The sequence below is a fragment of the Candidatus Nitronauta litoralis genome (genome assembly GCA_015698285.1).
Lineage (GTDB): Bacteria > Nitrospinota > Nitrospinia > Nitrospinales > Nitrospinaceae > Nitronauta > Nitronauta litoralis.
Genome location: CP048685.1, coordinates 288,357 through 346,027, shown reverse-complemented (window position 1 = coordinate 346,027; position 57,671 = coordinate 288,357). Strand labels below are relative to the sequence as shown.

Here is a 57,671-nt window from a genome sequence, read left to right as displayed (position 1 = left end):
TGGCTCAAACCACCATGCGCTCGGAGCTCGGAAAGATGACGCTGGATAAAACATTCGAAGAAAGGGAAACCTTGAACTCGAATATTGTCTTGAGCATCAACGAGGCTTCAGAGGTCTGGGGAATTCAATGTCTGCGTTATGAGATCAAGGACATCAACCCTCCCGCAACGGTACTTAAAGCGATGGAACTGCAGATGGCGGCGGAGCGGCAAAAACGGGCCGAGGTGTTGGGTTCAGAGGCCAAGCGCCAGTCTCAAATTAATATTGCAGAAGGTCAAAAGCAGGAGGTTGTTTTAAAGTCAGAAGCTGCGATGACGGATCAGATCAATCGGGCCAAAGGTGAAGCGCAGGCCATATTGGAAGTGGCGCGCGCAACGGCGGAAGGAATCGAAACGGTTGCCGTTTCGATCGAAAAAACCGGAGGCGAAAAAGCCGTCGCCCTTAAACTTGCGGAACAATACATCGATGCATTCAGCGGGTTGGCCCGGACAACCAACACGGTACTGCTGCCCGAGAATACAGGTGATATGGGATCGATGGTGGCTCAGGCCCTGGCCGTGTTCAACACCATCCAGAACCAGGTGAAACAGCAAAATCCTGAGGCAGGGGTTTAAGGGATATATTTTCAGGAGTGTAGGTTTGGAAAAGGCTATTTAGCCCGGAACTTCTGGTATTCACCAAAGACGGCAACGCATAGTCCCAAAATCATCAGCCAGACGGGGTGGGTTGATTTTTCAGGATCCTGGATAATCAGGATACCGGACATCACCACGCCGCTCATAGCGATGATGATTCCCCAATGCACTTTTTCCTGACCTTTAACAAACAGGTCCGGGTCTTTCAGTTTCTTCCGCATTTCAGGACGGAGCTTAAATTCAAACATAGGTGCCTCTATTAATTATTTTGGATTAGTCCGTTAACCCCTTTGTAGCCAGACCATTGTATAACCCTGAAAATCCAAAGCAAAGGCGAGATTCTTCGCGGAGTTTGTCCTGAGCCAAGTCGAGGGGTTCAGAATGACATCCTGTCGTTTCAATGTGTCACATTCAAGAACGCGAGTAGCGGTTCTTGAACAGGAGCGCTTGTCCTTCTCCAGTCGAAGTGGGGCATCCTTTATTGTTTTCATTCAAAAAGCACTTATACCAAGCTCTCCCTCGTGATGTGTGTCAGGTCAGTGAAGCGTTTAACTTTCCGGAGCGAAATCCTTCTTCATCCACTTCTATTTCGTGAAACCCGATTTCGGTAAAGCGCTCTTTGGTTTCCTGCCAATGGGATCCCTCTCGTAAGGTCTTTATTTCACCAACCGGTAATTCGATGCGGGCCGTGTTGCCAAAATGGCGCACCCGGAGTTCGCGATAACCTAGAGATAGCAAATAATCCTCTGCCTGTTCGACCATCAACAGTTTTTCCTCGTTTACCTCTTGTCCATAAGGGATTCGCGAAGCGAGACAAGGTGATGCCGGTTTTTCCCAAAGAGGCAATCTCATTTTTTTAGACAGCGCACGTACATCCTGCTTGGTCATACCTGCTTCGACCAGAGGACTTTTCACATGAAAGTTTTCGGCGGCATTGAGGCCCGGACGGTGATCTCCGAGATCATCGCAATTGGTGCCATTGAGGAGTGTTGTGAATCCTTCTTCTTTAGCAAACCGGATGAGGTGGCTGTACAACTCGGTTTTGCAGAAGAAACACCGGTTGGCCGGATTTTGCCGGTATTCCGGCAGGTTCACTTCTCCTGTTTCTATAACTTGATGACGGACACCGATCTGTTTGGCAAAAGCATCCGCGGCTTCTCGCTCTCTCAATGGGACACTTGGCGAGTGGGCGGTGACTCCAATAACTTTTTCGCCCAGTTCCTGATGTGCGACGGTCAACACCAGCGCGCTGTCCACGCCACCGGAATAAGCCACTACGGTGCTTTCGCAATCGCGAATAAAGCTTCGAAGTGCCGTTTCTTTTTGTTCCAGATCCATAGCGGGTTGTTTACTTGTGCTTTAAATTTGAGGTTATCGAGTCAGTCGTGAGCAGCCTGTCATTTTAGCAGCAGTTTTATTTTGAGGGTTTTGCAAGATTCCAAAACAAAAGCGGATCGGTCTGATACCACTGGCGGCAAAAAACCCGCCATCGCAAGCGACCAGAGGATGCGCGGCCACGGTATTTTTCCAAAGCTCTAGTGCCCCGGAGGGGTAGATCCAGAGGTTATTTCCAGTTTCCTCCGGGCGTTGCACGGCTGGATTGCTTCGTCGCTAGAGTTTATCCTGAGCTTGTCGAAGGACTCCTCGCAATGACGCTCGCTTTGCTCCAAAATATCCCGCTTTGGCCAAGCTCTTCCTAAATCGGGTTCAAATTAGCACAAACTTTGACGTAAGGGAAAATTTTGAAAAGGCGAACAAAGAAGAATCCGGGAGCGTTGGGGGGAACGCTCCCGGATTGAGGAGGAGGTGAAACTTAAGTTGAAGGGGTTCAAAGTGTGAAGTCCCTTCAAAACACTTTCTGCCTTTATTATATTCCTTATCGGTCGCTTCGCCACCATGGTCCATCTGTTTTTGGATGGCTTTGGGAGGTAAATAAAGGGGTAAAAAAAAATGGGTTGAAAACATGGAACTTCCGCGCCTTATGGACGAAAATTTAACCTGAGTATTGCAAAAAGTGCAGGGATTTAGAAGGGCAGGAAGTTGGAATCCGGGGATCAGCCGCCAATTGCGTGCATGGCGCGTTCTGGCCGCTTGAAATCATCCAGGTTGATTTTGTGTCCTGGTTCTTTAATGACCAGTGCCTCGCGGATTCTTTGTTCTATATCCGCATCGCTTGCTCCACCCCGGATCAGTTCTTTCAGATTGTGCTCGTTTTCGGAGAAGAGACAGGTGCGAAGCTTGCCGTCCGCTGTCATACGGATGCGGTTGCAGTAGTCACAAAAGGGATTGCTCACAGCGGTGATGATCCCGATTTTTCCTTTACCGTCGGCAAAGCGGAATTCGCTGGCCGGTCCGATTTCGAGTGAATCCTGGATCGGCTCCAGCGGAAACTTTGCTTTGATGATGTCGACGATCTCGTGGCCAAACAGGACCTTGTCGCGTTCCCAGGTTTTGTCAGCATCCAGTGGCATGAATTCGATGAAGCGGATTTCAAAACCATCCGACCGACCGTACTCTACAAGCTTGATAATCTCGTCTTCAGAGAAACCCTTCATCGCAACGGCGTTGATCTTGATTGACTGGAATCCAACATCGCGGGCTTTGGCGATACCGTCGAGAACCTGCTGAACACAGTCGCGGCGGTTGACGTGGGCGAATTTTTCCTTGTCGAGAGCGTCGAGGCTGATGTTGAGTCGACTCAAACCAGCGTCTGCAAGTGCCTGGGCGTGTTCTTTCAGGAAGAACGCGTTGGTGGTCATGGCGACATCTTCGATGCCCTGGACTCCTTTCAGCATTTTTACGAGGCTTGGCAGGTCTTTGCGTAAAAGAGGCTCACCGCCCGTAAGGCGCAGCCGGTAGATCCCCATTTTGGAGACTACCTGCACGACACGAGTGAGTTCTTCAAAAGACAGCAGTTTTTCGCGGTCCATGAACTCGACGTTGTCAGCAGGCATGCAATAGGTACAGCGGAAATTGCACCGGTCCGTGACGGAAATCCGGAGATTGACTATGGTTCTGCCCATTCCGTCTTTCAGGATAGGGCGCTGTGGTTGGGTATCTACGCTCATGGAATGCCTCAAACAGTCCCAGAAAGGCGCGGGACGACCATAATTCCCGGGATTGAAGCCAAATTTATTTGGTCTGTCCCGGAGGTTCCTATGCTTGCTACAAATTATACCCCGTTTCCTTCCTAAATTCCCGGAATTGTGTTGTTTTCTGAGGCAATGATTTTCGTCGTTTTTTAGAGACCTGGACTGTGAAACCAAAGAAATTTATCTATAAGTGGGTTTAAATTCAGGAACAGCAGGAACTTTTTACGGGTCGCGCGCATCTTAAACTGTGAAAGGTTGTTTATTTAAGGGGTTGGAGTATAATTCCTTTACAATAACCAGATTTCCATTCCAATGATGCTCCAAATGAGGGGCTCATTTTAACTTATTGAAAATAAAAGCTTATGTCTGCTGTTGAGGAAAAATTTTCCCAGAAATTCGATGAGGCTGCAGGTCAGCCAAAGCACCGGGGCGCTTTTTATAAAGAAGAAGCCACTGAAAAGGGGCTTGCGCTGGTCGAAGCCAAGTTCAAGGACATGAAACTGTACTGGCTGGTCGATCCTTCTGAGGACCGCGTATACAGTTCCAAATTCTTCGCTTATGGGGGCAAAGTGTCCCTGGGTATCTGTGAAACTCTCAGTTCAATGGTGAAAGGTCTCACAATTGACGAGGCTTGCACTCTTACTGGTGAAGATGTAGAGAGGCAATTGCGTGACGAGGAAGGTGTTCCTGCGATTCCGGAATCCAAAACCAAGTCGCTTGCTTCGGTTGCCGAGTTGATGAAAATCATTAAGGAAAACTACCCCAACTCCAAAGCTCTGGCTGCAGTCAGTGCGTCGGTAAAGGAAGCGGGAAAACCAGCGTCCACCTTCAAGGACCTGACTTTGGCCGAGCAGGCCTGGTTGGGGCTTTCCGAGGAAGAACAGATCCAGCAAGTCGACATGGTACTGACTGAAAAAGTGCGTCCCGCGTTGATGGCTGATGGCGGCAATATCCAGGTCCTGGAAATTGTTGATGGAGAAAAGGTGATGGTGCAATACCAGGGGGCCTGCGGTAGTTGCGGTTCTTCTCTTGGTGCAACGCTATCGTTTATTGAACAAGCCCTGCGAACCAATGTGTATCCGGAGTTGCAGGTTGTTCCCAATATGTAACGTAATTATTAAAAAACTCGTTAGGAGTTTAAAAATATGACAGACCCAACCAAGTCCCCAAGCGTTGATGAAGTTCTGGAGGACCGTGGTCAATACAAGTACGGTTTTACCACCGACATCGAATCGGACACCCTGCCGAAGGGCTTGAACGAAGATGTCATTCGCCATATTTCGAAGAAAAAGAATGAGCCGGAATTCATGCTCAATTTCCGTCTCAAAGCTTATAAAAAATGGCTGACGATGGAAGAGCCCAAGTGGCCGAATGTGCATTACCCGAAAATCGATTTTCAGGACATCTCTTATTACTCTGCTCCCAAACCGAAAAAGGTGTTGGAGAGTATTGACGAGGTCGATCCAGAATTGCTCAGGACATTTGATAAGCTGGGTATCCCGCTTGATGAGCAAAAGAAGCTGGCCAATGTTGCAGTTGACGCGGTATTCGACAGTGTCAGTGTTGCCACAACTCACAAGAAAAAGTTGATGGAAGTGGGCATCATCTTCTGTCCTATTTCGGAAGCTTTACAGGAATACCCGGAGCTGGTGGAGGAATACCTAGGTACTGTGGTGCCCATTGGAGATAATTTTTATTCTGCGCTCAACAGCGCTGTGTTCACCGATGGTTCCTTTGTCTACATTCCCCCGGATACCATTTCTCCGATGGAACTGTCGACGTACTTCCGGATCAACACCCAAGAGACAGGACAGTTCGAACGTACACTCATAATCTGCGCAGAAAACAGTTATGTGTCGTATCTGGAAGGGTGTACCGCGCCTCAGTTCGATACGAACCAGTTACATGCGGCGGTGGTTGAACTGGTCACGCTCGAAAACGCGGAGATCAAGTACAGCACGGTTCAAAACTGGTATGCCGGTGATCCGGAAACGGGCAAGGGGGGTATCTACAACTTCGTCACGAAACGTGGCAAGTGTGTGGGCGACAACTCTAAAATTTCCTGGACACAAGTAGAGACCGGTTCCGCCATCACCTGGAAATACCCGAGCTGCATTCTGCAGGGTGACAACACGCAGGGCGAATTTTATTCAGTCGCGCTGACCAATGGCTTGATGCAGGCGGATACCGGAACCAAGATGATCCACATTGGCGAAAACACCCGCTCAAGCATCATCTCGAAAGGGATCTCGGCAGACAAGTCGAGCAACAGTTATCGTGGTCAGGTGAAGGTTGGGCCTAAAGCCAAAAACGCAAGGAACTACACGCAGTGCGACAGCATGCTGGTAGGGGATAAATGTTCCGCCCACACGTTTCCTTACATAGAAACTGCCAACAGTTCTGTTCAACTGGAACACGAGGCCTCGACTTCAAAAATTTCAGAGGATCAGTTGTTCTACTTTGAGTCGCGCGGGATCTCTCGTGAAAATGCGATCCAGACTGTGATCAACGGATTTTGTAAGGAAGTGTTCAAACAGTTGCCAATGGAATTTGCTGTGGAAGCGCAAAAACTTCTGGCGCTCAAACTGGAAGACAGCGTCGGCTGACACCTGTTTGAATCCGGATTAAAACCGGCCGGGCCTTGTGACTATTGTCACGGGGTCTGGCTCTCGTTTTTAGAGGTGCTTGATTCCAACGGACTAAGATGCAGGTCTTGAAAATTTTCAAATAAAGATTTAATTAATCTGAGGAAAACAATAAATGTCGTTGCTTGAAATAAAAGATTTACATGCAGGGTTTGAAGGCACGGAAATTGTCAAAGGTGTTTCCCTAACGATCAACGCTGGTGAGGTGCACGCCATCATGGGGCCTAACGGCTCTGGGAAAAGCACGTTGTCAAAAGTGCTGGCGGGACACCCGTCTTACGAAGTGACTCAGGGGTCGATCACCTATAAAGGGAAAGATCTGCTGGAACTGGAGCCGGAGCAGCGTGCGCTTGCCGGAATTTTCCTCGGTTTCCAGTACCCTGTGGAGATTCCAGGAGTCAACAACGCTGAATTTCTGCGTCTGGCCTATAACGCGCAGTTGGTGAGCAAGGGCGAGGATGAGCTCGATCCACTTGATTTTGATGAGTTGCTCGATGAAAAAATGAAAACGGTGGAGATGGACCCAAAGTACAAACATCGGTTTTTGAACGACGGATTCTCCGGTGGTGAAAAAAAGAAAAATGAAATCCTCCAAATGGCAGTGCTCAATCCGAGTCTTGCCGTTCTTGATGAAACCGACTCCGGTCTCGACATTGACGCCTTAAAAGCCGTCTCGGGGGGTGTGAACAAACTCATCAATAAGGACAATGCCCTTATTCTGATCACCCATTACCAGCGCCTGCTCAATTACATCCAGCCGCATTATGTCCATGTATTCGGCAAGGGAAAAATTTTAAAGTCCGGAGGCAAGGAACTTGCCCTGGAACTGGAAAAACAAGGTTACGACTGGGTCGTTGCCGAGACTGCCAATTAAAAGGAGACCCATGTCGGATATTATCGCAGAACAAAAAGGGGAGGCCGCTGTTCAGGAACTGCATCGCAAGTTTCTGGAATCCGGTGCGAGTCCCTCTTTTCGATCAATTAACGATAAAGGAATTGCACGCTTCGAAACGCTGGGATTTCCCCATCCCAAGCACGAGATGTACACCTTCGTCAACACGCATGAAATTTCGGGTACGGAGTTTCAACTGAGTTCTGGGAAGGTCGAGCCGGCCTCTGTAGATGCCAACACCTATGCATCCTGTCAGGATTCCCGCATTGTATTTGTCGACGGTGTTTACGATGAAAGCTTATCCAATACCAGTGGATTGCCTCAGGGGGTTAAACTCATCGCTCTTGAAGAGGCATTGTCACAAGACGACATCAAGACGCACCTTGAAAAAACCATCGAAGGTGAAAACGATGTTTTCGCCTGCCTCAACGCAGCGTTTTTAAAAGGCGGGCTCCTGATTGAGGTTGCGGCAGGAACTGTTATGGAAACGCCTTTGCAGGTGTTGACTATTGGCACGGAAACAAAAACTCCGGCAACGCACCATGCGCGCCTGTTGGTCAGGGTCGGACGGACGTCTGAAGTAAAACTGGTGACAAAATACATCGGCACTGGCGCTGGGTATTTTGTCAATTCGGTTCAGGATTTTATTTTGGACGATGGTGCCAGTGTTTCGCTTGCCCGGGTGCAGGCCGACCATGCTGAAGCCTGGCACATGGAAAAGATCCGTGTGTTTCAAGGACGCGACAGCCGCTTCAATGCGCTTTGTGGTTCCGGCGGCAGCAAACTCGCGCGGGTTCACAGTGAAATCCGTTTGCAGGGTGAAGGAGCCGAGGCCAGACTGACCAATGCTTCCGTTCTAATCAATGAGGACCAATCGCATCACTTTATTCGTATTCATCATGAAGCACCGCACACCATCAGCCATCAGCTTTTCAAAAATGTAATCAATGATAAGGGGCGCTCCAGTGTCGACGGAACAGTCATCGTCAATGAAGGGGCTCAACTGACTTCTTCCCACCAGTTGATCAACAACCTGATGTTGTCCGACACAGCGCATGCGGACAATAAACCAAACCTGATGATCTTTGCCGATGATGTGAAATGCACCCATGGTGCGACCGTCGGACAGATTGATGAAGACCAGCTGTTTTATCTTAAAACCCGTGGACTCCCCGGGGACCTTGCAACTGAGCTGCTCACCACAAGTTTCGTGGAAAGCCTGATCAGTCAGGTGCCCTACCCGGAAGTACTGGCGGATATGAAAGCCCTTTTACTAAAAAAACTTGAGGTGAAGAATGACTGATTCCACCGTCGAAACCCTTCCCTTCGATGTCGATAAAATCCGTGCGGATTTTCCTGTGCTGAAGCAAATCGTGCACGGCAATCCTCTGGTGTATCTGGACAATGCGGCGACCACCCAGAAACCCTGGGCTGTGATCAATCGTGTCCATAAATTTGATTCCGAAGAATACGGTACTGTACGACGTGGTGCGTATTTCCTGAGCGAGGGGTCGACCCGGATGTATGACGAGGCCCGGAAAAAAGTGGCCGACCTGCTGGGCACTCCCGACCCCAATGAGATCATTTTTACCAGTGGCACCACGCAGGCGATCAACCTGGTAGCTCACAGTTTTGGTAAAGCGTTCATCAATGAAGGCGATGAGATCATCATTTCTAATATTGAACACCATGCCAACACAGTACCCTGGCAGGTTGTTTGTGAAGAGCGCGGCGCTGTTCTCAAAGCTATTCCGGTAAATGACCGGGGTGAGTTGATCCTGGAAGAATATGAAAAACTGCTGAGTGATCGCACGAAAATAGTGGCGGTCAATCACGTCTCTAACGCGTTGGGTACCATTAACCCAGTCAAAGAAATCATCGCGATGGCGAAAAAAGTGGGTGCGAAGGTATTGATCGACGGCGCTCAAAGCACGCCGCACATGAAACTTAATGTGAAAGACATCGATTGTGATTTCTATACCTTCTCTGGTCATAAAATGTATGGGCCGAGTGGAATCGGCGGGTTGTACGGCCGGATGGAAGTCCTTAAGGATATGCCCCCTTATGTCACTGGTGGCGATATGATCCGGCAGGTCACGTTAGAAAAAACGACGTATAACGACCCTCCAAGTCGGTTCGAAGCAGGAACGCCACCGATTTCACAAGTTATTGGATTGGGTGCTGCAGTGGACTACTTGAATGCAATCGGAGTCGAAAAAATTGCGGAGTATGAAAACGATCTCCTGGAATATGGAACGAAACTCCTGAACGATATTGATAACGTGCAGATAGTCGGGACGGCGCAAAACAAGGCGAGTATCCTGTCTTTTGTCAGCGATGTGATTCATCCCCACGATGTGGTGACTTTGCTCGATCAGGACGGTATTGCCTGTCGTGGGGGTCATCACTGTGCCCAGCCCACGATGCAGCGATTTAAGGTCCCAGCGACCACGCGGGCATCTGTATCTTTCTATAACAAGTATGAAGAACTGGATGCTCTGGCGGAAAGTTTGAAAAAGGCAATTAAACTGTTTTCCTGAGTTAAGTGACTGTTGATTGCAGGTCAAAAATAATTTTTAGATTTTGAAAGGCGATGGATGTCGTACGATAAAGAGCTTTATCAGCAGGTGATCTTAGACCATAACAAGAAGCCACGAAACTTCCGGGAAATGGAAGACTCAACGCATTCATGCCATGGGGTAAACCCGATGTGTGGGGATGATTACACGGTTTACCTCAAGGTGACTCCGGATAATATTATTGAAGATGCGAGCTTCATGGGATCGGGGTGTGCTATTTCAAAATCAAGCTCCTCGATGATGACGGCGTTTCTGAAAGGAAAAACCACAGACGAAGCCAAGGTGGTATTTGATGAGTTTCAAAAAATGGTAACGGGAGATCTGGACCCGGAAAAAGATGAGCACCATTTAGGCAAGTTAAAAATGTTTGTTGGGGTGCGCGAATTCTCTTCGCGTGTAAAGTGCGCTTCACTTTCATGGCATTCCATGATCGGAGCTCTTGAGAAAAACGAAAAAATCACAACCGAGTGATCTCTCCTTCATTTTGAAGGGCCCGGCCGATGGCCCCAATCCTGGAAAAAATTTCATTAGACAATAATACAAGACCTGGTGAACTCGTTCGCGATCTCAGCGCTGGCAGGTTGTTGTGTACGGCATGTGGTCACCTTTGCGAACTCAAGGCAGGTCAACGGGGTGTATGCAAGGTTCGTTTCAATGAAGACGGCGTTTTAAAAGTCCCTGCCCACTACGCCGCCGGTGTTCACAATGACCCCATCGAAAAGAAGCCCTTCTTCCATGCTTTGCCGGGAAGCCGGGCTTTAAGTTTCGGGATGTTGGGCTGCGATTTCAAATGTGCCTATTGCCAGAACTGGTTCACGTCCCAGACTCTGCGCGACGAAGCTTCAACGCAAAACTTCACCCACATTACAGCCGAAGAACTATGTTCTGTGGCGAAACGGGAAGGTGCACAGACAATCGTTTCAACGTACAACGAGCCTCTCATCACCAGCGAGTGGGCTGTGGAAGTGTTTCAGGAAGCCAGGAGGCAAGGGTTGAACACGGCCTACGTTTCCAACGGACACGGCACACCCGAGGTGATCGAGTACATCCGTCCTTTTGTGGATTTCTACAAAGTTGATCTTAAATGCTTCGACGAAAAAAATTACCGGAAGCTGGGCGGGAGTTTTGAGGCAGTACTCGATACTATCAAACACGTGCAAGAGGCAGGTATGTGGCTTGAGGTGGTGACGCTGGTGATCCCGGATTACAACGACTCTGAACGAGAGCTTTCATCGATAGCGGAATTTCTGGCTGATGTATCGTGCGATATCCCCTGGCATGTAACGGCGTTTCACCCTGATTACAAGATGACTGACCGGGGCAGGACTCCTGTCGAGACGTTATTGAGGGCTTATGATTGCGGCAAGAAAGCCGGTTTGAATTTTGTGTATTGTGGCAATCTTCCGGGGCAGACCAGGGGACTTGAGAACACCTGTTGCCCGGGATGCAATGCTGTTTTGATAGAACGTGTCGGTTTCAGGGTACATTCCAATAGACTCAAAAATGGCCATTGCCCGGACTGTGGTAAAGAAATTCCGGGCCGGTGGTAGATATTTTTTCTCTTCAAATGTTTAGCTCTAAAACTGTTTTATCCAATAATTGTTGGCTATAATCATTTCGAAAATTGAATTTCGACTGGAGGGTGTTTTGAAAAATAAGAAGCAGGTAGGAAAAGCGTTGGGCCGTGTTCCGAGTGGTTTGTTTATAATGACCGCCAAACACGGTGACCAGGAAGATGCGGTATTGGCGAGCTGGGTCAACCAGTGCGGTTTTGAACCACCTGCGCTCACGGTTTCGCTTGGAGTGGCGCGTCCGGCACGATTACTGGTCGAAGCTTCCGGTGTGTTCATCATCAACGTACTCGGAAAAGAAAATAAGGAACTGATGAAACACTTCTTTAAAAGTCCGGAACCGGGAAAGTCAGTTTTTGAGGGACTGAAAACAACCGAGGGAATTGGTGGAGCACGAATTCTGAAAGACGCAGTCAGCTACCTTGAATGCGAAGTGGTGGACCAGGCGCATACCGGGGATCACGTTTTGTATGTAGGTGAAATCACCGGAGGTAAAACCCTCAAAGGAGGCGATCCGGCAATTCACGTGCGTGACAACGGATTTAATTATTGAGCGTGCAATTAGATCAGGTCATCCCGATCATGCGTCCTAGATCGGTCTCGGTGATCAGGTAGTACATAATGGTGACTAGAAAGGATAGTCCACCCAATACACCTAGCAGGATATAGAGCAGGCGGCGGGGGTTTTCCTTGTAGAATTCTTTTACATCTACCGCGAGGCTTTCGACGACCCCTTCATCCGGACGCTTGCGGTAGGTTTTATCGATGGCATCCTTGCCGTAGATGATGCCGAAGATCACAAGGATAATCAGAATTTCTATTGCGCCGATCATGTAAAAAAAATTCCTGTAAGGGGCTCTTGATTCTATACCGGTTTTCAGTCGGCCGATTTCTTACTGTAAAGGCTCCAGCATCGCCAGGCGGCCCGGAGCCAGTTTGCCATCAGCGCTTTTGGCGCACCGGACACCGTAATCATCCAGCCCGCTCCCGGGAAAACTATTGTTCCGGAATGAAGAATACAGGACCGACTTGAGATCCCGCCAGGAACCTCCTTTGAGTACCTTAAATTCTCCGCCGAGTGGGCTGACCGGGTTCACTTTGTGGCTTTCCTGCTTATAATACTCGCGATCAAACCAGTCGTCTACCCATTCTTTAACGTTCCCCAGCATGTGATAAAGTCCGTAGGGACTCTTCCCTTCGGGCATCGATTTTACGGGCATCAGGGTGCGGAATCCCTGCTCCTGGGTCCAGGTCTGGAAATAACGTGCCCGGTCATGGGTTGGGGGTTCGTTGCCCCAGGGAAAGATCAGGCCATCCGGCCCCCTCGCAGCTTTTTCCCATTCCGCTTCAGTGGGAATACGTTTTTCTTTCCACTCACAATACGCCTTCGCACCAAACCAGGTGACGGAATTCGCTGGATATTCTTCAGCCCCCGCCACAGGCCAATATCGACTTCCATCAGAAATGATGGTTGAGAACTTTTGCGCTTTGAAGAATTTCTTCCGGTCCTTCGGATCGCTAACGGTGTTCAAAAAGGCTGCAAAATCTTTGTTGGTTGCCTCCGTTTCGTCCATGAAAAAAGCATCAACGAAAACCTTGTGTTCAGGCCGCTCGTCCTCACCATGGTGGTTCGACCCCATGATGAAAAACCCTTCCGGAATCAGGATCATGCCTTCGGGTGCTTTTGCATTTCTTGAAGGGCCTGCCTTTTCTGCTTCCTTTAAAAATGAATGAGCCCGGTTCGCAAGTCGCCCGGTGGGTTTGCGTTCCAGAAATCGTTTTAAATGAGGAATCGCTTCCCCGGGTTTACCAGATTCCATCAAGACCCATCCAATAAAAAAAGAAGTTTCAGCGTTTTCAGGAAACCTGTTTTGCGCTTCGGAAAGATCTTCGGCCATAGCGGATAATAGAGCATCATTTTTTTGAGACAGCGCTTTTTGGTACCAGCGTTCGGCTTCTTCCGCATCCCCTTTTACCAGGTGAAAAAGCCCGAGATTCATTTCACCCAGAGATTTCATGCTCGGGTCCTTGCCCGCCTCAAGTCCCTTCTGAGTTCGTTGAATGGCATCTTCAATATTATTCTGGAGGTAGTGTATCCAGCCCAGTTGAATATAGGCATGTTGGGTACCTGGGGACTTTTCGATGATATGTTCGAGTTGGGTTCCAGCGGATTTGTACTCTTTAAGCCTGTAATGCGCCTCGGCTATGAGCTCATTCACATCCAGGGTTAAAGGAAACACCCGTTGAGTTTCCTGTAAAAAGTTCAAGGCAACCCGGGCCTGGTCCATCTGGAGATAGGCATGCGCCACTCTTAGACGGTGTCCAGGGTTTTGCGGTTCGAGTTGGATTAAAGTTTTCAGGTGGATTAAAGCGCTGGACCACTTTCCCTTTTCCATATAAAGCCGTGCCAGGACATTATGGGACGGGGCGTGCCCAGGGTTGATCTGTGCTACCTGCCGGAAAGCCTCGATGGCTTCTTTATCCCTTTTGGCCTCCGATAGGGCAATTCCCAGGTTGAAATAGGTTTGCCAGTTATTGGGATCTGTTTCAAGGGCCTTATGGTACAGCTCGATAGAGCGGTTGAAATCCTTTTGTTCCGAATAAATATTGGCAAGGTTGTTGCGGACATCCAGCGCTTTTGGATTCAATGCGATCGATTGTTCCAGATAAAAAAGAGCATCTGGGGTCCGTTTGTTTCGGTACATCACCATCCCGACGTTATTCAGATAAGCGCCGAGCGTTTGTTTTTTGGTCAGGTTTTTCATGAAGAAAGGATTGTTCGCCGAGGCTCCCAAAAACCGGTCTCGATAAAATGAATCATCAAAGGATTGTCCACCTTGTGTTGCTTCAATATTGGCCCTGAAAGTGCCATCATCATAGCGAACAAAAAAATGATTGGGCAAAGCCACTCCATGGAGCGGCAGGTCCAGACGGTCACCAACGATCAGGTAAAGGAGGGACAAGTTCATGCAATACCCTCGTTTGGATTTCAGGAGTCCGTGCAGGAATAGTTCAGCCGGGTTAACAGGGATTCCCTGAGGGTCCACCTGATCAGTGAATTGATAGCCGTAATCTTTATGGATCACTTCCCTGAGGGTCTGAATGGTTTTCTGTGGTGAAGGTGAATTGCCAAGCCTGGCCTCAACAGCCGAGGTCAATTGCTGTAGCGATTGGTGAAAGCGGTTTTTGTCGACAGTCCCATCCCAGTCTTTTGAAATGGACCACAAAGCCTGAGTCAAATTGAGACGATCATTGGGAAAGGACAGGGTGTTCAGGAGCTCTTTGTGGAGAGGGTTCCCAGTTTTTGCCTGGACCTGTATTGTCAGACTGCAAACTAGCAAAAACAGAAAAAGAAAAACTTTAATAAAACGCCATGATGATTGCATCGGGATCATTTGAGTGAAGGTGAAAGCTGGATTTCTTCCAGTATAGCAAATGAATGGACCTGCCAGCCTGCAGCATTTTGGAAAAAATTTAATGCCTTTGTTAAGAAATATTTGATTACAGATTTTCCTCGGGCGATCGCATTTTGCAGTGCGTGTTTATTCTTTTCGGACCATCCAGCCTTCAGTACAAAGAGCAAGGGCAGCCAACAGTAAAAGAGGGGTGACCAGTGGAAAACCAGCTTCAACACGGGTGGATTTAATGGATTCCGGCTGGTGCGTAATGTCAACTGTCAACCCACGCAATATGTCCCGAATCCGGGTTTCTCCTATTTTTTCGGTTACTGATTCCTGCGTGTCGATGTTCACAGTAAATCCTCCGGCAGGAATCGCAGAAGTAGGGATTTTGTCGGTTGTTTCTACTTGTTCTCCTTCCTGAAAATCCTTTTGAGTGGGTGGAGCGGTATAAAGGGAATAGACACCGGGTTTTCGCGTTTCTTCAAAACGGGGCAACAGGTCGTTTTCTGCCAATAGGTAATGAGCTTCCCCTTCGGGAGATTCCACCCACCAGTTGTCTTCGTTATCACCGAATTCGATTGCTTCCATTACGCGCAGGTCTTTTCGGGTAATGGCATCCAGCGACTGTGCTGTGTACTTAATCCAGCGTTGAACCCAGGGAAGAAACATCGGTTGAATCGGGAAGTTATTCCAGTCCCGGTCAATGCTGGTGGTGTATAGCAGCACTTTGCCCTTTCCATAATCAGATTCCACTAACAAGGGTTCCTCGTTGGTGAGTCGCATGGGGACAATATAGGGTTGTCCGGATTTTGATTCGAGGCTGAAAAAAGTATTGATACGAACATGCTCCAACTCCTGAAGCATTTTGCCCGAAAATATCTTTAATGCGGGGTGCCCGCTGGCTTCTGCCAGTACACGGAAAGGCTTTTCATTCCGGTTGATCTGGTTGATGGTTTTAAGGGAAACGGGTAACAGGCCTCCCAGTTTTTGGTTGTAGGCTCGGGGGTTGACCTGATCTCCCAAAGTTATCATCAAGGCACCGCCCTGGGACACGAACCGCTCCAGTTCCTCTTCGTAGCCGAAGGGAATCTGCCTCACATTGCAAAGCACTACTGCAGAAAAGCGGGATAGATCCAGATTGGGCAATTCGGCAAGTGTGGAGATTTGCGGTTCGATATCAGAAACCGACCGAGAGAACGGATTCATGGCCCGTTCGATATAAAATATTTCATTCTGATGAGACACCCCGCGCGGGTCACCATCCACCAGCAGGACCCGTAATCGTTGATCTGGCTGATATGAAAAAATCCTTTTATTGTCGGTCAGCAGCCCATCGTCGGACAATTTGATGAAACCCGTTAACCGGTCTTTTCCGAGATGGGGGAAGGTGAATTCCTTATGAAGGAGTTCTCCTGGTTTCAACGAAAGCGTTTCTTCTGATTGCTTGCTGCCGTCGACCCAGAGAGATGCATTGACTGAGTTCAGGGCTCGCGTGGATGAGAGGTTTTTGATCCCATATCGTACCCGGATCATTCGGCTGTGGGTTAAAAACTCCTGGGAAACCCGGATTGACTCAACCGCAGCATGATTCGGAATCGACTGGGATTCGGAAAAATCCAGCACCCGGACCTGAACATTTTTCTCATCCATCGAAGGAAAGGATTCTTCCCGCCACCCGTTTTCATCAAGGTCCGTCAAGAGGAAAACTCTTTTAATCCCCTTGGGACCATTTCCAAGGAGATCCATCGCCAGTTCAAATGCTCCGCCAATATTCGTTGTCTGGAAACTGGGATTGAAGGATCGGACCTGTTTTCTTAGTCCATCGGTTTCGCCTGTCCAGCCCTGTAAAACCCGAGGTGGATCGGATGCCAGCACCAGACTGACCTGATGATGGTCTGGCATTTTTTCCAAAAAAGAATCGAAAACTTTCAAGGCTTTCTTGAAAAGAGAACCCTCCTGGCTTAGCGCGCCCATGCTGTATGAATCATCCAGAATAAAAACGGTGGCTGTCGGCTGGTCCGGCAGGAGATCGCTCTGATCCGTCATCGAAAAGAGTGGATTGGCCAGGGCCAGGCATAGGAATGCCAGGGCCAGGCATCGCAACAGTAGCAGTAATAAACGGTTCGGACGTGATCGGCGGATTGATCTTTTCTGTGCCTGGGTCAGCAAATACACGGCAGAAAAACGGACTCGTGTTTGTTGCCTTTTGGTCAGGAGGTGGATCAAAACGGGCAGGGATATCCCAAGCAACCCGAATAGGTAGATTGGATTTAAAAAATTCAAGCTCATGCCTTGAACAGGCTCCTTCTTTTAAGAAGATAATAACGAAGCACCTGGTCCAGTGGCGTATCAGTTTGAGTGAACTGGTAATCGATTCCAAGAGAGGGGCAATGGTGCCGATAGTGCCGGATCATGTCCTGAATCAAATCTTGATACTGCTGACGAATTTCGACCGGATCAAGCCCGATGGGTGGATCGTCTTCCAGGGATTCAAAAACAATGTCGCCATCAAATGGGAATAGAACCTCATCCGGATGTAGTATATGAAACAGAATAACCTCAAGGCCCTTGCTGGAAATCAGTTTTAGTGTTTTGAGAACATCGTCGTCACGGGATAAAAGATCCGATACCATAACCAGCATTCCGCGCCGGGGCAACCCTTCTATCAATTCTTCAACAGTGTGTTTAATCCGGGTTTCACCTGAAAATTCGGTTTGTCCCACACTATAAAGAATTGGTTGGAAATGGGAGGGCTTGGAACGAGGAGGGATGTGGTCTGACACCCGGTCGTTGAATGTGATCAGCCCTACCGCATCGTATTGCTTTAAAAGCAAATAAGACAGGGCGGCGACCAGGGTTCTTGCGTAGTCCGCTTTGTTCATGGCAATTGAATCCTTGATCGGGGATTCATAGGCCATGGAGCCGCTGGCATCGAGCAGGATGTTGCACTTGAGATTGGTGGACTGCTCAAACTGTTTCACATGGTATTTGTCGGTTTTTCCCACAACCTTCCAGTCGATATGCCGTATATCGTCGCCGGGTGTGTAATCCTTGTACTCTGCGAATTCCACACTGGAACCCTTGTGGGGACTTTTATGCTGTCCCGATAACAACCCTTCAACCAGACGGGTGGCATGGATTTTAAGTGCAGCAATCCGGGTCAGAATTTCGGGAGAAGAGTTGAAAGTGCCGGTCTCTACCATATTAAGGCCTAATTCATCAGGGTTTGGTTGACTTTAGAAGGTCGGTCGTTACAATGTTGCATTCAACTGAGTGAAAAAATCTCGCATTATTTGAGACATTCTCTCAATCCATTTTACACTTCCCGAACTAAAAGTAATAGAGTCCAGTGACCGGTACAAAAATCTGCAAATTTCATTATCTTGAAGGGCATTCCGAGCACTGGGGGCTGCTTGATCGACAGGCCTTCGCGGGTGCTGATGCAAAGCCCCACTATGCCCCGGATGTACCTTTGCGTCCGGTACACCTTAAGCTTGATCTAAGCTTTGACTGGGAGCAGGAGCGAGTTTGGGGCACCACTACCCACAAAATTGAGGTCCAGGACCCTGAAACAAGGGAGTTGCGATTAGATGCCATGCAGCTTGAGGTTGAACGGGTCCGGGTGCGCGGTCGGAAGGTTGAGTTTGAAAATACGGATCAACATCTTCTAATACCATTACCAGCATCGGTAAAAAAAGGCGATCGCCTTGACATTGAAATCCAGCATTCTGTGACCCGTCCAGTGGCCGGTATTTACTTTACAAAAGCGGATCCTTTTTACCCTGATCGGTTTAAAACCGTTTGGTCGCAGGGGCAGGATGAAGATTCCAAGTATTATTTTCCCTGTTTCGACCAGCCCAACTTCAAGCAGACAACAGAAGTGATGCTGCACTTGCCTCCGGGCATGTTTGGTCTTTCCAATGGTCGCTTGTTGAAGAAAAAGAAAACCGCCAAAGAATCCTTTTTTCATTACAAAATGGAAAAGCCCTATTCAACCTATCTGCTTTCAATAGTTGCCGGAGAATTTTCAGAATTTAAGAAAAAACAGGATGGAGTGGATATCATCTGGTATGTGCAGCCTGGTCGAGAGAAGGAAGGCCGCAACGCTTTCAAGGATACCGGTCGCATGGTGAAGTTTTTTTCCAACTACACGGGATACCGCTACCCTTATCCCCATTACACGCAGATTGCCGTCCCGGAATTTATTTTTGGAGGCATGGAAAACTTCACCGTCACCACCCAGACTGACCTCACTTTACATGACGACCGCGCCGCGCTCGATATTGATTCCGATGGACTGGTCGCGCACGAGGCGGCTCATACCTGGTTCGGTAATGTACTGACGGCGAGGAGCTGGGCGCATGCCTGGTTACATGAATCGTTCGCAACCTATTTTGATGCGCTTTACACTCGCGAATCGAAGGGGGAGGAGGAGTTTCGCTACCAGCTTCTTGAGGATGCCGAAACATATTTTGCCGAGGATAATAAATACCGTCGCCCGATCGTCACCCATATATATAAAGAACCCATTGATTTATTCGACGCGCATCTTTATCCCGGTGGGGCGGTGCGTTTACATCATCTGAAGACCAGAGTAACGGAGCCCAAATTCAGAGAGGCTCTCTCCCTTTACCTCAAGCGCCACGAGTTTGGACTGGTAGAGACGGTCGATCTGTTCCGCTGCCTGGAAGAGGCCACCCATCGTAATTATGATGACTGGCGTGGTCAATGGATCCATCGTGGGGGCTACCCTGTACTTGAGATAAAGTTTGCCTGGGATTCTGCTACATCAATGGCAACTGTCGATGTACGGCAGACCCAGAGGAGTGATAAGAAAAACGAATCCTTACTTTTCAATCTTGACCTTGAGGTGGCTTTTTACACCCAACGGGGTGAGGAAAGGATTCCCATCAGCATCACCAGAAAAGAAGAAAAGTTTTTATTCAAACTAAAACGGAAGCCGCTTTATTTCAGGCTGGATCCTGACTATACGGTTCCCTGTAAAAAGGTGAAGCTGGATTGTCCTCGGCCCATGGTGCGCGAACAGCTTAAGCGGGATGAGGACCCCATAGGAAGAATCCAGGCTGCAGAGACCCTGACACGTAGTCCGTCGAATGAAGATGTGAGCCTGTTGTCCGACAGGCTACGGCGGGAATCTTTCTGGGGTGTTGGATGCCGGATTGCTGCCGCGTTGGCAAAAATCGGAGGAGATGCGGCGCGAGATGGTTTGCTGCGTGGATTAAAATCGACGTCTCCCAAAATCCGCCATGGTATTGTGCGCGCCCTGGGCAATTTTCGCGATGACCCGAAGGTGGTGAAAGCTCTAAAAAAGGCGACTGAGGATCCTTCGTACCGTGTAGAGGCTGAGGCGTATCGATCTTTGGGAAAAATGAAAGACCCGACTTTGAGGGAATTTATTGAAGAAGGATTGTCTCGCCCTTCGCACAACGATATGGCCCAGTCTGCAGCCCTGTCAGCTTTGGGAGCCCTTGAAGATCCAGACTGCTGGCAGATGCTTGTAGCACACGCGGACTACGGGGCGGCAAAAATGAGTCGTGCGGCGGCCATGATGGCCATGGCAAAGCTTGCGAAAACCCATTCACAATTAAAATCTGAAGCGTTGGATTGTTTCCGTCGCTTTGCCCGGGAAAAGCGGGGAACCCCGGCAGCTGTTTTCCGAGGAAAATTGTGGGCTATTCAGGCTTTACAAATGATGGATGACTTATCCGCTTTGCCAATACTCCGCGAAGTGGAATCCAACGAGGCTGATGGTCGGTTATGTCGAAGGGCCGGAGACGCTGTTCAGGCCCTGCTGGCTTCCGCTAAAAAACCAGCGGAACTAAAAGAGTTGCGTGAGGAACTCGATGGTGTCCTGAAAGAAAATAAATCGTTTCGTGACCGTCTTGAAGTTCTGGAAAAGAAACAACCCAAACGAAAAGGTAAATCATGAACCAACCGTTTAACGATCAGCCGATAGAAGTGCTGGTGAAACAATGTTTGAGCGAGGACGGGACCGTCCTGGACCTGCATATTAAATATATAGGTGATGAGGGCTTGCGTTTTCTGGCGGAGCAGGAGGAGTTGAAAAATGTCCGTGAACTCAATCTTGAGAGAAATGAGATCACCGACGATGGTTTACGGGCTTTGGCCGAATCACGGGTTCTGACACAGTTGGAAGATTTGCATTTGCACCGAAACACAATTGGAGACGAGGGAGCCAGGATACTGGCCAGCTCGGCAAACTTTTCACGACTCAAGCGGCTCAACCTTTGGAAAAATAAAGTGGGAGCTGAAGGGGCGCGGGCCTTGTCCGAGTCGTTGTATTTGTCCGAGTTAAAACGACTCGACCTGGCTCAAAACCAGATTGGGCCGGAAGGAGCACAAGCTCTCAGCGAGTCCATGACCCTCACCGGCCTTGAGTACCTGGATATTTTTGGCAATGGTCTCAACGAGGAGACTCAGGAAAGTATAAAAAAAACAGAATCGTTCGCTAGAATTCAAGATATCATTATGTAGTGGACATAAGGGTCTGTCCGGGTCCACAATATAATATGAATGTTTTATGAGTTATCGTTTTTTATTCTGGGGGAGCATTGACACGATCACCTTTATCCATTTTGATGATTAGCCTCCTGACGGGCATTATCTGGTCGGCCCCTTTATATGCCCCGTTTGCATATGGTGAACCTGTAGTGCAGATTGCTCAGGCGACAAGTTCTGGTGAAGACAACCAGAGTGATGCTTCCAAAAAAGCAAAAGATAAGTTGTCAGGGGCTTCTGATACAGCCAGCGATACCTGGAACCGGGTAAGTGATTGGGTCATGGGCTATGTCAATTCTTTTAAAGCCGAGGTGGATAATGTGTTCGGTTTTGACAAGGGCAAGGCTTCAGGTGCGTTTTTCGGGTCGGTACTTTATTTTGGGATAGGCTTGGTTCTGTTGTTCGTATTTTTGTTTGTTTATAACATTATCCGCGATATGTTCAGCGGGGTTGCTGCAAAAAAGAAATACAAAAAACGCCGCTGATTCGTTATCCATCTCCGCCAACACCCTTTTCTTTCCACCCGGCATCTGAAAGCCCGATCCATTTCCCACTCTTTTTCTCCATAAAATCAGAAACAGCTTGCAGGCCTTCACTGTAGCTTTTTGATTGAAACGCCTGGGTACCGGGTCCCTGATACCGTTGCGAAAAAACAGATAATCGCTGGGCCGTTCGTTTTTCAAACTCAGACCTTAAAAGAGTTTTGTTGTTCGAGGTTAATCCGATTACATTCGGAAACTTCCCGATTCTTCCCAATAGAAAATTGAGAAACGTTTCATCTGTTTCTCTGGCGAAAGGTGGCAGGAGATTGACTGCCGAATGCTCAAGTATGGGACGGTTGTCCGTGATTAAGCTGGAGCCTTCCAAAATAGGATTTAGGTAGTCGGCATCGGTGATATAAAAATCGAGGAAATCCAGAAACGACCTCACTCCTATTTCTCCTCCGGCCCGCCCAACATCAGGGTTCTGCATACGGTTCAAAAAGTTTTGTGGATCCAGTTTTAAGGGTTGATCGGAACCAACAAGCAAGACGATCCGTGTCAGGTAACTGTTCCAGAGTGTGGTGTGCGGAAACGATTGTTTAAAGGTTTTTAAAACCGCCAGGGAATCTTCACTGTTTAACAGGTGCAATGGCAACCATTGCATCATGATTCCGCCAGGATTCAGACGGCCCCGGGCCTGTTCATAAAATTCACTGGAATACAAATGCGCCACTCCTGCATGGGCTGGATGCATGGGTTCGAGAGTGATAACGTCATATTTTTTTTCGCTCCATTGGACGAACTGCCGTCCGTCCTGTATGTAAAAATTGACATTGCTTTTGTTGCGAACATCCCCATTCCATTCGGAAAACCAGTGCGCCATTGACAAAACGTTGCGGTCGATTTCCACACCATCGACCTGAACCTCGGGAAACGAGGCTACCGTCCCGATTGTATTGCCAGTCCCGAAGCAAATAACCAATGCATCCTTTGGCTTCGGGTGCAGCATCATGGGAACAAACCCCATAGCCTGCATATAAGAGGTGCCGCCAAATTGTTCGGATACGGTGGCGGTGCTGAATCCGTTGACGAACAGGGTTCGGGTTTTTTTCTTCTTATCCTCAACAACGCTCAGGGTCGAAAAATCTCCTTCCAGGTAGTCCACCAGCTTTAATTCGCGAGATGAACTGCCATGATCAATTCGAGAGAGGTTATTTTTGCCCAGCTGGTCGGTAGCAATGCCGGGTTTGATAATCCAGAATCCCAGAGCAATAACAATGATTGCGAATGCAGGAACGGTCCGCGCTCTTTTTTTAAATTCCGGAATGAACAGCACAATCAGGCAGGTCATCAGAAGCAGGCTACCGAATAAAATGAAAAGAGACCGTTCGATTCCCCAGAGCGGAATAAATACGAAAGGCGTGAGGACGGTGCCGAGGATCGACCCGATGGTATTCACCGCATAACTTCCGCCCATGGTGGTGGAGACGTTTTCAAACAACGACAGGTGGATCTGGTTTGCAATTGGAAAGATCAGACCGAAACCAAATGCGGGGGGAAACATGAGCAGGAAGGCAACTGCTGAACGAAGGGTCAGGGTCTTGAATGCAGTATTTCCAGTGTCATAGAAATGGGCATCCAGCCAGGAGGTGAGGGGAGTGATCTGGTCAAACAGGGGAATCATCAGGAGCCCGAGAAGGCCAAGACTCCCTTCAAGAATTAAAAAGGTTTTGATCCGGGAATGATTTTTAAATAAACGATCCGCAACAAGACTTCCAAAAGCGATACCAAAAAGAAAAGCCGCCAGAATCAACGCAAAAGAATAAAGAGAAGATCCCAGGGGAATGACCAGGACACGGGTCCACAATATTTCGGCCGATAACGCCACCAGCCCCGAGAAGGCAAATAACCCGAGCAGGCACCAACTGGCTTTTGGGGTGACAGAAATATCCTGGCTTTGCCGGGCAGGTTTTTTTGGTGGGTCAGAACTTTCGTTCGAAGGATTGAACAGTCGACACAATAAAAATACGAGCCCGTTCAAAATGACCGCGACCAGATTGGCTCCTGCGATCCCCAGCCACTTTATGGTGAGAAACTGGGTGAAGAGACAACCCGCTACGGCTCCGGCGGTATTCATCCCATATAGCCAGGAGACATTAGACAGAATCGAATCGGTGCGTTGCCCTACTGACCAGGTTCCCAGCACGGGTAGCGTGGCACCCATCAGAAAAGTTGATGGGAGCATTAACAGTGTGCCCCATAAAAATTCCAGAAAGTAGAGGCCGGGTCCCTCGCCCGCGATTGAGACCAATAATGGGTACAGGGGGGTGGTGGCTTCCAGCAACCAGGGGAAGACAAGGCCGTAAATCCCGATCAGGGCTTCCAGTGTTCCATATAACAGAAACAGGTTTCGGGGTTGGCTCCGTTTCAACCAAAGGGAAACCAGCCAGGAGCCCAAAGCGAGTCCCGTCATAAAAGCGCACAACACTGTGGAGATGGCATATAGGGTTCCGCCAAAGACCAGTGACAACTGGCGGATCCAGACCAACTCATAGGTCAGGCTGGCGGCACCCGAGGCAAACAGGCAGAGCCCCGGTAAAAACCGGAGTGATCGGAGGCTATCAGATTCAAACATAAGGGCTTTTGGCATGGGCGTCGGATTGTCCCACACGGGCTTTGGCGAGTCAAACGTATCCCCGCTGGGCGTTTTCCTGAATACTCTCCAGACCGGGAACATTTCAGAGCCTCGGTAGGGGGTTGATTTTCCATCCAGAACCCGGGGAGTTGTTTGCAACCAACCCTTCAAGATGTTAGCCTTTTTCCAGATAACTCAAAAATACCTAGTGATGGGTTCTTCCCTGGTAAAAGGGGGCTATCCTCCTCCACAATTCGCGGTAATTCACCCGGCTATGCCTCGCTTATCTTTAGTGGTAAAATACACGATCGTGCTTTCATTTCTGATCGGGGTCACACCGGCGCAAGCCGACCCTGCCATCGGTCAGAAATTGTTCAGCGAAAAGAAATGCAAGCTCTGTCATCGAATAGAAAATCCGGGAACGGTATTCAAGCCTATATGCCCCGGACTCAAAGGAGTGAAAAATCGCCACAGCCGTGAATGGTTGACCCGTTGGCTGAAAGATCCCAAGGCTGTTTGGGAAGAAAACGGAGCGGATGTGCAGGATATCAACCGGCGTTTTTTTGAATACCGGGGAAGGAAGCCCGGACCTCGCGAAAGTTTCATGGCAACGGTAATTGGAAAACAGATTTTCCTGACCGATGAAGAAATCAGAAACCTGATAGATTACCTTGAATCCCTATAACCCTAATCTCGGAAAAGCAAATTATGAAATTTAAAGCACACACCCCAATAACCCTGATTCTTTCCTTCTGGCTTGTGGCTGGAATGGTGTTGTTTACAGGTTCTCCGGCATTTGCTGACAGAACGTACACAGTTTCGGGGCCGGCCAAGCGGCTCAACCTTCCGGAAGTCGTCGCCAAGGTCAACGGCGTTGATGTGCCGTCCCACCATGTTAATTTTGAATTCAACCGGGTTATCCGAAGCAATCCAAACCCTTTGGATGACAAGCAGGAAAAACTGCTGGTGGCAAAAATTATCGATAGTGAGATCACCCGCGAAATGGTTTTCCAGAATGCTAAGGAAGCAGGAACCACCTTTGATAAAAAGGAAGTAGATGAATCTTACGATGTTCTGCGTAAGCAATTCTCGACTGAGAAGGCCTGGAAGAGTGCGTTGGATGCCCGCGGTATCGATGAAAAGATTCTAAGGCATTCCATCGAAATGGATCTCATGGCGCGCAAATTTCTGGAATCCAAGGTTCAGGGTTTGGTGAAAATCACGGATACTCAGGTGAAAAACTTTTACGATGAGAACAAGGCCCGCTTCAAGCGGCCGGAATCCTACCGTTCCCAGCATATTTTCATTGCCTACGTTCCAGCCGAAAAACGTATGAAAATGAAAAGAGATGAATTGAAGGCCAATGCTGAAAAATTGCGCGATGAAGCCAAAGTCCGAATGGATAAAGTGATGAAAGAACTAAAGGCCGGCGGTGATTTCTCTGAGCTTGCCAAAAAATATTCGGAAGATGCAGGCAGTGCTGAAAAAGGCGGCGATCTCGGTTTTGTCTACAAGGGAATGTTGGACAAACAATACGATGCCGCGGTGGCAAAGTTAAAGCCCGGCGAAGTGAGCCCGGTGGTGGAATCCCCCTACGGTTTCCATGTGATCAAATTAAACGAAACCAAGCCGTCTGAAATGGCCAAGTTTGAAGAGGTCAAAGGCTCGGTTCAGAATCACCTGTTTACGGAAGAGGCAAAGAAAATCGTATCCAGCCACATCAATGTGATGCGTAAAAAAGCCAAGGTCGAGTTATTGTATAAACCTTAAACGCACCTGGCGGAATTATTTAATTAAAAGAGGAATTTTTCATTCTTCTTAAATACTTATACGAGTGAAGGAGCACATTCATGGCAACTTATGAAAAAGAGGCAGATGTCGCCACAACGTTGGAGGACGACCCGCAGGCTCGCGCGGCGATGGAGGAAGTTTTCGGCAATACCGCCAGATGGACCGCCGGCTTTGGCGGGTTCACGGCCGATATCAACGTCAACCTGAACGGTCAGGATTTTAAGGGCACCGTGACGGTCAAGGGGCCAAAGGAAATTGAAACCTCTATCGACGATGAAAAAGCAAAAGCGTATTTAACAGAAAACCTCGCATCAATTGCCATGCACCGTGGTCCACGTTCTTTCGAAGAATCAGACGGAAAACACAAGATTGTGTTTGGCGATGACGGGACCCATCCCCTGGGCCGCAAAGTGGTTATGGGCGGGGACGGCATGAGCTCCTACTACAGGATCAAGGACGGTCGTATTCAACAGATCAACCGTCAGACTCCGCGCATGGCATTCTCTATCAACATAGAAGAAAGCATGAAGAATCAGGAAGGCAAGTTTCTCACCAAAAGCTATACCGTGTACTATTTCAATGTTGAAACCAAAGCGTTGAAAGATGTCGAAAGCTATACCGACCAGTACACTCGCGTGGGGGACCTCGATCTTCCGGAAATGCGCCGGATCATCCATACTGAGAATGACTGGGTGTCCGTTGATTCCATGACCCTGTCGAACCACAAATTGATGTAATTGGTTTTAGAATTCAAAAGCCCGCAGGCTTCGGCTTGCGGGCTTTTTTTGTATCGGGGTGGGCTTTTTGGAATGAAAGGGGAACCATTATATTCCCCCTTCTCCGAAGGGGGACGCGAAGCAGGGGGCTTGATCGATTCTATGCCCGGCACAAAACCATGAAGTAACTCTTGAAGAAAGACTGGTGGAAGATGCCTCCCAGCCCCCTTCGGAGAAGGGGGAGCAAAAAGCAAAGGCTAGATTCTTCACTTCATTACATTCCGTTCAGAATTACAGTTTAGCGCCCAATATGTCACCCTGAGCCTGTCGAAGGGGGGCTTCCAAATTTCTTGCATTATTTATAGGGATCAGGTGAGCTCTTGGTAAACCGACAACAATGATATTATTAAATACAATAATTTATTAAGGAGATTTTTTTTGGCCAATATCACTATTCGCGATTTACCTGAAAACACCAGGAAGAGACTACAAGCCCAGGCGGCACAGGCGGGGGTTTCACTTGAAGCTTATGTCCGTCAAGTTTTGCAAAAAGCCTCATCGTCAGAATGTGCCGAATCTTTGAATATTCTGGGCCTTGCCGAACAATATTTCGGTGCAAAGCATGGCGTAGAGTTAGAATTGCCCAAACGAAACTCGAAATCATCAAGTTGATATCATGACCGCATCCATAGCAAAAAAACTGGGTGATGCTATTGCGACACGGAATACCAAGCATATTGAGGGGTGCAATATAAAACAGTTCACTCCTTGTAAATAATCTTTATGATCAAATCAAATATATACTGATGTGATTTGTTTGGAATATTTGAAAATCTATTATGCAAGTACAATAAAAATAATCGAGGAATTAAGAATGCGATGTGCAGATTGCGGATTGGGTTTTAGCAAAAATTCATCTGAAGACAAAATTTTTCATCAAAAGTATCATGATGAAGTGATAAATGGTCTCCATTGGGAAACGCCTTTGAAAGAGAATATTTTTTATAGTCGAACTAATTTTCGCATTGTTTTTGTCTCAAAAAACGCTCCTTTATTTTTGCAAGAAAGAACGAAAAGAGTATCAAGTATGGGGAATTTGGAGACGGAGTTTGATGGTGGAGTTTACGATATGCGAGTAAACGATATGGCTGCGCTGTTAGGAATACTTAATGGGAGGGCTGTGTCCATTATAGTTTTAATTCGAATGGAATCTTACTGGAGAGGAAAATGGGAAAACATTCCAGTAAGCAAATTTCCTACTGAAAAATTTTCCGATATGAAGCGACCATGGGGGATTCATTTTTTTTGGATTCATAAAAAATACCGTGGAACAAAGATTCTTTTAGAGATGCCAAAAGCAGCTTGTTCTATTTCAGGTTTTTCTAAAATAGAACTGCCCCTACGAGCACCGTTTTCTGATGAATTTGAACATTTTTGGAAAAAGTATTCCCCAGATGGTCTAACCCTTGGATTGCCCTATTTAAGAGACCAAAAACATTAATCTAGTATGTTAAAGGTTGAAATTAAGAGAAGACAAAAGGTCAAAAAATCAAGGGATGATAGACTCTTTTGAAATTTCAGCGTCCGCTAAAACCACAACTCCGGTTGCCAGGACGCTGCTTTCAATTCGGGCGTTTTCTCCAGTACGTACCCGCTCCCAGCAGACTGTGTTTTTAATCTCTGCTCCATTCTCCACCACACAACCTTTTCCTAATACAGCATAGGGTCCGATGGTGGCTGCATTGGAGATCTTGCAATCTTTCCCGATCCAGACAGGTGCGACGATGTTTGCACCTTCCGGTAACGCGGTAGAGGACGAGGCGGGCAGGGTGGTCTTGCCGTCCAGAATTTCTTTATGGACCTGCAAATACTGTTCGCGCGTGCCCATGTCCTGCCAGTAGCCCTTGTGCAGGTAGCCATAGACCCGCCGACCGTCTTCTATCATCTCCGGATAAATTTCTTTGGTGGTGCCACAAAACTGATTCACGGGGATTCGGTCGAATATTTCCGGCTCAATTATCTGAACTCCCGTGAACGTAACCGGACGTGTGGTGTCGGGCATATTTTTTGAGGATGCGCCAGGCATGTGAACCACGCGGTCATTTTCATCCAGCTCAATAGGATCATGAATGCCGGTGACTTCCCCATCGGTCAACACCATGGTGAGGGCCGAACCGCGTGCCTGATGAAACGCCATCACTTTTTCGAGGTCGATGTCGGTGATGATGTCCGAGTTCATCACAATGAAGGGACCACCGTCCAGATATTTCCGCGCCTTCAAAATCCCTCCGGCTGTTCCAAGGATTTCTTGCTCGTACGAGTAATGCAGTTCGATGCCCAGCGTTTCCCCGTTGCCAAAATAACCCTGCACAGCAGCCGGCAGATGGTGCAGGTTCACGGTGATGTCGCGGATACCAAAACGCGCCAGATGCGCCAGCGTGTGTTCCAGCACCGGTTTTCCCAGAATGGGAAACATGGGTTTGGGGAGAACCTGGGTCAGCGGTTTCAAGCGGGTACCGAATCCTGCCGCCAGCACCATGGCTTTCATCAGGATTGGGCGAGCGCTTTCAGTGACTCGGTGAATGGAGCCTTGGCCACGCCTTTTTCGGTGATGATAGCGCTGACCAGATCATTGGGTGTGACATCAAAAGCCGGATGCGCCGCGCGGACATCTTTTGGTGCGATGCGGGTTTTTCCCAGGGTCACGACTTCTTCTGCACTGCGCTCCTCAATGGGAATCTGTTCGCCACTGGAAAGAGAAAGGTCCAGCGTAGAAATAGGTGCGGCAACATAAAACGGGATGTTGTTTTTCTGTGCCAGCACCGCCACCATGTACGTGCCGATCTTGTTGGCGACATCGCCATTGGCAGCAATACGGTCCGCTCCTACCACCACAGCGTCGATCTTTTTTTCTTTCATGAAATGACCGCACATGTTGTCGGTGATGAGTGTCACCGGGATGTTATCTTCCATGAGTTCCCAGGCAGTTAACCGTGCACCCTGCAGGAAGGGGCGGGTCTCATTGGCGAACACGGAGATATCCTTGCCGTTTTCCACCGCGGCGCGGATCACCCCCAATGCCGTGCCGTATCCGGCAGTTGCCAGTGCGCCGGCGTTGCAGTGTGTCAACACCTGTTGACCGCTTTGCAAAAGAGTCTGCCCGTTGTTCCCCATGGTTTTATTGATGGTGACATCATCTTCCAGCACCTTGCAGGCTTCTTCCCGCAACCGGACTTTTAGCTCTGCAACGGAAAGATTATTATTTTCCTGGGCAACCCGCTTCATGCGTTCCAAAGCCCACGCCAGGTTGACCGCAGTCGGTCGCGTTGCCGCGAGTGCTTCACAGTCTGTAGAAAGTTGATCAAAGAAAGAATCGAAGTCACCCGCTTCAATTCGGTCGGCTGCCAGGCTGGCACCGAGTGCGGCAGCGACGCCAATGGCGGGGGCGCCGCGAATCACCATGGTTTTAATGGCCACACCCACCTCTTCCGGGGTGGTGCAATCTACAAATTCGGTTTCGTTGGGAAGACGGGTCTGGTCGATCATGCGCACCACACCGTTAATGTATTCAATAGTAGGAATCATTGTTTACTTCGAGTTGGAGTTGGAAGACAGGATCGGGGCGAGCAGGGAATCGAATTGTGCCGCGTCCAATCCTTCAATATGTATGGTTTTGTTTCGACCCGACTGGCCGCTGACCAGCGTAACACGACTTAAGGAAACGCCGAAATACTTGGACAGGAATTTTAAACAGGATTTGTTGGCCGCGCCGTCAACCGGAGGAGATGTCAGTTTGATTTTTAAGCGGTCGCCCTGGATACCTGAAATTTCGTTTCGGGAGGAGCGGGGTTGAACGCGGATGCCGAACTGGATGCCCCCGTCACGAAGGACTGTTGGCAGGTTCATGACTGCGGGGGGTATTGGCACCGGCGAGTTCCTGTTGCTGGCTCAGTGCGCGCCGTCCACCTTTGACCACGTTTAGCAATTCCTTTTTTTCGCGCCGCAGTGCCTGAACTTCTTCCTTGATCCGGGTCAGCTCGCGATCCACCTCAGTGAGGTGTTTGTCTGCTTCCTGACGGGCCAGTTGGATTACACGTCTGGCTTTATCACGAAGTGCTTCCGGGCTCAGGTTTTTTGCATCGCCGTTGCCATTGGCCGATTCCAGTTTGGCAATTTTTTTCTCCTGGCGTTCGACTTTTCCGCGAAGCTGTGACAACTCCTCGTGAAGCTCCTTGAAATCTTCAGCCACAAGGTGCAGGAAGGTATCGACTTCTTTTTTATCGTAGCCTTTCCACTTGTCGTGAAAGACCTGCTCCAGAATGTCCAGGTAGGTTAGTTTCATATCGCTTTAAGCTGCATGGCTAAATCCATCAGACTCTGTACCAGAAAAATCTTAAGGAACATGATTCCGAGAAGCAGGACCAGAGGTGAAAAATCCAGCCCGACTCCAGTCATCGGCAATTTCTCCCGAATCTTATACAATACTGGATCGGTAACTCGGCTCAAAAACTGAACTATCGGGTTATAAGGATCCGGATTGACCCAGGACAATAATACGCGGATGAAAACGATCCACCCGTATACGGTCAGAGCCATGCCCAGAACAGCGGCCGTCGCTTGGAGAAAATTGCCTAATAGTGACATCAAATGTTGGGAAAATAGGGGCCTGTTGTACTGCCCGGCGGCCACCGGTTCATTCAGATTTGACGGGCGCGTAAACTAAGATAAGATAACTAAAAAACCACCCGTTGTCAATGGGTGGGAATCCACCAAAACCCTTATAAATACAGGGGTTTGTCGATTCTAAATCGTTGTTTTTCAATTCCATACGGGCTTCCTGCACCACATTTCGGTGGGGCATTTTGTCATTTATCAGGCAATATTTTCAGGTCTGGTTTCTAACGGATTCCATGGACTTCCACCACCTTTCGGTGGGGTATTTTGCCATTTATCAGGTAATATTTTCAGGATTGGCTTCAAACTATTTCAACGGACCTCCCAGGGAGATTTTTCATGACGGAACAAAGGCGCACGCCGATTAAACAACTATTGACCGAGGGGCGGGCACACCCCAGTGTCACCGTTCAGGGTTGGGTTCGCACCCGCCGCGACTCCAAAGGCGGGTTTTCCTTTATCGAACTGAACGATGGGTCCTGCCTGAAAAACCTGCAGATCATCGCCGACCATACGCTGGTCTCCTATCAGAATCAGCAATCGAGGATACACACAGGGGCCTGCATCCAGATTACCGGTGAACTGGTGGAATCCGAAGGCAAGGGGCAGTCGGTTGAGATGCGGGCAGCGGAGCTTTCAGTTTTCGGAGAGGCCGACCCGGAACATTATCCGCTGCAAAAAAAACGCCACTCCCTGGAATACCTGCGGGAGATCGCCCACCTGCGTCCCAGAACCAACACCATCGGTGCGGTGATGCGCGTGCGTAGCCGGTTGGCCTATGCGGTCCACCAGTTTTTTGTCGACAAGGGGTTTGTCTACCTGCACACGCCTATCATCACTTCAAGCGATTGCGAGGGGGCGGGGGAAATGTTCCAGGTAACGACCCTCGACATCAACAATCCGCCACGCAGCGAAGACGGGGTGGATTTCAAAGAAGATTTTTTCGGCGAAAGAACCGGGCTCACGGTGAGCGGTCAGTTGGAGGGCGAGATATACGCCATGGCCCTGTCACTGATCTACACCTTCGGGCCGACTTTTCGAGCGGAGAATTCCCATACCAGTCGGCACTTGTCCGAGTTCTGGATGATCGAGCCGGAGATGGCGTTTTACGATCTTGAAGACGACATGGACCTCGCCGAGGAGTTCATCAAATATCTTTTGAATGATGTGCTGGAGCATTGCCACGACGACCTGGAATTTTTTAACCAGCGCGTCGACAAACATTTGCTCGAAACACTGACGCATGTGAACGATACACCGTTCGAACACATCAGCTACACCGAGGCTGTCGACCTGCTTAAAAAATCAAAGCATAAATTCGAGTACCCGGTGGAGTGGGGCGGGCATCTGCAGTCGGAGCACGAGCGGCACCTTGCCGAAACGATTTTTTTAAAACCGGTCATCATTTTTGACTATCCGGAAAAGATCAAACCGTTCTATATGAAAATGAACGAAGACGGCAAAACCGTTCGGGCGATGGATGTGTTGCTGCCAAGACTCGGCGAGATCATCGGTGGTTCGCAGAGGGAAGATGATTATGAAGTACTGAAGTCACGCTTCGATGTGAAGGGGATTGATCCGAAAGAATACTGGTGGTATCTGGATTTGCGCCGGTTTGGTTCTGCGCCGCATTCCGGCTTCGGGATGGGTTTTGAGCGCATGGTGCAGTTCGCCACCGGAGTTGAAAACATCCGCGACGTCATTCCATTTCCACGTTTCCCAAAACACGCGAAGTTTTAAAATCATAATTTAAAATTTTCGGTGGATTGTGGTTTTGGTGGATGGAGTAAATTATTTGATCGTTTTATAAGGATGGTATGAAAAAGATATCGAAATGGCAAAGGTTCCCAGCCGCCGCAGTATTTTTTTTACTAGCACTTTTTTCAGGATGGATGTGTTGGTTTTTTTTATTTTTCATTTTCAAAAAGTCAGATGTTATTTTTAGTGCTATAGGGATTTTGATTCTATTTCTAGCTATTATCGCGGGATTGGTATTCTTTTGGGGAATTAGAAGGTCCTATTACCTGATTGTTGGAAATGAGGCAGAACGTAGTATTATTTCTCCTGTTTTGCTTCAGGCAGCGGCTTTTTTGTATCTTGGTATGTCTTTGTTCATAGTATTTTCAGGTATTTTCCAGGAGAAGGGTTTGGGGGCTGTGATTCCTGTTTTTGTAAATTTAATTATCGGAGTTAGTTTCTTTTTTTGGGCAAAAATGGAGACTGGGAAAAGAAAACGGGTTGAAGAAATTTCTCAGTATATTGAGAAAATTAAAGCTCATCCAGATGACTGGGAATCGATGTTTCAGGCGGGTAAATTGTATCAAGACCTGGGAGAGGAAGAAAATGCCTCCAAGTTTTTCATGCAGGCTTTTGATGGAAACCCTAATCATCAGGGTATTGCGAAGTTGTATTTAGACAGTTGTTTGAGTTTGGAAAAATTTGAGGAATTTCTGCGAGTTTCTGAAGCCAGCGGGAATATTTTTGAGGGTGATGTTGAATATAAAATTTTTCAGGTGAGCGCTCAAATTCTGACGGGGCAAATTGATAAAGCTCTTAAGGAAGCAGGAGAAGCTTTGAAGATTTTTCCGGAAGAGGAGTCATTTAAATTGTTCAGAAAAATGGCTTGGGAAATAAAGGCTGGTAAAATAAAACAGCCGGAATGCATAGATGATTTCTGGGAATATAGCTGATTTAAACTTTCTCCAGCAACACCGCTGTCTCTATATGGGGTGTCTGGGGGAACATGTCGATGACGCGTATGTCCTTGATGCTGTAATCAGTCAGCAGGGCGAGATCGCGTGCCAGTGTGGCGGGGTTGCACGAGACGTAGATCAGTCTTGGCGGATTCAGTTTCGGGATGGTCTCGACCACATGGGTCGACAACCCTTTGCGCGGTGGATCGACAATGAGTGTGCCGATGTTCTTTTCCTTCAAACCTTCCAAATGACTTTCCAGTGTTCCCGCTTCAAACTGGACTTCGTTTAACTTGTTCCAGCCGGCGCTTGTTTTTGCATCCTCAATGGCAGGTGCGAACTCGTCAATGCCAAGCACTTTCCGGCCGGCGCGCGCCAGCCACAGGGCGATGCCGCCATTGCCGCAGTAGGCATCGACGATCAGTCCCTTTTCAAGATGGGTCCATTCTTCGATCAGCTTGTAAAGTTTAATCGATTCGTTCGGATTCACCTGGAAGAACGAGCCGAGTGAAATTTTAAACTTCAAACCGACCAGGTTGTCTTCGAGGTATTCGCGTCCCCAAAGCGGTTTACTTTTTGAACCCAGGATGAAATTGCTTTTCTGTGCATTGAAATTTTGCAGAATGCCAACAATACCCAGCCGTTTCAAATCCGACTCCTTGGTCAGATCCGGTAAAAACCGTTTCTTGAATATCCCGCGCGTCGTGACCAGCCCGACCAGTGATTGCCCGGTTGTCGGTGAATGCCGGATGACGAGGTTCCTTAAAAATCCCATGTGCTTCGTTTCGTCGTAGATCGAAACGTGATGGTAGGAGATCAGACTGCGCAGCCATTCCTTGACGGCATTGACCGGTTCCATCAACGTGTCGCATGTAGCGGAGTCGACCACTTCATGCGTGCCTGTTTTGAAAAAACCTATGCCAAGGTTTTTGCCTCGTCCTTCCAGTGCAAAGCTGCCTTTATTGCGATAGCCATAAACCGGGATAGCCGGGATGGCTTTGATCGGCTCAGGCCAATCGATCTTTCCAATGTGCTTAAGATTGTCTTTTACGACTCCGGCTTTGAAGTATAGTTGCTGTTCGTAGTTTAGATCCTGCAGACGGCAACCGCCACACTCGGGAAAAACAGGGCAGGGAGAGTCGATGCGATGTGGTCCCGGAGCGGTTCTTTCAATAACCCGCGCCACGCTGTAGCGGTTGGCGGTTTTGGTTATTTCGATCTTACACTGGTCACCCGGCAGGCCCTGTGGAACGAACACGGTGAATCCATCGACGCGGGCAATACCATCGCCTGACGAGTTGAGTGTCTCGACTTCGACTTCAAGCTGGTCGCCGACGGTGACCGGAATATTTGACGTGGGTTTTGGCATGTTGTTCCATTTTCTTTAGGGTGGATGACCCTATCATGTTTAGGTCAGTTTAGTGAAAATTATTATGGTTTTTTGTTTGAGTGGGCAAAAAATGTCACCCTGAGCCTGTCGAAGGGGGGCTGTTACATAAGTTGTACAAGCGGGGAACTTGGAGATTCCTTGAAAAAAGTTCTTTCTGGCTTCCCTCCCCTTTTAAGGGGAGGGTATGGGAGGGGTGCTTAATACAATCTCCCCCGTACCCCCTCCTTTGTTAAGGAGGGGGAATTGATATTTTATTTTTTCCTGGAAGCCAGTACAATCACCGCATGAAAGCGTTCATTTGTATTTTAGCCGCGGTGTCGGATGAGATCGCAGGCATCAAGCAGCGCATGAAAATCGAGCGCAAGCATGTCTGGAGATCGGTCACCGTATTTGAAGGAGAGTGGGAGGGGTATGGCCTGTTGCTGGTGCGCACCGGTGTTGGGTCAGGGCGCGCTCTGGATGCTCTGAAAAAGGCTTTGGCCCAGTTCCCGGTGGTGCTGGTGTTGTCTGTGGGTTATGCAGGAGGGACCGACCCCGAACTCAAACTTGGTGACCTGGTTCTCGCCGACCGTGTTTTACGGTTAAACTCGACTGAACCTGCTGGCGAAGAAAAGTCGGAGCCTTTTAGGGTTATCCCACTGGATCCCGCCTTGGTTTCACAGGCGATGGTGTTGTCGTGTCCACCGGACACGGCATTGCACCGGGGAGCCCTCATGACAGTTGATGAAGTGGTCAGTCGTCCGGAAGACAAGCAGGCGTTGGCGCGCGATCACCAGGCGTTGGCTGTCGATATGGAAACGTTTGATCTGGTCGAGCATGCGAGGCTCGAGGCGATGTCGATTTTATCCATCCGCGCGATCAGCGATACCGCCCAGCAGGAGCTGGTGGACCTCACTCATCTGGTCAAAGAATCTGGAGAGCCCGACTTTCTTAAAGCGGGATGGCATGTATTGACTCATCCCGGAGATTTAAAACACGCCTTGTCGCTGCGCAATCAATCCCGACTCGCCACCAAAAATCTCACCGAATTCCTCGCTGAATTTTTAAGAAAATTAAAATAATTTAGATCCCATCATCTGCAATTGGTGAACTTCAGCCGTCCTCCCTCCCCCAGACTGTGGCACAGATGTGCGAGTGCGTCTTTTTTAGGGCGCCAGCCCTTCAAGTGTTCTTTCACGCTATAGACTTTAATTTCTCCACGTACTTTCCGGCTGACCTTTTTGGCTGCGGTCCTGTTGATTCTGGAAAAATTGGGTGGATAACCATTCCATCCCAGGATGATGTTCTTGCCGTCAACCTCAATCCAGGAAATTTCCGGTACACTTTTTAAATAAGTCAGCGATTTCCATAGCTTGCGGGATTGCTTGTCGCCACCAAAGGCGGGAGATGGCCCGAACGCAACCAGGAAAAAAAGGAGCAGGAAGAGGGCAGGAATCGTCGGAAAATTGTTTCGGGTTTGGTTGTTATAAAAGGGCATTGATTGCTGGAAGCCTTATTTTGATTGGAGTTCAGGTGATTTGTCTTTGAGTCGAATCAGTTGGCACAATGTTTGCTAATTTTAATGTATTCGATCGAAATGCGCCAAAAAATTGTCTGTCAAAGCTATCCCAAGGAGCCGATTATGAATCAGGGGTTGAGTGCCGCGCTGGACCCAAGGGGTCTTCGCATATTAAAACGAAAGCTGATGTCCGGGGAAATTTCCCCTCAGGTTTTTAAAGAAGTCATCAAGCGCCAGATGGTGAAGCAGGCGCTTCGCTCGCGTCCACAGGTCGGGGAAAATATCTGGTCTGGTTTTCTCAATTCTGCCAGAAAATTGTGGAAACGGGATGAAGTAGAGGTTCCTGATGAATTTTTGCCCGGTCCTCTGGATATGGAAGAGTTATTCACCCTGGCACGGATTAAATCCAAAAAGCTGAAAGAAATGCAAAAGGAAAAAGAGGCTTCGAAACGCAAACAGCCGCGATTTGTTAAAGAATTCTGACCGAAAGAACCCGGTATTCTCCGAGTTGGTTAGAAACAGTTGCAATCCATTCATTTTATAGAAGAATTCTCCAAATCTTAAAACATCACTCCAAGTAAGAACCTTTCATATACATCCTCCTGCCGTTAACACCTGATATAAAGCTTTGAGGGAAACGCTATTTTTAGTGGTGCCCTTTAATTCCATCCCTGATAATATTAAACGTTTATCACCCTTCAGGGTAAAAATTCACCATGGAACAGTTTCAAGAAATCCTCGTCTACCTGAAAAAGGACAACGGTTATGTCCTGCAGGTGTTCATCGTAATTCTGGCAGCTCTGGTGTTGGAATTTATTCAGCGCAAGTTGCTGGGGAAATTACAGATTCGTCTGGAGAAAACCAAAAACTCCTGGGACGATATATTTGTCAGGGCTATCCGTCGACCCCTATCCCTGGTGATCTGGGTAGGGGGGTTGTACATGGCCATGGTGATCATCCAGGATGCTACCAAGGCTGTTATTTTCTCTGCGGTAGAACCCATTCGCGATGTGGCGGTGGTGGCGGCAATGGCCTGGGTCATGATCCGGATCATTGCGGGAGCGGAGGAAAACCTCAAAGCTTCAGACAGTGATTTTGACCACACTACTGTGGATGCGATTTCCAAGTTGTTACGGATTTCGGTCATTATCACCACGATTCTGGTAGGGTTGCAAACGCTTGGCTACAGTATTTCCGGTGTGCTGGCCTTTGGTGGTGTCGGTGGTATTGCCGTTGGTTTTGCGGCCAGGGACCTGCTGGCCAATTTTTTTGGCGGACTGATGATTTATCTGGATCGGCCCTTTTCCGTTGGAGACTGGGTGCGTTCCCCTGACCGGGATATCGAAGGCACCATTGAAAAAATAGGCTGGCGATTGACAATGGTCCGTACGTTCGACAAGCGCCCGCTTTACGTGCCCAATTCTGTTTTCAATAATATTGCAGTTGAAAACCCCTCGCGCATGAGCAACCGTCGTATAAAGGAGACCATCGGTATCCGTTATGAGGATGCCGGCAAAATGGGGTTGATCATCGATCGCGTCAAAACCATGTTGATGGAACATGAAGACATCGATACCACCAAAACCCTGATAGTGAATTTTAATAATTTTGCGCCGTCCTCACTCGACTTTTTTATCTACACGTTTACTAAAACCACCAACTGGATCCGGTTTCATGAAGTGAAGCAGGATGTTTTGTTAAAAATAATCGACATAATTCAAAATGAAGGAGTCGAGTTCGCCTACCCGACATCGACACTTCACATTGCCGACTTTCCAGCAGGCAAGAAGCTGGAAATCAAGGAACCGGACATTCCGGGATGACCCCTTTAAAACGCTTTAAATCAGGCGCTTCCGGGCTGTCGGAATTCGGTTTGACAAGGCCATAGGGCGTTTGTAAACTGTGCACGCGATCCGGACGTTTGTCGCTATCGACATACCTTCCCCGGCCCGAAAGGTGATCGCCGCGGTGCAACGCCGTTTCCTGCCCCTCGACTTGAAAGCCTCCTGGGTTCGACCGGAAAACGTTCACTTAACCCTTAAGTTTCTTGGAAACATCGACCCTGACCGGGTTCCTGAAGTGTCCTCTGCCTTGGCTAAGGCAACTTTATCCTCTAAACCTTTTTCCCTGTCACTTGGAAAAATCGGACTGTTTCCCGGAAAAGGAGCTCCGCGCGTTATTTGGGTTGGTCTGAAGGACGCGGAAAACCGCCTGAAGTTTTTGCACCAGAAGGTAGAGATGGAGTTGAGCAGAATCGGATTTGAACCAGAAGCTCGTCCCTTTTCGCCGCATCTGACTGTTGGCAGAATCAAGTCCCGGAAAAATGTAAGGGCTTTAAAGGAAAGGGTAGTATCCGGAGAATCAATTGAGCAGGTGACGGTTTCTGTGACCGGGATCGTTTTGTATAAGAGTGAACTCACCCCGGAAGGATCGCGATACATCAATTTAAAGGCACTCCCACTGGGAGATTCGCTGCCAAATATAAAGTAAATTAAATCATTAGAAAAAAGGAGATAACCATGGCGGGTGATGATAATCGGGATAAAGCCCTGGAACTTGCGTTTTCCCAGATAGAAAAGCAGTTTGGCAAGGGGGCAATCATGCGGTTGGGAAAGGCCCAGGCGCAAGAGGGTATTCCGGTGATCTCCACCGGATCCATTGCGATTGACAACGCACTTGGTATTGGAGGTGTGCCCAAAGGCCGCATTACGGAGATTTATGGACCGGAAGCCTCAGGTAAAACAAGCCTCACCCTTCATATTATTGCCGAGGCCCAGAAATCAGGCGGTGTCGCGGCCTTTGTGGATGCAGAGCATGCGCTCGATCCTAAATATGCAGAAGCACTTGGAGTCAATCTGGATGACTTGCTGTTGTCGCAGCCGGATACGGGCGAACAGACGCTGGAAATTGCAGAGGTGCTGGTGCGTTCGGGGGCGGTGGACGTGATCGTGGTCGACTCGGTAGCAGCGTTGGTTCCTAAAGCGGAGCTGGATGGGGATATGGGAGACAGCCACATGGGTCTGCAGGCGCGGCTGATGTCTCAGGCCATGCGAAAGCTCACAGGTGTGGTGAATAAATCGAATGCCGCCCTGATTTTCATCAACCAGATCCGTATGAAAATCGGGGTTATGTTTGGCAGCCCGGAAACTACCACCGGTGGAAACGCACTGAAATTTTATTCTTCGATGCGGATTGATATTCGCAGGATTGCGGCTTTGAAGGATGCCGACAAAGTCATCGGTAATCGGACCCGCGTGAAGGTGGTTAAAAACAAGCTGGCTCCCCCATTCAAGGATTGTGAATTCGATATCATCTACGGCAAGGGCATTTCCCTGGTAGGTGACCTGCTGGATCTGGGCGTTACCCATGAAATCATAAACAAGAGTGGCACCTGGTTTTCCTATAAGGACCAGCGTATCGGGCAGGGTCGGGAAAATTCCAAAAACTTCCTACTGGAAAACCCGGATATCTTTGCGGAGATTGAAACCGAATTGCGTAAACGTTTAGGGTTAATAAAGGATGATTCTGCGGATGCCGGAGGTGATGGTGAAGATAAGGCATCACCGGCAGAAGAGCCAAAACGCCGTGGAAAAAAAACCCAATCCGGAGCTTCCTGATAAGGCCCGGGTATGACCGGAGATGATATCGGAAAGCATGCAAAAAGAGCGGCTCTGCGTTACCTGGGTTACCGGGACCGGAGTGTCAGTGAAATGCGTGCTTACCTTGCGAAGAAAGATTTTTCCGTTAAAGTAATTGATGAGACCGTTCAATATCTGGCGGGTCTGGGTTACCTGGATGATGCCCGGTTTTCGATGCAATTTTCCCGGAGCCGGATCGAATCGAGGGGCATGGGCCGGTTTCGCCTGCGATACGAGCTGGTCAACAAAGGGGTGGATGAGCACATTATCGATCAGGTTCTGGATACCTTGTTCATGGAATTTGATGAGTTTCAACTCGCCCGCGATTGCGCTGAAAAAAAACTGCCTGCCTGGGAAGGTTTGCCAGCCCAGACGGTAAAACGTCGATTGGCCGGCTTTCTGGGGCGTAAAGGATTCGCAGCCGAAACTGTGTATCGCACAGTGAAGGAATTATTGCCTTAAAATAGAATCAGGAATTTTCCGGAGAGTTTTTTTATATGACGGCTTTTGAACTGGTTCCCCAATGGTTGTGGGTGTTTGCAGCAATGATCATGGGGATGCTGTTTGGCAGTTTTTCCAACGTGTGTATCGCCCGCATGCCTAAAAGGGAATCGGTGGCCTACCCACCTTCCAACTGCCCCAAGTGTAAAAGCCCCATCTCCGCGATCGACAACATTCCTGTACTCAGTTACCTGATTCTGGGTGGAAAATGCAGGGCGTGCAAGGAACCAATATCGATTCAGTACCCGATTGTTGAGACGGTTACCGGGTTGCTGATGGCTGCAGTTGTGTGGAAATTTGGAGCCACGATAGAAAGTCTACTGCACCTGATCATCATGCCGCCATTGGTGATCATCACCATGATCGACATAGAGCACCAGATCATTCCAGACAGGATTACGTTACCTGGGATAGTTTACGGACTCGCGGCCGGGAGCTGGCTCCATGGATGGGCCGATTCGCTGATTGGCCTTCTTGTTGGCGGAGGCAGCTTTCTCCTACTTGCTGAAGTGTATCAGCGTACACGCGGGGTGCAGGGCATGGGTGGCGGAGATATAAAATACATTGCGGCTGCAGGAGCTTTTTTGGGTTGGCAACAGGTGATGGTGGTCATCTTTGGAGGCTCTCTTCTTGGCGCGTTGTTTGGCGCACTGGGAATGTCTGTAAAACGTATAAAATTTCTTACCCGGATTCCCTTCGGGCCCTTTTTAGTGCTGGCAACCCTGTTGTCGATTTTTTTCGGAAATGAGTTGATCGACCTTTACCTTGAGTACGCGGGTATGAAACAATAGCGCATCGCCTCCATCTGGAGAAAAGATCATGAGTGAAACTGAATCTACTGAACCAGCCCCTGAAGAAAAACCCAAAGAATCTCCGGAAAAAAAACCGGCCCCTGAACCAGAACCGAAGTCTGTAAAGCCTCCTGAGGTAAACGAGTCAGCCAGACTGCTGGAACAGCGTGCTCTGGAATTACAATCTCATCTCCAAAGCTTCGGCGATGAATTACGGTCGGTCTCGTTAAACCTGGAAGCCCGGAAACGGGAAACGACTGTATTGAAAATCATGCTGTACACCGGGATGGTGGTGTTGATGGTGGCGTTCTTTTACTCCAGTAATGCGCTTTACAAGGCCCAGTTGGAAAGTTTTCAGAATAACCTGAACCACCTTCAAAACCTCACCCAGGCCAATATTGATGCGATGGAAAGGAGCCTTAAAGGTGATATAGGGGATTTGAAAAAACAAATGGGCAAACTGGAACGGGAACAGACGACCTTTTATTTGAAAGAGCAAAAATTATCTGAAGTCCTGCGAACCCTGGATGAAGCGGTGATCCCCCTTGCAGACAAAAATCCTGAACTAGTCGGTCAGCTGGAAAACCTGAAGTATAATGCCGAAGAACTGAGTCTGGCCTATCAGCGTCAGAAACAGCACTGGACCGGAAATGAGAATATTCCCCACGGGCCAGGCCTTTTGATCAAGCCCTGAGTAAAATAAATAAAGGTTGGCTGATTAAATTTCTAACTGTTTGTCGTTTGAGTAAACAGTTGATCGATTTCGCTTGAAGTATTTTCCGGGGCCGTCCAGCCAACTGCTTCGATATTATCTTCCATTTGCCTGGGGTTCTTCACGCCAACCAAAGCCGTAGCCAACCCGGGCTGTTGCAACACCCAGTTGATCGCGGTTTGCCCACAGGTTTTTCCCAGGTCCCCGGCAATTTCTTTTAACCGATCAACTTTTTGTATGTTGCGCACAAACGCTTCTCCTGTGAATTCACCCAGGATGCCTTTACCGCGCCAGTCTTTGAATCGAGTGGATTTGTCGTATTTTCCTGTCAACACACCGGAAGCCAGTGGGCTGTAAGCAATGATCCCAATATCGTTTTCCAGGCAAAACGGCACCGTTTCGTTTTCAATTTTTCGTTGAAGAAGACTGTACTCAGGCTGGAGTGAAACAATGGGGCCTACCTTCAGGCACTCTTCCATCTGTTGGACACTGTAATTGCTGACTCCGATATGCCGGATTTTACCCTGTTCCTGAATTTTTAATAAGGCCTGCATCGTTTCTTCCTGTGGAGTGTCGACATCCGGCCAGTGCACCTGGTAGAGGTCGATATAGTCAGTGCCAAGGCGTTCCAGACTCTGGTCGATTTCTTTAAAAATCGAGTCAGCTTTCGCTACTTTCTTAATGGAGCCAAGTTGTTCTTTATCCCAGAGAAGCCCGCATTTGGTTGCGATGATGACCTTGTCTCGCACCGGTTTCAGGGCCTGTCCGATCAACCGTTCTGAATGACCAAAACCGTAAACCGGAGCGGTATCAAAAAAATTAACTCCTAGATCGAAGGCTTTTTTAATCGAAGACAGGGACGCATGATCACCTTCGGTGCTCCAGAAGGGGGCACCGCCAATGCCCCAGGCCCCATAGCCGATGACCGATACCTTTAAATCACTTGAACCGAGTTTGCGGTATTCCATAACAACCAGCCTTTAGAAAAAAAATTAAGAGAGCCCTGAAAATTGTAATGGGAGGTTCATGCTGGTACAGGAGCATAAAACTGCCAGAACAGAATATCAGGGGAGTTTTTGAGTCGTTTTGCGGGTTTGACCATCTAAAAATAACATGCTTATTGAATATTTGTCAGTGAGAAAGTCGTTGAATTTATGAAATCTTTGTTGCGAATTCTGGCCTACCTGAAGCCCTATAAGAAACTAGCCATCTTCACGTTGGGGTTTGCTGTGTTGACCACACTGGTGGACCTCATACCTCTCTGGTTGATTCGGCAAATTGTCGATCATCTTGTAGACGGTGGAGGCGGCAACCTGATCTATCTGTTGGTCGTGGGACTGGTGGCAGCGTACTTTGGCAGAAATTATGCCAACTACAAACGGATTGTGATTAACAACACCCTCGAACAGAAGGTGGTGTTCGATATTCGTTCCGATGTGTATAGGGCACTGCAGCGCATGTCACTCAACTATTTCGAGCAGCGTTCTACCGGTGAGATCATGTCCCGTGTAAATGACGACGTGACCTATGTGGAACGAATTTTTGTCGACGGGATGGAGCAGCTTGTTACAGCCGTTCTAACGTTGGTCGGAATCATGGTCATATTGCTTATCTGGCATTGGAAACTGGCGCTGGCTTCCCTGTTGCCCATTCCATTTCTTGTTTATGGTGCCTGGGCTTATACAAAACGCGCGCATAATCTTTACCACAACGTTCGTGAACGTGCCGCCAAAATGAACGGCATCCTTCAGGACACGATCTCCGGTATGAAAGAAACGCTTGCGTTCAATCGGCAATCTCATGAGATCAAACGATTTGAAGAAAGAAGCGATGCTTATTGCAAGGGCACATTGAACGTGATGCGCCTTTGGGCCATTTACTCACCTACGATGATGTTTCTGGGGTCCATGGGAACCGTGCTCATCATTCTTTACGGTGTTGGGTTGGTACGGGGTGGCGAGATCAGTGTCGGTACACTGGTCGCCTTCATCGGCTATCTGGGATTGTTCTACACTCCCATCAACCAGCTTCATAGTTTGAATCACATGCTGCAGCACGCACTTGCTTCGAGTGAACGCCTGTTTGAAGTTCTGGATTCGGAGCCGGAAGTTGTGGAACAAGACAATCCGGTTTTGCCCGAGACCAACGTACAGGGTGGCATAGAATTCGATCGGGTCAAATTCGCTTACGTACCGGAACGGACAGTTTTGCATGAGATTTCATTTAAAATTGAGCCAGGTGAACAGATCGCTCTGGTCGGGCACACGGGGTCGGGCAAGTCCACCGTGGTTAAATTATTGATGAGGTTCTTCGATCCAGAGAGGGGTCATATCAGATTAGATGGGAAAGATACGAAATCACTCAGTCTGGTTTATTTAAGGGAGCAGATTGGCCTGGTGTCTCAGGATCCCTTTTTGTTCAATGGAACTGTGGAAGAGAACATACTTTACGGAAACCTTGGCGCAGACAGTCAGGCCATTCGTCGAGCCGCGGAAGCGGCAAATGCGGCAGAATTTATTGATGGACTGCCGGAAGGATTCAATACTTTGATCGGCGAACGGGGAGTCAAGCTTTCTGGAGGAGAGAGGACGCGGCTTGCGTTGGCCAGGGTATTCTTGAAAGACCCTCCCATTCTTGTTCTCGACGAGGCAACCGCTTCTGTGGATACGGAAACCGAGTCGAAAATAAAAGAAGCGCTCACTCGACTGATGAAACACCGCACGACACTCATAATTGCGCATCGCCTGTCCACACTTGAGGGGGCGGACCGGGTGCTGGTATTAAAAAAAGGCGTGCTGGCCGAAACCGGAACCCATCAGGAATTGCTTGAGCAGGATTCGATCTATTCCCGCCTGTTTAAAACCCAACTTCAATTTTAGTCTGTGTGCTTTTGTTTTAGTTAGAGAGGAGGGAGTTATGCTTCTTCTTCCAGGAAGACACCCAGGCTGCGAAATTTTTCCTGACGTTCTTCGATGAGTTCGTTCGGTTTTTTGGTAACGAGTTCGTTCAGTTGGGGCCGCAGGGCTTTTTTCAAAAGAATTGAAGCGCGTTTGTGGTTGCGGTGTGCGCCACCCAGTGGTTCGGGAATGATGCTGTCGATGACTTTGTGATGGAGAAGATTTTGAGCCGTCATGCAAAGGGCCTCTGCAGCGGTTGTGACTTTTTCCTGGTTATCCCAGAGAATAGAAGCGCAGCCCTCAGGTGAAATGACAGAATAGATCGCATGTTCCAGCATCATAACCCGGTTACCCATACCAATGGCCAGTGCCCCTCCGCTGCCACCTTCGCCAATTACAATCGTAATTAACGGGACCTTTAAACCCGCCATGACCTGCAGATTACGTGCAATGGCCTCGGATTGCCCTTTTTCCTCTGCATCAATACCAGGGTAGGCTCCCGGTGTGTCGATAAAGGTGACGATGGGGATATTGAATTTTTCAGCGAGCAACATGAGCCGCATGGCCTTGCGGTAACCCGCCGGTTGGGACATCCCAAAGTTACGTTTGATTTTCTCCTGCATGTCCCGTCCTTTTTGATGACCGATGACCATGATGGAGCGCTGATCAAATTTTGCAAATCCGCCGATGACCGATGGACCATACCCGCCATGGCGGTCGCCATGAAGTTCGATGAATTCCCTGAACAGGTATCCGATATAGTCCAGAGTGTAGGGTCGACCCGGGTGACGCGCTACTTGTGTTTTTTGCCAGCCGTTAAGACTATTGAACACATCGCGTTTTTTATGGCGTAGCTTTTTTTTCAGTTTGGCAATTTCATGTGTGATGTCGCCCACACCTTCATACATGTGGGACAAAGAAACCAGTTCCCTGATCTGGTTTTCCACGGCGTAAATTTCACGTTCGAATTCCAGGATTTGCTGCATAGTGACCTTGATTTAGTTGAAGCGGGTGATCTAGTAATAACCAAAAATGGGGTAGATCAGGTTTTTAAGATTGGGGGATTCTTCCAGCGCTCGTGCACCATCGTCCCCAATTTTGTTTTGTCCAAGTTTGAGTGTTTCCAAAGGTTGCACCACTGTAGATTGGGCCAGAGCAAAAGCTCCATCATTTCCAATTTCGTTATAATTGAGGTCGAGAATTTTTAGGCCCTTTAATGTTGGAGATTTAGCTAATGCTTTAGCTCCCCGGTCACCAATCCGGTTACCTGAAAGGTTCAGAGTCTTGATGTGCGACACGTTGGGTGAGTTGGCGATCGCCTCAGCAGAGACGTCGGTTAACTGGTTGTGGCTCAGGTTCAATTCTTCAATATTTTTTATGTAGGGTGACTGCAACAAAAGTTTAACTCCCAGGTCTCCTATGTAGTATTTGTCGAGATTTGACAGACGACCTTCCTGGTGCCATGTTTCCAGTCTTCTCTTAAACCGGAAAACCTCAAGGTCCAGTAGTCCTTGCGGGCCCAGTTTATTGTAAGTGAGTTCGAGGGTTTGCAATCCCGCAAGAGGCACCGACTGTGCCAGAAGGCGCGCTCCCCGGTCACCCACCTGGTTATAGTTCAGATTCAGGTCCAAAAGGTTGGGCAGGTTTTTTGAACGGGCCAGTGCTTCTGCCCCCTCATCTCCAATCTTGTTGTTATAGAGGTTCAGAACTTCAAGGTGTGTGAAGCCTTTGGACTGGGCAAGTGCAATGGCTCCATTGTCGGTGAGGTGATCCGTTTCGATGAAAAGTTCCTTTAAATTACCCAGGTTTTCGGACTGAGCGAGATATTGCACACCTTCATCACCGATAGCACCTTTGTATATTAGCAGCCGCTTTACATTTTTTAGTAATGGGGAATTAGCCAGAAACCGGGCACCTTCCGGGCCAATTTGTTTCTCGTTCAGGCGTAAAGTGTTTGAATTGAAACGCAGTTTTTTCTGGATATATACGCCCAGTTGTTCTGGAGACAATACCCGGATTGCGCCGAGATTCAATATCCAGAAAAGGCAAAGCCCTAAAGCAGTTATTGAGCGTGAATTCATGAGTGGGTTCCAAAATAAGAGCAGGGTTGATTTTTTGACACCCTTTTCTTAATGTTTAAAGCTTTTATTGTATCAGGCTCTATCAGGGCTTTTCAATTGCATCCAGTCGGCGTTCCATTTCTTTGACCTGAGATGCAAGTTGCGGAAGTCGGAGTAGCGTGGGCATGAAACGCATTAACTCAACGATTTTCATGGCCGGTGCCCAGCCATAGGTTCCGCTTTCGGGGATATCGCGGAACACACCGGTCCGCGCCATAAGGGTGACCTGGTCCCCGAGAGTCACATGGTCTGAGATCCCGGATTGCCCGGCGACGATGTTGTGTTTACCGAGTCGGCAACTTCCCGAAAGGCCTGTCTGAGATACGATGACCGAGTGGCTCCCGACTTCACAGTTGTGGCCGATTTGCACGAGGTTGTCGATTTTAACACCTTCCCGGATGATGGTCTCGCAAAATGCGGCCCGGTCGATGCAGGTGTTGGCTCCAATTTCGACATGGTCTTCGATCACGACTTTGCCAATCTGCTGAATTTTGACATGCCGCCCTTTTTCATCCTGGGTATAGCTGAAACCATCGGCACCAATGACAGACCCGGCGTGCAGGATGACGTGATTTCCGATTTCTGTTTCCCTGTAAAGCACGGTATTAGGGTAAATGATGGTATCGCTTCCGATCTGACACCTTTCACCAAGGACAACTCCAGGATAGAGTACCGTCCGGTCTCCGATGATCGAATCTTTCCCGACAGACACATTGGCGCACAAGGTGACATCGGTTCCGAGAGTTACTTTGTCATCAAGGTTGGCGTTTGGGTGAACGCCGGGGGCCGGTGTTTCAGTCGGGTTGAAATGAGTCAGTATCTGAGCGAAGGCCAGTCCGGGATTAGGGTGGACGATCTGTATTTTTCCGGTGTCTGTCTGTTCCTTAACGAAAACCGCTCCGGCCCGGGATTTGGAAAGCTCCGGTAGATGTTTTGCTTCTGAAACAAAAGTGATATCTGTGGAACCAGCGAACTCAAGCCCAGACGCTCCTTCAATTTCGAACTCCTCATCCCCGGCAATCGATCCCCCTACGAGGTCAATAATTTCTTTAAGTTTCATACATCCTCTTTTCGGTTACAAAATTATGTCCCGCTCAATGTTGCTGATTTTTCCATTTTTCAGGAGGACTGTGCGATCCAGGCTCTGCGCCAGTTTCTGGCTGTGAGTGACGATAACAAAAGTCTGTCTGGCATCTCTATTTAATTCCCGCACCAGATCCATGAAGGACTCACTGGCATTTGCATCCAGATTGCCGGTTGGCTCGTCCGCCAGGAGGATATCCGGTTTATTGATCAGACTGCGCGCTAAAGCCACACGTTGGCACTCGCCGCCGGACAAGGCCCCTGGTTTATGGTTCAGGCGTTCTTTGAGTCCAACCCGTTCGAGCAGATGTTCTGCTTCCTGCCGAGCTTTTTTAGGTTCGCGGTTCCCGATCAATGCAGGCATGGTGACATTTTCGATTGCCGTGAAATCCGATAACAGGTTAAAGAACTGGAAAACAAACCCGACATTATGGTTACGGAACCGCTCAAGAAAACCATTGGATTGAACAAAGATATCCTGTTCTTTAAAGAATACCTTCCCGGACTGTGGACGATCAAGCCCCCCCAGGATATGGAGAAAAGTACTCTTGCCACTGCCGGAGGCGCCGATAATACCCAGCAGGTCACCCTTCTGGATTTTCAGGCTGGCAGCGGAAAGCACCTCCAGTTTTTTTTCTTCAGTCTGGTAGGCTTTCTGGATATCCCGGGCTTCAAGAAGGGGTGCCACAGGGGGTGATGAATCACTCATAACGCAGACCGTCTATGGGGTCCAGACGTGATGCACGCCATGCCGGGTAAAGCGAGGCAAGGAAGCAGATTCCAATGGAAAAGAGAATGATTTTTAGCGAGTCCATGTATTGGATTTCCGAGGGAAGCTTGTTCAGGTAATAAATATCGCTCGGGAATGCCTTGAAGTTAAAGGTGGCCTCTAGAAGCCCGACAATTTCATTGATGTTGGGTACGATGCTGAATCCTGCAATAACTCCTATACCGGTACCCGTCAATCCGATTATCAAGCCCTGCAGGCTGAATATTTTCATGATGCTGCTGCGGGAAGCTCCCATTGATTTTAAAATCGCAATGTCTTTTGCTTTGTCCATCACCACCATGAACAGGGTGCTGATGATGTTAAACGCGGCGACGAGGATGATCAGGATCAGGATGATGAACATCACCGTTTTTTCCAGTTTGAGTGCTGCGAAAAGATTGCGGTTCATCTGCATCCAATCGCGCACATGGTAGGGGAAGCCTAATTTTTCCTGAAGTTCCTGCGCGATATCACCCGCCCGTTCCAGGTCGTCGACCTTGATCTCAACGCCTGTGACCCGGTCTTTTAGACGAAATATTTTCTGGGAAGTTTTCAGGGATATGAAAGCGAGGCTTGAATCATATTCATACATTCCCGATTCAAACAAACCTACTACTTGCACCAGTTGCAGGTTGGGGATGAGGCCAAGTGGTGTCATGCGGGCAGCTGGCGAAACCATACCGATGACGTCTCCCGTAAAAACCCCAAGCGAACGTGCCAGTTCGTTGCCAAGAATGATACCGCGACGCGTGGAAGCTTGGGCAGAGGGGTCCTCCTTCGGCAGACCGGTAGTCAGGAATGACAGTTGTCCATCAATGATATTGTTGTCGAGGTCAGAGGTTTCTTTTTCAAGGACTGGATCGACACCGCGCAACACCACTCCAACAGTGTTGTCTTTATGTGTCAGCATCACCTGCTTGAGCACAAAGGGGGCGGCGGCTTGCACGCCATTTACTGATCGAGCTTGTTCGATAACTTCGCCGTACCCTACGATCCCGTCACGGGTCACATTGGTAACGACCACATGGCTGGTGGTGCCGAGAATTTTATCGCGCAGGTCCTTTCCAAAACCTGACATGACGGCAATCACCACGATGAGTGCCATCACCCCCAGTGCAACTCCTCCCATTGAGATGAAGGTGATGAGGGAAATAAACTTTTGCGATTTACGTGAGAGCAGGTGGCGCCAGCTTATTTGCAATTCGTAGCTCATGCAAGTTCTGGAGGTGAGAGAAAGCCGGTCGAAAAATAATTAAATGTCTTCCGACTCATCCTTCTTTTTTAAGTTGGGGAAAAAATATGACGTCGCGGATGGATTGCGAATTGGTGAACATCATCACCAGACGGTCAATCCCGATTCCTTCTCCCGCAGTCGGAGGCAAACCGTATTCCAGGGCTCGAATAAAATCGGAATCCATGCCGTGTGCTTCTTCATCACCGGCTTCTTTTTGTTGGACCTGGTCCTCAAATCGTTGTTTCTGGTCAATGGGGTCGTTGAGCTCGGTGTATGCATTGGCCAGTTCCTTGCGTCCGACAAACAATTCAAACCGTTCCACAAGAGATGGATCGTCTTCTTTCTTTTTTGATAGAGGGGACAACTCCAATGGATAATCGATGATAAAGGTGGGTTGCACCAGTTTGCTTTCAACAAATTGGTCAAACAGTTTGCCCCACAGCTTCCCCAGATTATCACTTTTTTCCAGTGGAATGTGGTGCTGCTTTGCGAAGGCCGTGGTCTGTTCGATATCATCCAGGATATCATCCGGAACCCCGCCGATATCTACAAGGGATTTTCTGAAGGGAAGGCGGGCAAAGGGTTGTGAGAGATCGATTGACGCCTCCTGAGTTTCTCCGCCTTCATCAAAGGTACAGGGGAAAACCAGACTGTCGAACACTTCCTGGCCAATGTAGCGAAACAAGTTTTCAGTAAGGTCCATCAGGTCTTCGTAATTTGCGTAAGCGGTATAAAACTCCAGCATGGTGAACTCGGGGTTGTGCTGGGTGGAGATACCCTCGTTGCGAAAGTTTCGATTGATTTCATAGACCCGGTCAAGTCCACCCACAACCAGGCGCTTTAAAAAAAGTTCCGGGGCAACACGCAGATACAGTTCCATGTCCAGTGCATTGTGATGTGTTTTGAATGGTCTCGCAGTGGCACCGCCTGCTATGGATTGCATCATCGGGGTTTCCACTTCGAGGTAACCACGCGCATTCAAAAAATCACGGATGGAACGGATGATACCGCTTCTGTAAACAAAGACTTCACGTGCCTCCTGATTCATGATGAGGTCGACATACCGCTGGCGGTAGCGCAATTCGACATCTTTCAACCCATGCCATTTTTCAGGAAGTGGAAGGAGAGATTTGGTCAGCAAGGTGATTTTCTTTGAAAAGATGGTGACCTCACCTGTTTTAGTGCGGGAAACCGTCCCTTCGACACCAATAAAATCTCCAATGTCAAATTTTGCGAACAGGTCATAGGCTTCTTCCCCGATATCGTTCTGGCGGACAAATACCTGAAGTTTTCCGGAGCCATCCTGTATGTGACAGAAGGAAGTTTTACCGTGTTTGCGTTTACTGACCATTCTGCCGGCGACGGTCACGTGTTGTTTTTTTTCATCCAGTGCCTCGCGGTCGAGGTCCTGGTTTTCTTCAAAAACCGGTCCCAACTGGTGTGTGACCTTGAATCGATTGATGTAGGGGTTGATGCCAGATTTGCGAAATTCATCCAGCTTTTCATACCGGATTTTGATCAGTTCGTTTGTATCGTCCATGAGGGTAAGGAAAAAAAGATTGAATGGGGGTTAAATGAAACCAGGTGCCCGAAGAATCTCGAGATCAGAATTTTTTCTACTGGCGAACGGTCAGCGGGCAGTCGAGACGAACCGGGATTCCCGCACCACCGTGATTTTGATTTCGCCGGGGTAGGTGACTTCCTTTTCGATACGTTTCCCAATGTCTTTGGCCAGAAGAGATGCTTCTTCGTCGTTCATGGTTTCGGGTAGTACGATGATGCGGACTTCGCGACCTGCCTGGATGGCGTAGGTCTTTTCGACACCTTTATAAGAGTCTCCAATTTCTTCAAGCTGGGACATTCGCTGTGTGTAGGTTTCCAGCATCTCTCTGCGGGCACCCGGCCGTGAAGCGGAGATAGTATCTCCCGTCGCGACCAATACAGCATACAGGGATTCAGCTTCGACGTCTTCATGGTGCGCTGCAATGGAGTTGATGACGTATTTGTGTTCGTTATAGCGACGTGCGATGTCAACGCCGAGTTGGGTGTGTGTGCCATCTGTGTGACGGTCAATGGCCTTGCCGATATCGTGCAGCAACCCTGCGCGTTTAGCAATTTTTACATCGAGGCCTAATTCTGCTGCCATGGCACCACAGACCCATGCCACTTCTTTTGAATGGTCGAGAACGTTCTGGGTATAGCTGGTGCGGTACTGAAGGCGGCCCAGCAGTTTGACCATTTCTCCCGGCATGCCGTCGATTCCGACATCGATGATAGCCTGCTCCCCTGCTTTTACGATTCCGGCCTCAACTTCTTTCTTGCATTTGTTGACGACCTCCTCAATGCGACCGGGGTGGATGCGACCATCGAGGGTCAATTTATCGAGGGCTCGTTTTGCAATTTCCCGACGGATCGGATCGAATCCGGAGAGCACCACAGCGCCAGGAGTGTCATCGATAATCAGGTCAATTCCGGTGCACTGTTCGAGTGCACGAATGTTGCGACCTTCACGGCCGATAATGCGTCCTTTTATATCATCGTTAGGCAGTTCAACAACCGATACGGTGGATTCCGCCACATGGTCGGAGGCCAGCCGCTGGATGGCGTAGGAGATGATTCGTCTGGCTTCGCTTTCCGCCGTTTCGTGTGCCTTTTCTTCAATCCGCTTGATTTCTTTGCCAGCGGAGAGGCGTGCCTCATCAAGGACTTCATTGCGGATGGCTTCCTTGGCTTCTTCGGCGCTATAGTTGCTAACGACCTCAAGCTTTTTGATTTGTTCTTCAATCAAATCCTGGCACTCTCTCTTCTTCTCTTCGAGCTCCCGGCTCCGGGCTTCGGCTTCTTTGGCTTTTTCCTCAAATTTGCGCTCCGCGACCTTACTTTTTTCAACAGATTGTTTCAGTTCGGACTCCTTGTTGGCCAGAACACGTTCCTGCTTGTGGAGTTCCTTGTGGTAGGCTTCCTTTTCACTTTCAATTTCGGCGAGCAGGGAGATCCGATGCTCTTTCATCTCGACTTCAACTGCTTTTTTCCGCGTTTCCGCTTCCCGCTCGGCTTCCTCAATAATTTTCTGTCCCAGTGCTTCGGACTCTTTAATTTGATATTCGCTGAACTTTTTTCGGAGGATATATCCCACCCCGAACCCGCCAATCAGACACACAACCATCGCAAGAATCAGTGTGACAGAAGTGACATGAATTTGTGAAAAAATGCCCATGAGCTTAGGACCTCATCTATATTGGTTCAAAACGCTTCTTTGTCAGGAAGCGCGGAGTAAAGTACGTTTGTCAGTGATGACCCCATTAAGAGCCTGGTCATTTGTGTCCATTGGAACATCGTCAATCACCTGAAAATCAAAAGCCAGCCCCAGCCGCAAGCAATCGGGCCGTGTGCTTGTAAACAGTTGATCGAAATATCCTTTTCCATAGCCTAGGCGGCCCCCATTACAATCGAAAGCGAGGCCTGGTGCCAGAACCAGATCCAACACATCTGGCGAAATAAACCGGGCGGGCTCGGGCTGCTGGATACCAAAAGGACCTGCTACCCAACCCTCTGTTTCATTTGGCCATCGAGCAACTCCCAGTTTATTATGGCCTTTCAGTACATATGGGATGCAAACTTGTTTTCCTATTCGCCGGGCCAGTGCAATTATTTCCTCTGTCTGTACTTCATCAGGAAGAGCCCGGTAAACCATGACGGTTTTAGCCGCCCGGAACATATTCAATTGAACTGTCTTCCGGGCAATTTCCCCGCTTTTTTTTTCAATATCCTCAGGCAGCAATCCTTTCCTGAGGCAGCTCATTTGTTGCCGTATTTTGGCTTTTGAGTCCTGGGAGCTTTTATCCATTGTCAGCTCTCCATTCGCCAGATAAAAAGCAACCGATCACGGCAAATGTACTGTTCCTTAAACTGTGTAAAACAGGAATCGGGGGTTGCAATGACTTTTGCTGTGCTCTTGGTGTGAAACCAATTTTTAAAGATAGAGTAACGATGCCTTTTTTAAGGCTTATTAGTCACCTTCAGCGGTTTCAGAGTAGCTAGAACCTGGCCTGGGAACTACGGGCGAAGAAGCGGCTTGAATATTTGGCGGGAGATGGTGTTAAGCGATTTCGTCCCGAGAATCCGGACGACATCACCATCAATAAAGTTCCCATTACTATAAATTGTATGATTAAAAACGCCACTTGAATCGTGTCCGTTACTATTTTCTAATTAATGAGTTCCTGACCGGGGCGGCAATCTTGAAATTGCGCCTTCCCCCACCTTTAAACAAAAAGGGGAAGGCTTCCCCGCTGTGCCGTGTAAAAAACAATTATTGAACCTGCCAAGGACAGGTGGGATCTCCGTTTCTGCTTCAGGCTCCCTCGCATGGAGGTATGCACACCACAGATGAGTTTCAATCCCGTTTTTTACGAGTTGGCTCAAGAATTGACTTGTTACTCGAGCACGGCAGGGAAACCACGTTCCCTGATTGAAGTCATCCTAGCACAACGCACAAATCACCACAAGGTTTGAACTCGCGGCGAGAAATGCAGATTTAAAAGCTCAGGCCAGACCTGTTTTTACCTGGGAAACAAGGGATGAAACTCTTTGGTTTATTTCTTCCTGGCGGGATTCCTGGTCTTCTTTAAGGGTGGCCAGTTCCTGCCTGACCAGGGCCAGTTCATGGGCCAGATTCAGTGCAGTGAGAACCCCCAGATCCAGTGTGGACAATTTTGCCGAGCCAGTGGATAGCTCCTGCATTTTGTTGTCAACATATTCTGCCAATTCCTGCGGATCAATATCTCCCGAGGGGGTTTTGACTGTGTAGGTTTTTCCGAAGATTTTTATTTTTGAACTTTGTGACATGAATTGAGGGGCTGGAAGGGAAATAGATAGAGAACTCACTAAAGAAAATCAATTTTCTCCATAGACTCAAGAAGGCGTTTCACGCGTGACCGTAACTCACCTCTTTCCTGTTCAAGCTTTTTTTGTCTGGATTCAAGATCCTTGACCCGTTGGACTGCTCCCCCCAGTTGTTCAGATTGTTCAGCCTGTTCTTCCAACCGGGATTTTAAGAGCGTACATTCTTCCTTGAGTGCGCAGTTTTGTTCGCGTAATTGACGGGTTTCCTCTACGAGGGCAGGGATCAGATTCTCCAGCTCTTCCAAGGGAAAATCAGACATAAACCATCCTATCACCACACATTTTTCGAGTCAACGCCAGCATTAGCAACTGCCCGCAGCATATTTTTCAATTAATAATGCGTTTCCCATTAGTCCCATATTTTTTTGTTTTACGACAGAGTTTTTTCGGGTTTTGAAAGTGAATTCAACTGAAAAAATCAGGCGTCACGTAGATGGGCCTGGACTTTTTCGACCAACTGTTTAACGATTTCTTCGAAAATCGGGTTTATCTCTTCATCGGTCAGTGTTCGGTCAGGAGATTGAAATGTGAGCGCGAATGTAAGGCTTTTTTTGCCGGGTTCCAGTTTTTTTCCCTCAAAATGATCATACAGTTCGGTCTTTTTCAAGAGGTGGGTGCCTGCTTGTTCGATGACCTGGCAGATTTCGTCGGCCTTTACTGATTTATCTACCAACAAAGAGATGTCCCGATAGATTCCAGGGAACTTGGGCAAGGGTTCAAATCGAACTGTCGGTGGCAAGGCGTTGACCCAGCCTTCAAGGTCAATTTCCAATGCAAACAAGGGTTGATCAATTTCGAACTTTTTAGCGAGTGTGGGAGACAACTCGCCAAGAGAGGCAATGGAAATTTTTCCTACAAAACAATCTATAGAGGTGCCTTGTGCCAGGTAGGGTTTCGCTGTGGAACGATAATCGCCTTTAATTCTGAAATTGGAAAGCAGGGACTCCAGGGTTCCCTTAATATCATAAAAATCATACCCCTTCCCGATCCCCGTCCAAACATCTGGAGGATAGGGGCCGGTGACGATCGCAGCGAGGCAGGGCCGTTCAACAACCTGGTCGTCCTTTTGGAAAAAGGCAGAGCCTATCTCAAAAAGACGCAATGATTTTGCTCCGTGCCGAATGTTGCGAATACTTGATTTAGCAAGTCCGGGAATCAGGCTGGTGCGCATGGTGCCGAGGTCCACGCTTATTGGATTATCGAGTGAAATGGTAGTGGCCTCGTTATTTGCAAAGGCTTCAATAAAATGTTCAGTGATGTCTTTTTCCAGAAAGCTGTAATTTATGGTTTCCGTAAAACCCAGGTTACACATCAACTGATTAAGAGCGCGACTTGTCGTTTGGAGATCCGTGGGCTTTAAAGGAGTGAGTTGTCCCGAGGGATCGGTGATTTCGATTTTATCGTAGCCATGTAACCGGGCGACTTCTTCTATCAAATCAATTTCCCGTTCAATCATCGGCCGCGAGGCAGGAACAGTTAAATCGAACCGAGCCTCATCTGCTTGCTCTATCTTCATATCCAGAGCTTCCAGGTATTTCCTGACAGTATTTGGATCCAGGCTGGTTCCAAGGATGGCGTTACAACGATCTGTACGGAAGACCAGGTTTGCTGGCTGGCGTGGTGAGGGATAAAGGTCAATTTCGCCCTGGGCGATGGTTCCTCCGGCAAGTTCTTCTATCAACAGCGCGGCCCTTGCTTGAGCTGAAACAATGGAATCAATATCAATGCCTCGTTCAAAACGATATGAAGAGTCTGAGCGCAGGCCGTATTTCTTCGATGTTTTTCTA

55 protein-coding genes and 1 other RNA gene (2 of these 56 cut by a window edge) are annotated in these 57,671 nt (G+C 48.5%); 28 read left to right on the top strand and 28 right to left on the bottom strand.

The features are described 5' to 3' along the window. Positions 1-614 carry the 3' portion of a paraslipin gene (locus G3M70_01535; protein ID QPJ60637.1) on the top strand. The gene continues 355 nt to the left of window position 1, outside the view, so 614 of the gene's 969 nt are visible here — the last part of the coding sequence; its start codon lies off the left edge, out of view; the stop codon is at positions 612-614. Between the two features lie 35 nt (positions 615-649). Here G3M70_01535 and G3M70_01530 read toward each other — a convergent pair whose 3' ends face one another. The 3 genes from G3M70_01530 to moaA all read right to left on the bottom strand — a co-directional run bounded on the left by G3M70_01530 (position 650) and on the right by moaA (position 3,703). Further along, positions 650-883 carry a hypothetical protein gene (locus G3M70_01530; GenBank protein ID QPJ60636.1) on the bottom strand — a complete coding sequence of 78 codons (234 nt, stop codon included), beginning with the start codon at positions 881-883 and terminating at the stop codon, positions 650-652. Between the two features lie 283 nt (positions 884-1,166). Further along, positions 1,167-1,973, bottom strand: a complete 807-nt coding sequence (gene larE / locus G3M70_01525) for an ATP-dependent sacrificial sulfur transferase LarE (protein QPJ60635.1) — start codon at positions 1,971-1,973, stop codon at positions 1,167-1,169. Between the two features lie 716 nt (positions 1,974-2,689). Then, positions 2,690-3,703, bottom strand: coding sequence for a GTP 3',8-cyclase MoaA (moaA, locus tag G3M70_01520; protein QPJ60634.1), 1,014 nt, complete (start codon positions 3,701-3,703; stop codon positions 2,690-2,692). 386 nt (positions 3,704-4,089) lie between these two features. Here moaA and G3M70_01515 point away from each other — a divergent pair, with 386 nt between their 5' ends. From G3M70_01515 to G3M70_01480, 8 genes are all read left to right on the top strand, one after another. Beyond that, positions 4,090-4,836, top strand: coding sequence for an iron-sulfur cluster assembly scaffold protein SufE (locus G3M70_01515; GenBank protein ID QPJ60633.1), 747 nt, complete (start codon positions 4,090-4,092; stop codon positions 4,834-4,836). A gap of 36 nt (positions 4,837-4,872) precedes the next feature. Beyond that, positions 4,873-6,333, top strand: a complete 1,461-nt coding sequence (sufB, locus tag G3M70_01510; GenBank protein QPJ60632.1) for a Fe-S cluster assembly protein SufB — start codon at positions 4,873-4,875, stop codon at positions 6,331-6,333. Between the two features lie 154 nt (positions 6,334-6,487). After that, the gene (gene sufC / locus G3M70_01505; protein QPJ60631.1) at positions 6,488-7,246 is read left to right on the top strand and encodes a Fe-S cluster assembly ATPase SufC; all 759 of its coding nucleotides are present in this window, start codon (positions 6,488-6,490) and stop codon (positions 7,244-7,246) included. A 10-nt stretch (positions 7,247-7,256) separates the two neighbouring features. Next, complete coding sequence (gene sufD, locus G3M70_01500) at positions 7,257-8,567, top strand: Fe-S cluster assembly protein SufD (GenBank protein QPJ60630.1); 1,311 nt, start codon at positions 7,257-7,259, stop codon at positions 8,565-8,567. After that, positions 8,560-9,804, top strand: coding sequence for a cysteine desulfurase (locus G3M70_01495; protein ID QPJ60629.1), 1,245 nt, complete (start codon positions 8,560-8,562; stop codon positions 9,802-9,804). Before sufD ends, G3M70_01495 begins: the two co-directional genes overlap by 8 nt. A 57-nt stretch (positions 9,805-9,861) precedes the next feature. Then, positions 9,862-10,314 carry an SUF system NifU family Fe-S cluster assembly protein gene (locus G3M70_01490; GenBank protein QPJ60628.1) on the top strand — a complete coding sequence of 151 codons (453 nt, stop codon included), beginning with the start codon at positions 9,862-9,864 and terminating at the stop codon, positions 10,312-10,314. 29 nt (positions 10,315-10,343) lie between these two features. Further along, the gene (gene amrS / locus G3M70_01485) at positions 10,344-11,393 is read left to right on the top strand and encodes an AmmeMemoRadiSam system radical SAM enzyme (protein QPJ60627.1); all 1,050 of its coding nucleotides are present in this window, start codon (positions 10,344-10,346) and stop codon (positions 11,391-11,393) included. A 97-nt stretch (positions 11,394-11,490) separates the two neighbouring features. Then, a complete protein-coding gene (locus G3M70_01480) occupies positions 11,491-11,967 on the top strand; it encodes a flavin reductase (GenBank protein QPJ60626.1) in 477 nt (158 codons plus the stop codon). A 13-nt stretch (positions 11,968-11,980) separates the two neighbouring features. Here the strand turns inward: G3M70_01480 and G3M70_01475 are convergent, their stop codons facing one another. The 4 genes from G3M70_01475 to G3M70_01460 all read right to left on the bottom strand — a co-directional run bounded on the left by G3M70_01475 (position 11,981) and on the right by G3M70_01460 (position 18,018). Continuing rightward, positions 11,981-12,247, bottom strand: a complete 267-nt coding sequence (locus G3M70_01475; protein QPJ60625.1) for a hypothetical protein — start codon at positions 12,245-12,247, stop codon at positions 11,981-11,983. A 60-nt stretch (positions 12,248-12,307) separates the two neighbouring features. Then, positions 12,308-14,653 (bottom strand): SUMF1/EgtB/PvdO family nonheme iron enzyme, encoded by a 2,346-nt coding sequence (locus G3M70_01470; GenBank protein QPJ60624.1) that lies wholly within the window; start codon positions 14,651-14,653, stop codon positions 12,308-12,310. A gap of 303 nt (positions 14,654-14,956) precedes the next feature. Next, a complete protein-coding gene (locus G3M70_01465) occupies positions 14,957-17,104 on the bottom strand; it encodes a VWA domain-containing protein (GenBank protein ID QPJ60623.1) in 2,148 nt (715 codons plus the stop codon). Next, positions 17,101-18,018 carry a DUF58 domain-containing protein gene (locus G3M70_01460; protein QPJ60622.1) on the bottom strand — a complete coding sequence of 306 codons (918 nt, stop codon included), beginning with the start codon at positions 18,016-18,018 and terminating at the stop codon, positions 17,101-17,103. Before G3M70_01460 ends, G3M70_01465 begins: the two co-directional genes overlap by 4 nt. 146 nt (positions 18,019-18,164) lie before the next feature. On the opposite strand from G3M70_01460, the gene G3M70_01455 reads away from it, so the two are divergent. The 3 genes from G3M70_01455 (at position 18,165) to G3M70_01445 (ending at position 21,840) form a co-directional block, all read left to right on the top strand. After that, the gene (locus G3M70_01455; GenBank protein ID QPJ60621.1) at positions 18,165-20,765 is read left to right on the top strand and encodes a M1 family metallopeptidase; all 2,601 of its coding nucleotides are present in this window, start codon (positions 18,165-18,167) and stop codon (positions 20,763-20,765) included. After that, on the top strand, positions 20,762-21,331 hold the full coding sequence (locus tag G3M70_01450) for a hypothetical protein (GenBank protein QPJ60620.1): 570 nt from the start codon (positions 20,762-20,764) through the stop codon (positions 21,329-21,331). Before G3M70_01455 ends, G3M70_01450 begins: the two co-directional genes overlap by 4 nt. A 77-nt stretch (positions 21,332-21,408) precedes the next feature. Beyond that, positions 21,409-21,840, top strand: coding sequence for a hypothetical protein (locus tag G3M70_01445; GenBank protein QPJ60619.1), 432 nt, complete (start codon positions 21,409-21,411; stop codon positions 21,838-21,840). Positions 21,841-21,844: 4 nt separating this feature from the next. On the opposite strand, the gene G3M70_01440 is transcribed toward G3M70_01445, so the two are convergent. Continuing rightward, complete coding sequence (locus G3M70_01440) at positions 21,845-24,472, bottom strand: spermine synthase (protein ID QPJ63672.1); 2,628 nt, start codon at positions 24,470-24,472, stop codon at positions 21,845-21,847. Between the two features lie 274 nt (positions 24,473-24,746). Between G3M70_01440 and G3M70_01435 the strand changes: the two genes are divergently transcribed. From G3M70_01435 to G3M70_01415, 5 genes are all read left to right on the top strand, one after another. Further along, positions 24,747-25,157 carry a cytochrome c gene (locus G3M70_01435; GenBank protein QPJ60618.1) on the top strand — a complete coding sequence of 137 codons (411 nt, stop codon included), beginning with the start codon at positions 24,747-24,749 and terminating at the stop codon, positions 25,155-25,157. Between the two features lie 23 nt (positions 25,158-25,180). Continuing rightward, positions 25,181-26,242 (top strand): hypothetical protein, encoded by a 1,062-nt coding sequence (locus G3M70_01430; protein ID QPJ60617.1) that lies wholly within the window; start codon positions 25,181-25,183, stop codon positions 26,240-26,242. A gap of 80 nt (positions 26,243-26,322) precedes the next feature. Next, positions 26,323-27,000, top strand: coding sequence for a DUF3386 family protein (locus G3M70_01425; GenBank protein ID QPJ60616.1), 678 nt, complete (start codon positions 26,323-26,325; stop codon positions 26,998-27,000). Between the two features lie 417 nt (positions 27,001-27,417). After that, the gene (locus G3M70_01420; protein QPJ60615.1) at positions 27,418-27,651 is read left to right on the top strand and encodes a hypothetical protein; all 234 of its coding nucleotides are present in this window, start codon (positions 27,418-27,420) and stop codon (positions 27,649-27,651) included. A gap of 202 nt (positions 27,652-27,853) precedes the next feature. After that, the gene (locus tag G3M70_01415; GenBank protein QPJ60614.1) at positions 27,854-28,480 is read left to right on the top strand and encodes a hypothetical protein; all 627 of its coding nucleotides are present in this window, start codon (positions 27,854-27,856) and stop codon (positions 28,478-28,480) included. Between the two features lie 48 nt (positions 28,481-28,528). On the opposite strand, the gene G3M70_01410 is transcribed toward G3M70_01415, so the two are convergent. The 5 genes from G3M70_01410 to G3M70_01390 are packed head-to-tail and all read right to left on the bottom strand — an operon-like array spanning position 28,529 to position 31,623. Continuing rightward, complete coding sequence (locus G3M70_01410) at positions 28,529-29,527, bottom strand: NDP-sugar synthase (protein QPJ60613.1); 999 nt, start codon at positions 29,525-29,527, stop codon at positions 28,529-28,531. Then, positions 29,527-30,564 (bottom strand): S-methyl-5-thioribose-1-phosphate isomerase, encoded by a 1,038-nt coding sequence (gene mtnA / locus G3M70_01405; GenBank protein QPJ60612.1) that lies wholly within the window; start codon positions 30,562-30,564, stop codon positions 29,527-29,529. The genes G3M70_01410 and mtnA overlap by 1 nt, the downstream gene beginning before the upstream one ends. 3 nt (positions 30,565-30,567) lie before the next feature. Further along, on the bottom strand, positions 30,568-30,879 hold the full coding sequence (locus tag G3M70_01400) for a YggU family protein (GenBank protein QPJ63671.1): 312 nt from the start codon (positions 30,877-30,879) through the stop codon (positions 30,568-30,570). Next, positions 30,860-31,321 carry a DivIVA domain-containing protein gene (locus G3M70_01395; protein QPJ60611.1) on the bottom strand — a complete coding sequence of 154 codons (462 nt, stop codon included), beginning with the start codon at positions 31,319-31,321 and terminating at the stop codon, positions 30,860-30,862. Before G3M70_01395 ends, G3M70_01400 begins: the two co-directional genes overlap by 20 nt. Continuing rightward, a complete protein-coding gene (locus G3M70_01390; GenBank protein ID QPJ60610.1) occupies positions 31,318-31,623 on the bottom strand; it encodes a YggT family protein in 306 nt (101 codons plus the stop codon). Before G3M70_01390 ends, G3M70_01395 begins: the two co-directional genes overlap by 4 nt. 369 nt (positions 31,624-31,992) lie before the next feature. Between G3M70_01390 and asnS the strand changes: the two genes are divergently transcribed. Together asnS and G3M70_01380 are read left to right on the top strand one after the other, a co-directional pair. Beyond that, positions 31,993-33,393 (top strand): asparagine--tRNA ligase, encoded by a 1,401-nt coding sequence (gene asnS, locus G3M70_01385; protein ID QPJ60609.1) that lies wholly within the window; start codon positions 31,993-31,995, stop codon positions 33,391-33,393. Between the two features lie 77 nt (positions 33,394-33,470). After that, positions 33,471-34,343 (top strand): hypothetical protein, encoded by an 873-nt coding sequence (locus tag G3M70_01380; GenBank protein ID QPJ60608.1) that lies wholly within the window; start codon positions 33,471-33,473, stop codon positions 34,341-34,343. Position 34,344: 1 nt separating this feature from the next. Here the strand turns inward: G3M70_01380 and rlmD are convergent, their stop codons facing one another. Beyond that, complete coding sequence (rlmD, locus tag G3M70_01375; protein ID QPJ60607.1) at positions 34,345-35,715, bottom strand: 23S rRNA (uracil(1939)-C(5))-methyltransferase RlmD; 1,371 nt, start codon at positions 35,713-35,715, stop codon at positions 34,345-34,347. 305 nt (positions 35,716-36,020) lie between these two features. Here rlmD and G3M70_01370 point away from each other — a divergent pair, with 305 nt between their 5' ends. After that, positions 36,021-36,797 (top strand): hypothetical protein, encoded by a 777-nt coding sequence (locus G3M70_01370; protein ID QPJ60606.1) that lies wholly within the window; start codon positions 36,021-36,023, stop codon positions 36,795-36,797. 11 nt (positions 36,798-36,808) lie between these two features. On the opposite strand, the gene G3M70_01365 is transcribed toward G3M70_01370, so the two are convergent. After that, positions 36,809-37,213, bottom strand: a complete 405-nt coding sequence (locus tag G3M70_01365; GenBank protein QPJ60605.1) for a hypothetical protein — start codon at positions 37,211-37,213, stop codon at positions 36,809-36,811. A gap of 144 nt (positions 37,214-37,357) precedes the next feature. Between G3M70_01365 and G3M70_01360 the strand changes: the two genes are divergently transcribed. From G3M70_01360 to G3M70_01330, 7 genes are all read left to right on the top strand, one after another. Beyond that, positions 37,358-37,717 (top strand): hypothetical protein, encoded by a 360-nt coding sequence (locus tag G3M70_01360; GenBank protein QPJ60604.1) that lies wholly within the window; start codon positions 37,358-37,360, stop codon positions 37,715-37,717. Between the two features lie 233 nt (positions 37,718-37,950). Further along, positions 37,951-39,057, top strand: coding sequence for a mechanosensitive ion channel family protein (locus tag G3M70_01355; GenBank protein ID QPJ60603.1), 1,107 nt, complete (start codon positions 37,951-37,953; stop codon positions 39,055-39,057). A 79-nt stretch (positions 39,058-39,136) separates the two neighbouring features. Continuing rightward, positions 39,137-39,724, top strand: a complete 588-nt coding sequence (gene thpR / locus G3M70_01350) for an RNA 2',3'-cyclic phosphodiesterase (GenBank protein ID QPJ60602.1) — start codon at positions 39,137-39,139, stop codon at positions 39,722-39,724. Between the two features lie 29 nt (positions 39,725-39,753). Next, complete coding sequence (gene recA / locus G3M70_01345; protein QPJ60601.1) at positions 39,754-40,851, top strand: recombinase RecA; 1,098 nt, start codon at positions 39,754-39,756, stop codon at positions 40,849-40,851. Between the two features lie 12 nt (positions 40,852-40,863). Beyond that, positions 40,864-41,334, top strand: coding sequence for a regulatory protein RecX (locus tag G3M70_01340; GenBank protein ID QPJ60600.1), 471 nt, complete (start codon positions 40,864-40,866; stop codon positions 41,332-41,334). A gap of 35 nt (positions 41,335-41,369) precedes the next feature. Further along, positions 41,370-42,164, top strand: coding sequence for a prepilin peptidase (locus tag G3M70_01335; GenBank protein QPJ60599.1), 795 nt, complete (start codon positions 41,370-41,372; stop codon positions 42,162-42,164). A 28-nt stretch (positions 42,165-42,192) separates the two neighbouring features. After that, positions 42,193-42,858 carry a hypothetical protein gene (locus tag G3M70_01330; GenBank protein ID QPJ60598.1) on the top strand — a complete coding sequence of 222 codons (666 nt, stop codon included), beginning with the start codon at positions 42,193-42,195 and terminating at the stop codon, positions 42,856-42,858. Between the two features lie 32 nt (positions 42,859-42,890). On the opposite strand, the gene G3M70_01325 is transcribed toward G3M70_01330, so the two are convergent. After that, the gene (locus tag G3M70_01325) at positions 42,891-43,844 is read right to left on the bottom strand and encodes an aldo/keto reductase (GenBank protein QPJ60597.1); all 954 of its coding nucleotides are present in this window, start codon (positions 43,842-43,844) and stop codon (positions 42,891-42,893) included. A 186-nt stretch (positions 43,845-44,030) separates the two neighbouring features. On the opposite strand from G3M70_01325, the gene G3M70_01320 reads away from it, so the two are divergent. Continuing rightward, positions 44,031-45,755 carry an ABC transporter ATP-binding protein gene (locus G3M70_01320; GenBank protein QPJ60596.1) on the top strand — a complete coding sequence of 575 codons (1,725 nt, stop codon included), beginning with the start codon at positions 44,031-44,033 and terminating at the stop codon, positions 45,753-45,755. 35 nt (positions 45,756-45,790) lie between these two features. Here the strand turns inward: G3M70_01320 and G3M70_01315 are convergent, their stop codons facing one another. From G3M70_01315 to G3M70_01260, 12 genes are all read right to left on the bottom strand, one after another. Next, positions 45,791-46,759, bottom strand: coding sequence for an acetyl-CoA carboxylase carboxyltransferase subunit alpha (locus tag G3M70_01315; protein ID QPJ60595.1), 969 nt, complete (start codon positions 46,757-46,759; stop codon positions 45,791-45,793). A 30-nt stretch (positions 46,760-46,789) separates the two neighbouring features. After that, positions 46,790-47,854: a hypothetical protein gene (locus tag G3M70_01310; protein QPJ60594.1), complete on the bottom strand. Its 1,065-nt coding sequence runs from the start codon at positions 47,852-47,854 to the stop codon at positions 46,790-46,792. 82 nt (positions 47,855-47,936) lie between these two features. Continuing rightward, positions 47,937-48,953: a UDP-3-O-(3-hydroxymyristoyl)glucosamine N-acyltransferase gene (gene lpxD / locus G3M70_01305; protein QPJ60593.1), complete on the bottom strand. Its 1,017-nt coding sequence runs from the start codon at positions 48,951-48,953 to the stop codon at positions 47,937-47,939. Between the two features lie 15 nt (positions 48,954-48,968). Beyond that, positions 48,969-49,664 carry an ABC transporter ATP-binding protein gene (locus tag G3M70_01300; protein ID QPJ63670.1) on the bottom strand — a complete coding sequence of 232 codons (696 nt, stop codon included), beginning with the start codon at positions 49,662-49,664 and terminating at the stop codon, positions 48,969-48,971. Between the two features lie 13 nt (positions 49,665-49,677). Further along, positions 49,678-50,958, bottom strand: a complete 1,281-nt coding sequence (locus G3M70_01295; protein ID QPJ60592.1) for a lipoprotein-releasing ABC transporter permease subunit — start codon at positions 50,956-50,958, stop codon at positions 49,678-49,680. A gap of 55 nt (positions 50,959-51,013) precedes the next feature. Then, a complete protein-coding gene (gene lysS / locus G3M70_01290; GenBank protein ID QPJ60591.1) occupies positions 51,014-52,519 on the bottom strand; it encodes a lysine--tRNA ligase in 1,506 nt (501 codons plus the stop codon). A gap of 90 nt (positions 52,520-52,609) precedes the next feature. Then, a complete protein-coding gene (gene rny, locus G3M70_01285) occupies positions 52,610-54,196 on the bottom strand; it encodes a ribonuclease Y (GenBank protein QPJ60590.1) in 1,587 nt (528 codons plus the stop codon). A 42-nt stretch (positions 54,197-54,238) separates the two neighbouring features. Beyond that, positions 54,239-54,826, bottom strand: coding sequence for a 5-formyltetrahydrofolate cyclo-ligase (locus G3M70_01280; protein QPJ60589.1), 588 nt, complete (start codon positions 54,824-54,826; stop codon positions 54,239-54,241). 435 nt (positions 54,827-55,261) lie between these two features. After that, a non-coding RNA gene (gene ssrS, locus G3M70_01275) (6S RNA) lies at positions 55,262-55,438 on the bottom strand. A gap of 86 nt (positions 55,439-55,524) precedes the next feature. Beyond that, positions 55,525-55,827 (bottom strand): cell division protein ZapA, encoded by a 303-nt coding sequence (locus G3M70_01270; protein ID QPJ60588.1) that lies wholly within the window; start codon positions 55,825-55,827, stop codon positions 55,525-55,527. Between the two features lie 38 nt (positions 55,828-55,865). Then, the gene (locus G3M70_01265; GenBank protein QPJ60587.1) at positions 55,866-56,144 is read right to left on the bottom strand and encodes a hypothetical protein; all 279 of its coding nucleotides are present in this window, start codon (positions 56,142-56,144) and stop codon (positions 55,866-55,868) included. A 158-nt stretch (positions 56,145-56,302) separates the two neighbouring features. After that, positions 56,303-57,671, bottom strand: the 3' portion of a protein-coding gene (locus G3M70_01260; GenBank protein QPJ60586.1) for a phenylalanine--tRNA ligase subunit beta. The gene runs 719 nt beyond the window's last position; 1,369 of the gene's 2,088 nt are visible here — the last part of the coding sequence; its start codon lies beyond the right edge, outside the window; its stop codon occupies positions 56,303-56,305.

Bases quoted from the DNA above. Each gene is read 5' to 3' on its own strand.
- G3M70_01295 (QPJ60592.1), bottom strand. From the start codon at position 50,958: ATGAGCTACGAATTGCAAATAAGCTGGCGCCACCTGCTCTCACGTAAA.
- amrS (QPJ60627.1), top strand. From the start codon at position 10,344: ATGGCCCCAATCCTGGAAAAAATTTCATTAGACAATAATACAAGACCT.
- G3M70_01340 (QPJ60600.1), top strand. From the start codon at position 40,864: ATGACCGGAGATGATATCGGAAAGCATGCAAAAAGAGCGGCTCTGCGT.
- G3M70_01450 (QPJ60620.1), top strand. From the start codon at position 20,762: ATGAACCAACCGTTTAACGATCAGCCGATAGAAGTGCTGGTGAAACAA.
- G3M70_01465 (QPJ60623.1), bottom strand. From the start codon at position 17,104: ATGAGCTTGAATTTTTTAAATCCAATCTACCTATTCGGGTTGCTTGGG.
- G3M70_01330 (QPJ60598.1), top strand. From the start codon at position 42,193: ATGAGTGAAACTGAATCTACTGAACCAGCCCCTGAAGAAAAACCCAAA.
- G3M70_01265 (QPJ60587.1), bottom strand. From the start codon at position 56,144: ATGTCTGATTTTCCCTTGGAAGAGCTGGAGAATCTGATCCCTGCCCTC.
- recA (QPJ60601.1), top strand. From the start codon at position 39,754: ATGGCGGGTGATGATAATCGGGATAAAGCCCTGGAACTTGCGTTTTCC.
- sufC (QPJ60631.1), top strand. From the start codon at position 6,488: ATGTCGTTGCTTGAAATAAAAGATTTACATGCAGGGTTTGAAGGCACG.
- moaA (QPJ60634.1), bottom strand. From the start codon at position 3,703: ATGAGCGTAGATACCCAACCACAGCGCCCTATCCTGAAAGACGGAATG.
- G3M70_01370 (QPJ60606.1), top strand. From the start codon at position 36,021: ATGAAAGCGTTCATTTGTATTTTAGCCGCGGTGTCGGATGAGATCGCA.
- G3M70_01425 (QPJ60616.1), top strand. From the start codon at position 26,323: ATGGCAACTTATGAAAAAGAGGCAGATGTCGCCACAACGTTGGAGGAC.
- larE (QPJ60635.1), bottom strand. From the start codon at position 1,973: ATGGATCTGGAACAAAAAGAAACGGCACTTCGAAGCTTTATTCGCGAT.
- lysS (QPJ60591.1), bottom strand. From the start codon at position 52,519: ATGGACGATACAAACGAACTGATCAAAATCCGGTATGAAAAGCTGGAT.
- G3M70_01435 (QPJ60618.1), top strand. From the start codon at position 24,747: ATGCCTCGCTTATCTTTAGTGGTAAAATACACGATCGTGCTTTCATTT.
- G3M70_01410 (QPJ60613.1), bottom strand. From the start codon at position 29,527: ATGAAAGCCATGGTGCTGGCGGCAGGATTCGGTACCCGCTTGAAACCG.
- mtnA (QPJ60612.1), bottom strand. From the start codon at position 30,564: ATGATTCCTACTATTGAATACATTAACGGTGTGGTGCGCATGATCGAC.
- G3M70_01415 (QPJ60614.1), top strand. From the start codon at position 27,854: ATGCGATGTGCAGATTGCGGATTGGGTTTTAGCAAAAATTCATCTGAA.
- G3M70_01355 (QPJ60603.1), top strand. From the start codon at position 37,951: ATGGAACAGTTTCAAGAAATCCTCGTCTACCTGAAAAAGGACAACGGT.
- asnS (QPJ60609.1), top strand. From the start codon at position 31,993: ATGACGGAACAAAGGCGCACGCCGATTAAACAACTATTGACCGAGGGG.
- sufD (QPJ60630.1), top strand. From the start codon at position 7,257: ATGTCGGATATTATCGCAGAACAAAAAGGGGAGGCCGCTGTTCAGGAA.
- G3M70_01365 (QPJ60605.1), bottom strand. From the start codon at position 37,213: ATGCCCTTTTATAACAACCAAACCCGAAACAATTTTCCGACGATTCCT.
- G3M70_01395 (QPJ60611.1), bottom strand. From the start codon at position 31,321: ATGAAACTAACCTACCTGGACATTCTGGAGCAGGTCTTTCACGACAAG.
- G3M70_01320 (QPJ60596.1), top strand. From the start codon at position 44,031: ATGAAATCTTTGTTGCGAATTCTGGCCTACCTGAAGCCCTATAAGAAA.
- G3M70_01310 (QPJ60594.1), bottom strand. From the start codon at position 47,854: ATGAATTCACGCTCAATAACTGCTTTAGGGCTTTGCCTTTTCTGGATA.
- G3M70_01325 (QPJ60597.1), bottom strand. From the start codon at position 43,844: ATGGAATACCGCAAACTCGGTTCAAGTGATTTAAAGGTATCGGTCATC.
- G3M70_01460 (QPJ60622.1), bottom strand. From the start codon at position 18,018: ATGGTAGAGACCGGCACTTTCAACTCTTCTCCCGAAATTCTGACCCGG.
- G3M70_01360 (QPJ60604.1), top strand. From the start codon at position 37,358: ATGAATCAGGGGTTGAGTGCCGCGCTGGACCCAAGGGGTCTTCGCATA.
- G3M70_01335 (QPJ60599.1), top strand. From the start codon at position 41,370: ATGACGGCTTTTGAACTGGTTCCCCAATGGTTGTGGGTGTTTGCAGCA.
- rlmD (QPJ60607.1), bottom strand. From the start codon at position 35,715: ATGCCAAAACCCACGTCAAATATTCCGGTCACCGTCGGCGACCAGCTT.
- G3M70_01390 (QPJ60610.1), bottom strand. From the start codon at position 31,623: ATGTCACTATTAGGCAATTTTCTCCAAGCGACGGCCGCTGTTCTGGGC.
- G3M70_01530 (QPJ60636.1), bottom strand. From the start codon at position 883: ATGTTTGAATTTAAGCTCCGTCCTGAAATGCGGAAGAAACTGAAAGAC.
- lpxD (QPJ60593.1), bottom strand. From the start codon at position 48,953: ATGAAACTTAAAGAAATTATTGACCTCGTAGGGGGATCGATTGCCGGG.
- G3M70_01430 (QPJ60617.1), top strand. From the start codon at position 25,181: ATGAAATTTAAAGCACACACCCCAATAACCCTGATTCTTTCCTTCTGG.
- G3M70_01495 (QPJ60629.1), top strand. From the start codon at position 8,560: ATGACTGATTCCACCGTCGAAACCCTTCCCTTCGATGTCGATAAAATC.
- G3M70_01315 (QPJ60595.1), bottom strand. From the start codon at position 46,759: ATGCAGCAAATCCTGGAATTCGAACGTGAAATTTACGCCGTGGAAAAC.
- G3M70_01270 (QPJ60588.1), bottom strand. From the start codon at position 55,827: ATGTCACAAAGTTCAAAAATAAAAATCTTCGGAAAAACCTACACAGTC.
- G3M70_01490 (QPJ60628.1), top strand. From the start codon at position 9,862: ATGTCGTACGATAAAGAGCTTTATCAGCAGGTGATCTTAGACCATAAC.
- G3M70_01280 (QPJ60589.1), bottom strand. From the start codon at position 54,826: ATGGATAAAAGCTCCCAGGACTCAAAAGCCAAAATACGGCAACAAATG.
- G3M70_01515 (QPJ60633.1), top strand. From the start codon at position 4,090: ATGTCTGCTGTTGAGGAAAAATTTTCCCAGAAATTCGATGAGGCTGCA.
- sufB (QPJ60632.1), top strand. From the start codon at position 4,873: ATGACAGACCCAACCAAGTCCCCAAGCGTTGATGAAGTTCTGGAGGAC.
- rny (QPJ60590.1), bottom strand. From the start codon at position 54,196: ATGGGCATTTTTTCACAAATTCATGTCACTTCTGTCACACTGATTCTT.
- G3M70_01475 (QPJ60625.1), bottom strand. From the start codon at position 12,247: ATGATCGGCGCAATAGAAATTCTGATTATCCTTGTGATCTTCGGCATC.
- G3M70_01380 (QPJ60608.1), top strand. From the start codon at position 33,471: ATGAAAAAGATATCGAAATGGCAAAGGTTCCCAGCCGCCGCAGTATTT.
- G3M70_01440 (QPJ63672.1), bottom strand. From the start codon at position 24,472: ATGTTTGAATCTGATAGCCTCCGATCACTCCGGTTTTTACCGGGGCTC.